This is a genomic window from Acidiluteibacter ferrifornacis, assembly GCF_009909615.1.
Taxonomy (GTDB): domain Bacteria; phylum Bacteroidota; class Bacteroidia; order Flavobacteriales_E; family Vicingaceae; genus Acidiluteibacter; species Acidiluteibacter ferrifornacis.
Genome location: NZ_WWNE01000003.1, coordinates 242,999 through 300,669, shown reverse-complemented (window position 1 = coordinate 300,669; position 57,671 = coordinate 242,999). Strand labels below are relative to the sequence as shown.

38 protein-coding genes, 1 pseudogene and 1 riboswitch (1 of these 40 cut by a window edge) are annotated in these 57,671 nt (G+C 35.2%); of the genes and pseudogenes, 36 read left to right on the top strand and 3 right to left on the bottom strand.

What is annotated here, in order from left to right; translation table 11 throughout:
• The 3 genes in view from cysN to cysC are tightly spaced (at most 54 nt apart) and all read right to left on the bottom strand, a layout consistent with a single transcriptional unit that may run on beyond the window.
• Positions 1-854, bottom strand: the 5' portion of a protein-coding gene (cysN, locus tag GQN54_RS01580; protein ID WP_160631278.1) for a sulfate adenylyltransferase subunit CysN. The gene continues 415 nt to the left of window position 1, outside the view; the window shows 854 of its 1,269 coding nt (coding positions 1-854); the start codon lies at positions 852-854; its stop codon lies beyond the left edge, outside the window.
• A gap of 54 nt (positions 855-908) precedes the next feature.
• Positions 909-1,814, bottom strand: coding sequence for a sulfate adenylyltransferase subunit CysD (gene cysD, locus GQN54_RS01575; RefSeq protein ID WP_160631276.1), 906 nt, complete (start codon positions 1,812-1,814; stop codon positions 909-911).
• A gap of 3 nt (positions 1,815-1,817) precedes the next feature.
• The gene (gene cysC, locus GQN54_RS01570) at positions 1,818-2,426 is read right to left on the bottom strand and encodes an adenylyl-sulfate kinase (RefSeq protein WP_160631274.1); all 609 of its coding nucleotides are present in this window, start codon (positions 2,424-2,426) and stop codon (positions 1,818-1,820) included.
• 133 nt (positions 2,427-2,559) lie between these two features.
• Between cysC and deoC the strand changes: the two genes are divergently transcribed.
• The 36 genes and pseudogenes from deoC to GQN54_RS01390 all read left to right on the top strand — a co-directional run.
• Positions 2,560-3,474: a deoxyribose-phosphate aldolase gene (deoC, locus tag GQN54_RS01565; RefSeq protein ID WP_235932941.1), complete on the top strand. Its 915-nt coding sequence runs from the start codon at positions 2,560-2,562 to the stop codon at positions 3,472-3,474.
• 5 nt (positions 3,475-3,479) lie between these two features.
• Positions 3,480-4,946, top strand: coding sequence for an aldehyde dehydrogenase family protein (locus GQN54_RS01560; protein ID WP_160631272.1), 1,467 nt, complete (start codon positions 3,480-3,482; stop codon positions 4,944-4,946).
• 10 nt (positions 4,947-4,956) lie between these two features.
• Positions 4,957-5,841, top strand: coding sequence for an aldehyde dehydrogenase family protein (locus GQN54_RS01555; protein WP_160631270.1), 885 nt, complete (start codon positions 4,957-4,959; stop codon positions 5,839-5,841).
• Between the two features lie 16 nt (positions 5,842-5,857).
• Positions 5,858-6,670 (top strand): 3'(2'),5'-bisphosphate nucleotidase CysQ, encoded by an 813-nt coding sequence (cysQ, locus tag GQN54_RS01550; protein ID WP_207554784.1) that lies wholly within the window; start codon positions 5,858-5,860, stop codon positions 6,668-6,670.
• A 13-nt stretch (positions 6,671-6,683) separates the two neighbouring features.
• Positions 6,684-7,772: a GDP-mannose 4,6-dehydratase gene (gene gmd, locus GQN54_RS01545; RefSeq protein ID WP_160631268.1), complete on the top strand. Its 1,089-nt coding sequence runs from the start codon at positions 6,684-6,686 to the stop codon at positions 7,770-7,772.
• On the top strand, positions 7,765-8,694 hold the full coding sequence (fcl, locus tag GQN54_RS01540) for a GDP-L-fucose synthase (RefSeq protein WP_160631267.1): 930 nt from the start codon (positions 7,765-7,767) through the stop codon (positions 8,692-8,694). Before gmd ends, fcl begins: the two co-directional genes overlap by 8 nt.
• Positions 8,695-8,702: 8 nt before the next feature.
• Positions 8,703-10,226 carry a hypothetical protein gene (locus GQN54_RS01535; protein ID WP_160631265.1) on the top strand — a complete coding sequence of 508 codons (1,524 nt, stop codon included), beginning with the start codon at positions 8,703-8,705 and terminating at the stop codon, positions 10,224-10,226.
• Positions 10,227-10,251: 25 nt separating this feature from the next.
• Entirely contained in the window at positions 10,252-11,304 is a 1,053-nt protein-coding gene (locus GQN54_RS01530; RefSeq protein ID WP_160631263.1) for a glycosyltransferase family 4 protein, read from the top strand.
• 100 nt (positions 11,305-11,404) lie between these two features.
• On the top strand, positions 11,405-12,880 hold the full coding sequence (locus GQN54_RS01525; RefSeq protein WP_207554783.1) for a hypothetical protein: 1,476 nt from the start codon (positions 11,405-11,407) through the stop codon (positions 12,878-12,880).
• 91 nt (positions 12,881-12,971) lie between these two features.
• Complete coding sequence (cyoE, locus tag GQN54_RS01520; protein ID WP_160631259.1) at positions 12,972-13,865, top strand: heme o synthase; 894 nt, start codon at positions 12,972-12,974, stop codon at positions 13,863-13,865.
• Between the two features lie 3 nt (positions 13,866-13,868).
• Entirely contained in the window at positions 13,869-14,453 is a 585-nt protein-coding gene (locus tag GQN54_RS01515; RefSeq protein ID WP_160631257.1) for a cytochrome c oxidase subunit 3, read from the top strand.
• 10 nt (positions 14,454-14,463) lie between these two features.
• Positions 14,464-15,270: a cytochrome c oxidase subunit 3 gene (locus GQN54_RS01510; RefSeq protein WP_160631255.1), complete on the top strand. Its 807-nt coding sequence runs from the start codon at positions 14,464-14,466 to the stop codon at positions 15,268-15,270.
• Positions 15,271-15,297: 27 nt separating this feature from the next.
• Complete coding sequence (locus GQN54_RS01505; RefSeq protein WP_160631253.1) at positions 15,298-15,663, top strand: cytochrome C oxidase subunit IV family protein; 366 nt, start codon at positions 15,298-15,300, stop codon at positions 15,661-15,663.
• A gap of 4 nt (positions 15,664-15,667) precedes the next feature.
• On the top strand, positions 15,668-16,360 hold the full coding sequence (locus GQN54_RS01500; RefSeq protein ID WP_160631251.1) for an SCO family protein: 693 nt from the start codon (positions 15,668-15,670) through the stop codon (positions 16,358-16,360).
• A gap of 3 nt (positions 16,361-16,363) precedes the next feature.
• Positions 16,364-16,885: a DUF420 domain-containing protein gene (locus GQN54_RS01495; RefSeq protein ID WP_160631249.1), complete on the top strand. Its 522-nt coding sequence runs from the start codon at positions 16,364-16,366 to the stop codon at positions 16,883-16,885.
• Positions 16,886-16,917: 32 nt separating this feature from the next.
• Entirely contained in the window at positions 16,918-17,175 is a 258-nt protein-coding gene (locus GQN54_RS01490; RefSeq protein ID WP_160631247.1) for a hypothetical protein, read from the top strand.
• A 21-nt stretch (positions 17,176-17,196) separates the two neighbouring features.
• Positions 17,197-17,302: riboswitch (SAM riboswitch) on the top strand.
• Between the two features lie 63 nt (positions 17,303-17,365).
• Complete coding sequence (gene metH / locus GQN54_RS01485; protein WP_160631245.1) at positions 17,366-21,040, top strand: methionine synthase; 3,675 nt, start codon at positions 17,366-17,368, stop codon at positions 21,038-21,040.
• 370 nt (positions 21,041-21,410) lie between these two features.
• The gene (locus tag GQN54_RS01480; RefSeq protein WP_160631243.1) at positions 21,411-25,016 is read left to right on the top strand and encodes a T9SS type A sorting domain-containing protein; all 3,606 of its coding nucleotides are present in this window, start codon (positions 21,411-21,413) and stop codon (positions 25,014-25,016) included.
• Positions 25,017-25,047: 31 nt separating this feature from the next.
• Positions 25,048-29,628: a hypothetical protein gene (locus GQN54_RS01475; RefSeq protein WP_160631241.1), complete on the top strand. Its 4,581-nt coding sequence runs from the start codon at positions 25,048-25,050 to the stop codon at positions 29,626-29,628.
• 8 nt (positions 29,629-29,636) lie between these two features.
• Positions 29,637-35,072, top strand: a complete 5,436-nt coding sequence (locus tag GQN54_RS01470; protein WP_160631239.1) for an RHS repeat domain-containing protein — start codon at positions 29,637-29,639, stop codon at positions 35,070-35,072.
• Positions 35,073-36,161: 1,089 nt separating this feature from the next.
• Positions 36,162-37,208, top strand: a complete 1,047-nt coding sequence (locus GQN54_RS01465; RefSeq protein ID WP_160631237.1) for an RHS repeat-associated core domain-containing protein — start codon at positions 36,162-36,164, stop codon at positions 37,206-37,208.
• 1 nt (position 37,209) lies between these two features.
• A complete protein-coding gene (locus tag GQN54_RS01460; RefSeq protein ID WP_160631235.1) occupies positions 37,210-37,773 on the top strand; it encodes an Imm26 family immunity protein in 564 nt (187 codons plus the stop codon).
• 453 nt (positions 37,774-38,226) lie between these two features.
• On the top strand, positions 38,227-38,640 hold the full coding sequence (locus GQN54_RS01455; RefSeq protein ID WP_160631233.1) for a type IV pilin protein: 414 nt from the start codon (positions 38,227-38,229) through the stop codon (positions 38,638-38,640).
• A complete protein-coding gene (locus tag GQN54_RS01450) occupies positions 38,640-39,191 on the top strand; it encodes a hypothetical protein (RefSeq protein ID WP_160631231.1) in 552 nt (183 codons plus the stop codon). The genes GQN54_RS01455 and GQN54_RS01450 overlap by 1 nt, the downstream gene beginning before the upstream one ends.
• Positions 39,157-40,596, top strand: coding sequence for a GspE/PulE family protein (locus tag GQN54_RS01445; protein ID WP_235932940.1), 1,440 nt, complete (start codon positions 39,157-39,159; stop codon positions 40,594-40,596). Before GQN54_RS01450 ends, GQN54_RS01445 begins: the two co-directional genes overlap by 35 nt.
• Positions 40,593-42,512: a type II secretion system protein GspD gene (locus GQN54_RS01440; RefSeq protein ID WP_160631229.1), complete on the top strand. Its 1,920-nt coding sequence runs from the start codon at positions 40,593-40,595 to the stop codon at positions 42,510-42,512. Before GQN54_RS01445 ends, GQN54_RS01440 begins: the two co-directional genes overlap by 4 nt.
• 4 nt (positions 42,513-42,516) lie before the next feature.
• Positions 42,517-43,743 carry a hypothetical protein gene (locus tag GQN54_RS01435; RefSeq protein WP_160631227.1) on the top strand — a complete coding sequence of 409 codons (1,227 nt, stop codon included), beginning with the start codon at positions 42,517-42,519 and terminating at the stop codon, positions 43,741-43,743.
• Position 43,744: 1 nt separating this feature from the next.
• Complete coding sequence (locus GQN54_RS01430; protein WP_160631225.1) at positions 43,745-44,275, top strand: hypothetical protein; 531 nt, start codon at positions 43,745-43,747, stop codon at positions 44,273-44,275.
• Complete coding sequence (locus GQN54_RS01425; protein ID WP_160631223.1) at positions 44,272-45,204, top strand: fibronectin type III domain-containing protein; 933 nt, start codon at positions 44,272-44,274, stop codon at positions 45,202-45,204. Before GQN54_RS01430 ends, GQN54_RS01425 begins: the two co-directional genes overlap by 4 nt.
• The gene (locus GQN54_RS01420; protein WP_160631221.1) at positions 45,204-45,686 is read left to right on the top strand and encodes a hypothetical protein; all 483 of its coding nucleotides are present in this window, start codon (positions 45,204-45,206) and stop codon (positions 45,684-45,686) included. Before GQN54_RS01425 ends, GQN54_RS01420 begins: the two co-directional genes overlap by 1 nt.
• The gene (locus tag GQN54_RS01415) at positions 45,683-46,453 is read left to right on the top strand and encodes a toxin-antitoxin system YwqK family antitoxin (RefSeq protein ID WP_160631219.1); all 771 of its coding nucleotides are present in this window, start codon (positions 45,683-45,685) and stop codon (positions 46,451-46,453) included. Before GQN54_RS01420 ends, GQN54_RS01415 begins: the two co-directional genes overlap by 4 nt.
• Positions 46,440-47,717: a hypothetical protein gene (locus tag GQN54_RS01410; RefSeq protein ID WP_207554782.1), complete on the top strand. Its 1,278-nt coding sequence runs from the start codon at positions 46,440-46,442 to the stop codon at positions 47,715-47,717. Before GQN54_RS01415 ends, GQN54_RS01410 begins: the two co-directional genes overlap by 14 nt.
• The gene (locus GQN54_RS01405) at positions 47,695-48,048 is read left to right on the top strand and encodes a hypothetical protein (protein WP_207554781.1); all 354 of its coding nucleotides are present in this window, start codon (positions 47,695-47,697) and stop codon (positions 48,046-48,048) included. The genes GQN54_RS01410 and GQN54_RS01405 overlap by 23 nt, the downstream gene beginning before the upstream one ends.
• The gene (locus GQN54_RS01400) at positions 48,021-48,521 is read left to right on the top strand and encodes a prepilin-type N-terminal cleavage/methylation domain-containing protein (RefSeq protein WP_160631213.1); all 501 of its coding nucleotides are present in this window, start codon (positions 48,021-48,023) and stop codon (positions 48,519-48,521) included. The genes GQN54_RS01405 and GQN54_RS01400 overlap by 28 nt, the downstream gene beginning before the upstream one ends.
• The gene (locus GQN54_RS01395; RefSeq protein ID WP_160631211.1) at positions 48,511-49,656 is read left to right on the top strand and encodes a type II secretion system F family protein; all 1,146 of its coding nucleotides are present in this window, start codon (positions 48,511-48,513) and stop codon (positions 49,654-49,656) included. The genes GQN54_RS01400 and GQN54_RS01395 overlap by 11 nt, the downstream gene beginning before the upstream one ends.
• Before the next feature lie 140 nt (positions 49,657-49,796).
• Positions 49,797-57,671, top strand: a pseudogene (locus GQN54_RS01390) (hypothetical protein); the annotation flags it as partial.

The following is a 57,671-nucleotide window of genomic DNA, read 5'->3' as shown; positions in this document are numbered from 1 at the left end:
TTTAATTCTCCATCAGCGGTATCAATGCTTTTTATTTTTGAGGTAAACCCTGATGGTAATGCAGCAACTTCATCGCCTGGTTTAAACACACCACCAGCAATTCTACCTGCATAACCCCGGTAGTCAGGAAATTCAGCAGACTGAGGTCGAATAACATACTGAACAGGAAAACGACAGTCAATATGATTGTGGTCACTTCCAATGTGTATATTCTCTAGTAAGTAAAGCAGTGTTCCGCCTTGATACCAATCCATTTTAGTGGATTTATTCACCACATTATCACCATTCAGTGCGCTAATGGGAATAAAGTGTATGTCTTTTACATTTAATTTCGATGAAAAGGCCTCAATATCTTTTTTGATTTGCTGAAATACTTTTTCATCATAATCCACAAGGTCCATTTTGTTAATGCAGAATACTACATGTGGAATTCCTAATAACGATGATATAAATGTATGCCGATAAGTCTGTTCAATTATTCCTTTTCTAGCATCTACTAATATAATAGACAAGTTAGAAGTAGACGCTCCTGTTACCATATTTCTGGTGTACTGAATATGTCCTGGAGTATCGGCAATGATAAATTTACGTTTAGGAGTAGCAAAATAACGGTAGGCTACATCTATGGTAATTCCTTGCTCTCTTTCTGCACGGAGCCCATCTGTTAATAAGGCTAAATTGACTTGCTCATCGCCTTTTTTCTTGCTTGTTTTTTCTATTGCTTCGTATTGGTCTTCGAAGATTGATTTGGAATCGTATAGCATCCTTCCTATTAAGGTGCTTTTTCCGTCATCAACACTTCCTGCTGTAGAGAAGCGTAATAATTCCATATCTAAATAAGGGTCTTTACTCATGGTAATTGGGTATCTATCGTTGATTAAAACGTTATCAGTTGGGTTAAAAATAAATTAGAAATAGCCTTGCTTCTTTCGGTCCTCCATGGCTGCTTCAGATCGTTTATCGTCAGACCTTGTGCCTCTTTCTGTAACTCTTGTACTGGCAACTTCTTCGATGATTTTTTCTAAGGAATCTGCATCAGAATATACGGCTCCCGTACATGTCATATCACCTATGGTTCTGAAGCGAATAGTCATTTTTTCAGTAGTTTCTTCTGGTCGCTGAGGAACATGTTCACCTATTGACATCACAACTCCATCTCTGATAAAACACTCTCTTTCATGGGAGAAGTATAAGGAGGGTAATTCTATGTTTTCTTTTAAAATGTATTGCCAAATGTCCATTTCAGTCCAATTAGAAATTGGGAATATTCGGAAGCTTTCACCTAAATTCTTTTTTCCATTAAAGATATTCCACAATTCTGGACGTTGATTTTTTGGATCCCACTGACCAAAGTCATCTCTATGAGAGAAGAAACGTTCTTTTGCTCTAGCTTTTTCTTCATCTCTTCTAGCACCTCCAATTGCAGCATCAAACTTATTGTCTTCAACACCTTTGAGTAATGCCACGGTTTGCAATGCATTTCTACTTGCATTAAAACCTTTTTCTTCTGTTACCAAACCCTGATCAATGCATTCTTGTACACTAGCTACGATGAGGTTGACACCTAATTTGTTTAAATAATAATCTCTAAATTCAATTGTTTCAGGGAAATTATGCCCTGTATCAACATGCATAAAAGTAAAAGGAATCTTGGCAGGCCAAAATGCTTTTCTTGCCAAGTGAGCGCATGTTATGGAGTCTTTTCCTCCTGAAAACAATAATACTGGGTTTTCAAATTGTGCTGCTACTTCTCGTAAAACGTAAATAGCTTCTGATTCTAATTCACTTAGATGTGATAAGTTGTATGCTTGCATGGACTATGCCTTTATTATTTTAGTTAAAATATGGTCTAAAAGTAAACGAGCTGCTTCACTAGGTGTAGTATCAGCAGTAGTTAAATTGATAAAATCTGTTTCTGGAGCTTCAAAAGGCGCGTCAATTCCTGTAAAGTTTTTGATTTCTCCTTTTCTTGCTTTGGCATAAAGCCCCTTCACATCTCTTTTCTCACAAACTTCAATAGGGGTATTGATAAATACCTCCACAAAATCATTTGCTCCAATAATTTGTTTTGCCTGTTGTCGAATAGCGATGGTAGGACTCACAAAGCAGTTTATTGTAATGATTCCGCAATTGATGAACAGTTTATTAATTTCGGCTATTCTTCGAATGTTTTCAGTTCGATCTTCTTCGCAAAAACCTAAATTATTATTGATGCCAGTGCGCACATTGTCACCGTCCAGAACCTGAGTGAGAAATCCTTTTTTGTTAAGTAACTGTTCTAACGCAATAGCAATGGTCGTTTTTCCCGAACCTGATAGTCCAGTCATCCAAATAGCTATGCTTCTCTGATTTAGTAGGTTTTCTTTGTCTTTTCTTTGTAAGATTTCATCGAAAACCGAGAATATATTCCTTCCTTCATTTTTCATTAAGTCAACAAATTTAACAAAATAAAGAAGTTAAACCCTATTGTTTTTAACTCCTTTACACCTTTTGATGTGATTAAGAAAGCTCTAGGATTATTTCTATCTTTGACTTTTAAAAATTTAGAGAATTTTGAATTTGAAAAAGACAATAACTATTCCTGACTTTACAAAATCTCCATCAGTAGATCAGGTTGGGATTATCGAGCGTTCTTCTCGTTTTCAAACGAGAAGCATCAAAAATGAAAGCAAAATTCAAGCGTTAAAAATGGTCTTGAATATGATTGATTTGACAACACTTGAAGGTAAAGATACAGTTGGTAAGGTAAACCAAATGTGTTATAAGGCATTGCATCTGCATGATGATTACCCTGGCTTGCCGACCGTAGCAGCAGTTTGTGTCTATCCATCAATGGTGGCTATTGCTAAAGAAGCTGTGAAAGGAAGCGGGGTAAAGGTAGCCTCAGTCTCTACAGCTTTTCCTTCAGGTCAAGCGCCATTTTCAACAAAAATAGATGATACCAAATACGCCCTAGATCAAGGTGCAGATGAGATCGATATGGTTATTTCTAGAGGAAAGTACCATCAGGGGGAGTATAATTTTGTTTTCGATGAAATAGCAAAGATTAAGGAACTCTGTGGCGCTCAAGCACGACTTAAAGTTATATTAGAAACTGGTGAAATAGGGACATTAGATGACGTAAGAAGGGCTTCAGATATCGCGATTTATGCAGGAGCTGACTTTATTAAAACTTCTACCGGGAAAATTGGTTCAGCTGCCTCTATTCCTGTAACACTAACAATGTTGTACGCCATAAAGGACTATTTCATCAAAACGGGAATTATGGTAGGGATGAAACCTGCAGGCGGTATTTCTACTTCTAAATTGGCCATTCATTACCTAGTAATGGTAAAAGAAATTTTAGGGGAGGCTTGGTTGAGCAACGAATGGTTTAGATTTGGAGCAAGTAGTTTAGCAAATGATGTCCTCTTGCAATTGGAAAAACAAAGAACAGGAGTTTATCAATCAAAGGATTATATCTCGATAGATTAATGGATATGAGTAAAAAGAAAATTGAGACTAAAAACATTAGTTGGGAATATGCTGCTGCTCCAGAAAGTAGCAGTCATATACAATTAAAAGAAAAATACGATCACTTTATCAATGGAAAATTTGAAAAGCCCTCATCCGGGAAGTATTTTGATGCTATAAATCCCGCTACTGAAAAGAAAATTGCTTCTGTGGCAGAAGGAAGTAAAAAAGATATTGATAAAGCAGTAAAAGCTGCTCGGAATGCCTATGATTCTGTTTGGTCGGTAATGCCAGCTTCTGAGCGCGCAAAGTACTTATTTCGTATTGCACGATTAATTCAGGAAAAGGCTAGAGAATTTGCAGTGATAGAGTCGCTAGATGGCGGTAAACCAATCAGAGAATCAAGAGATATTGATATCCCGTTAGCGGCAGCTCACTTTTTCTATTATGCAGGATGGGCTGATAAATTAGATTACGCTTTTCCTAATAGAAAGCCAAAATCAATTGGAGTTGCGGGTCAAATTATTCCATGGAACTTTCCTTTATTAATGGCTGCATGGAAAATTGCTCCAGCATTGGCCTGTGGAAACACGGTAGTATTAAAGCCTGCCGAAACTACGTCTTTAACAGCACTGAAGTTGGCAGAATTAATTCAAGAAAGTGGTTTGCCTGAAGGTGTTGTCAATATTGTAACAGGTGATGGTAAAGTTGGAGCAGAAATAGTAGGGCATGAAGGGATTGATAAAATCGCTTTTACGGGCTCCACTGATGTTGGGAAACTTATTCAAAAAACAATAGCTCAAACGGAAAAGAAAGTTACTTTAGAGTTAGGAGGAAAGGCTGCAAATATCGTTTTTGAAGATGCTCCCATTGATCAGGCAATAGAGGGAATTGTAAATGGTATTTATTTCAATCAAGGCCACGTGTGTTGTGCTGGGTCAAGGTTGTTTGTGCAAGAATCCATAAAAGATATTTTCATCAAAAAGCTACAAGATAGAATTGAAACACTTATCGTTGGAGACCCAATGGATAAAAACACAGATGTTGGGGCGATTAATTCTAAAAATCAGTGGGAAACCATACAAGGGTATATAGAACTTGGGGTAAAAGAGGGGTTAGACATTTTCCAATCTTCATGCAGTTTGCCTAAAAGTGGTTATTTCATAAAACCAACGGTATTTACCGGTGTGGCACAGTCAAGTAAACTGGCTAAGGAAGAAATATTTGGCCCTGTACTGGCTGTTCAAACATTTAGAACGGTAGATGAGGTTATTGAAAAGGCAAATAATACTCCATATGGTTTATCAGCGGGTGTATGGACAGATAAAGGCTCCAAGATATTTAACCTAACTAGTCGATTAAGGGCTGGAGTTGTTTGGGCCAACACGTATAATAAATTTGATCCTACTTCTCCTTTTGGAGGTTATAAAGAAAGTGGTTTTGGACGAGAAGGTGGCCTACATGGTTTATCTGCTTACCTTAAATTCGATTAATTGAAGACTCATGAGTGAAAGAATTAGTGTTTTGAAAACATATAAAATATATATAGGAGGCAGTTTCCCAAGAACAGAATCGGGTAGATTTTATACCCCAACCAATTCAAAGGGTAAATCTTTGGGAAATATTTGTTTGTCATCACGAAAAGACTTTAGAAATGCTGTAGTGGCAGCACGAAAAGCTTTTGGGGATTGGAGTGAGAGAACGGCATATAATAGAAGTCAGATTCTTTACCGAATGGCAGAGGTATTAGAAGGGAGAAAAGAGCAATTTATTGCCGAGTTGATTCTGCAAGACAGCAGTGCAAAACAAGCTGAAAAGGAAGTAACAGTTGCAATTGACCGATTGGTATACTTTGCCGGTTGGTGCGATAAGTATCAGCAAATCTTCAGTTCAGTAAATCCTGTTGCGAGTTCACATTTTAACTTTTCGGCTATAGAGCCTTCTGGTGTTGTTGCTATCGTCGCGAATCAAACGTATTCTCTATTGGGATTAGTGAGCTATATGGCGCCCATAATTGCAGGTGGAAATACCTGTGTGATATTAGCATCAGAAAACAAACCATTGTGTTCTATCTCTTTTGCTGAAGTTCTTAATTCATCAGATTTACCTGGAGGAGTAGTGAATATTTTAACAGGAAAAAGAAGTGAGTTGCTTAATCAAATGGCTTCTCATATGGATGTAAATGCCATGTGTTATGCTAATCATAATTGGGAAGAATTGATTCAATTGAAAGAGGGAGCCGTTGAAAATTTAAAACGTATCAAGTCATATAATTATGAGCTACTGTCTTCTGAGATAGAAAACCCCTACTTGATCAATGACTTTCAAGAAGTAAAAACTACATGGCATCCAATAGAGGTGATTGGGGCGGCCAAAGCATCATATTAAGAAAGAAATCAGAATAATGACGGATATAGAATTAAAAGAGTTGCTATTTGTAGCAATTAAATCAGCTTACAATGGTGGACAAGAAATAATGGAGATTTATGATTCCGAATTCGCTGTCGAGCTTAAGGATGATAATAGTCCACTTACGGAGGCAGATAAAAGGGCTCACCTAGCAATAATGGATGGCTTGATGAATACCAAAATACCTGTATTAAGCGAAGAAGGTAAGTCTATTCCTTTCGAAGAGAGGTCTGCATGGGCAAATATGTGGATCGTTGATCCTTTAGATGGGACTAAAGAATTTGTCAAAAGGAATGGAGAGTTTACTGTTAATATCGCATTAGTTAATGAAGGTAATCCAATAATCGGTGTTATCTATGTTCCTGTTACCAAAGTGATGTATTTTGGTATGAAAGGGTTAGGTAGTTACAAGGTAGAGAATTATAGCGAGCTGGATGGTGCGCCTACAATCGACATATTGTTGGAAGCAGGAATAGAATTGCCTATGGATCAAGATGAACGGCCTTTTACTATAGTAGGTAGTCGCTCCCATATGTCGCCTGAAACAGAAGCTTTTATTAATGATGCAAAGGAAGAATATGGAGAGATAGAACTTATTTCAAAAGGGAGTTCCCTGAAGTTGTGCATGGTGGCGGAGGGTGTTGCGGATGCTTACCCTCGATTTGCTCCAACCATGGAGTGGGATACCGCTGCAGGACAGGGGATTGTAAATGCAATGGGTGGTCAGGTTATAGATCAAAGTACCCATAAATCAATGGTATACAACAGAGAAAATTTATTAAATAATTGGTTTTTGGTAACCAAATAGATCAACTATTATTATGAAAAAAGTAGCCCTTATTACAGGTGTAACAGGACAAGATGGAGCCTATCTGTCGGAATTGCTATTAAGCAAAGGATATGAGGTTCATGGAATTAAACGTAGGAGTTCATTGTTCAATACGGAGCGTATCGATCATTTATATACAGACTTGCATGAAAAGGATGTGAAATTTAAATTGCATTATGGGGACATGACGGATTCTTCGAATATTATTCGGATTATTCAAGAAGTACAGCCAACCGAGATATACAATTTGGCAGCACAATCTCATGTAAAGGTATCTTTTGAAATGCCCGAGTATACTGCTAATGTGGATGCTATGGGTACTCTAAGGATATTAGAAGCAATTAGAACACTAGGGTTGGAAAAATCTTGCCGTTTCTATCAAGCTAGTACTTCAGAACTTTATGGTAAAGTACAAGAGGTTCCTCAGACTGAAAAAACTCCTTTTTATCCGAGGAGTCCATATGGTGTGGCTAAATTGTATGGTTTTTGGATTGTAAAAAATTATCGCGAGGCATACGGAATGTACGCATGTAACGGTATATTATTTAATCATGAAAGCCCTCTAAGGGGTGAGACTTTTGTTACCAGAAAAATTACTAGAGCTGCTGCTAGAATAAAGTTAGGTTTGCAATCTAAGTTGTACCTTGGAAATTTAGATGCACAAAGGGATTGGGGGCATGCAAAGGATTATGTTGAAGGTATGTATTTAATGCTTCAGCAAGAAGAGGCTCAAGATTATGTTTTGGCTACAAACGTTACTACTACAGTTCGAGACTTTGTTTCAAAAGCCTTCAAAAGAGCTGATATAGATGTGGTTTGGGAAGGTGAAGGAGTTAATGAAAAAGGTAGAAACAAAGCGAACAATGAGGTTATCGTAGAAGTCGATCCTAATTATTTTAGACCTACCGAAGTCGATTTGCTTATTGGTGATGCTTCTAAAGCAGAGAAGGAGTTAGGATGGAAACCAAAGCATAATTTAGATGAGTTAATTGATGATATGATGGCTTCTGACTTAGCTCTGTTCCAGCGAGATAAATATTTGATGGAAGGAGGGCATAAAGTAGTTAATACGAATGAATAAAAACGATAAAGTATACGTAGCAGGTCATAGAGGAATGGTAGGTTCTGCCATCGTTCGTGCATTAGAGAATGAAGGGTTTAACAATATAGTTTTTAGAACTTCTTCGGAGTTAGATTTGAGAAACCAACAAGCAGTAAATAAATTTTTTGAGGAAGAAAAGCCTCAGTACGTTTTTTTAGCCGCAGCGAAAGTGGGAGGAATACAAGCAAATAATATATATCGTGCTGATTTTTTGTATGAAAATTTAATGATTGAGGCTAATATTATTCATGCCGCTTATGTTAATCGGGTTGAAAAGTTGTTGTTTCTTGGTTCTTCATGTATCTATCCTAAAATGGCTCCACAACCGTTGAAGGAAGAATATTTACTAACTGACGAATTAGAACCAACCAACGAACCTTATGCGATAGCAAAAATTGCAGGAATTAAACTATGTGAATCATACAGAAAGCAATACGGATGTAATTTTATATCTGCGATGCCAACAAATTTATACGGGCCAAATGATAACTATGATTTAAATAACTCTCATGTTCTCCCTGCGTTACTACGTAAGTTTCACACAGCCAAGTCGAAAGGGGAGAAGGAAGTTACCGTGTGGGGTTCAGGTAAACCTATGCGCGAGTTTTTATATGTAGATGATTTGGCGGAAGCATGCCTATTTTTGATGCGAGAATATGATGGTGAAGAGTGGGTGAATGTTGGTACAGGAAAGGATGTTACTATTGGAGAATTAGCACAAACGATTAAAAAAATCACTGGGTTTGAGGGAGAATTAGTTTTTGACTCAAGCAAACCCGATGGTACACCCAGAAAGCTTATGGACGTAAGCCGTCTCGAAAAGGCTGGGTGGAAATATAAAGTGGAGCTCGAAGATGGTATTCGTAGAGTATATGAAGAAGTTAAACAAATGAATTTTTAATAGAAATAGTGAAGATAGCGGCTGCTTTTCTGTTCTCAATACTATTGACAAGTTTAACTGTTGCTCAAGAATTGCCATTGAATTATTCTAATTCTTTGGAAGATCGGGTTGAGATGTATACTTATGATTCAATAGTCAATTACAGTTTAAAGCCGGTTGTCCCGCAATTCCATAATTATTTTAAGCCAAGAACAGTCCAACGAAAATTCCGTTCCTTAGCTGCTAGGAAATTATTTTTTGAGCATTTAATAACAATTGATACTGCTGATTTTTATGTAACTGTCGACCCATTATTTTTGGTTGAGGCAGGGGTAGATTTAGATGCTGATAATTCTGAAGTATTATTTCAAAATACAAGAGGTTTTCAATTAAGAGGAAACTGGAAAAACAAACTAACTTTCACATCCTCCTTTTATGAAAACCAAGCAGAATATCCTGAATATTTAGACCGATATGTTAAAACTTTAGGAGTCGTTCCAGGTCAAGGTAGAGTAAAAACTTTTAAAGATGGAGGATATGATTTTGCAATGGCCTCTGCCCGTGTGAATTACATTCCTAATCAGTACCTAATGCTATCATTAGGTCAGGATAAGCATTTTATTGGAGAAGGATATCGTTCTTTTTTGATTTCAGACAATACCTTTAATTATCCGTTTATTTCTGCTCAAACTAATTTCTTAAACGATCTGTTTAACTATCTGTTTATGATCGCAGGAATGCAAGATTTAGTTCGTGTAGATGGATTTGCTTTAACAGAGAATATTTTTAGAAGAAAAACAGCTAGCATAAAATTTTTAGAGTATTCTCCCAATTCTAAGATTAAAATTGGATTTTATGAGTCTACTATTTCCGTAGACGCCCTTGCAAAACAAAAGGATGGAGTGCGGAAAAATGCGGATTATCGATTTTTAAACCCTATAATTGGTTTGAATAGCCTGCTCAATGGAAGCAGCGATTCTTTATATGATTCCAATCAAGGACTAAATTTAACCGTAATGCCATTAAAAAATTGGATACTCTACGGTCAGCTTGCTACGAAGGACTTTGAGTTTTCTGCTTTGGCTGGACAAATGGGTGTAGGGTACTTTGGTATTAAGGGGTTGTTTCTTCGAGCTGAGTGGAACGAGTCGGCTAATGGGGTTTTTGGTGATTTAAATGCTAGCTCTTCACAAACGCATTATAATCAACATTTTGGTCATCCATATGGAGATCATTTTCAGGAAATACTTTTTATGGCGAATTACAAGAAAAGTAGATTCTTATCTGAGGCAGCTGTTAGTCAAACCAACTTTTATTCAGTAAACAATAAGTCCTATTTAATCGAAGATGTAGGAGTAAATAATTATAAACTATTCTCTGTGAGAGCCCAAGTCGGCTATACTGTTAACCCTGCAACAAACATGCAATTCAATATGGGTTGGATGCAAAGATTTTACGATATACGGGAAACCCCTGAGGTGTTTTTACGTAATACTAGCTATCTTTACATTTCATTTCAAACTGCATTAACTAATCGCTATCGTGATTTTTAATAATTTCGCATCTTAAAATTCTCCAATGGAAATTGCTCTAGCAACGATCATCGCATTTTTTATAGTGCTCTTAGCTACTCCCTCTTATATCAGGGTCGCTAAAATGAAACATCTATTTGATGAGCCTACAGAAGATCGTAAACAGCACAAGGTAAAAACTCCTTCAATGGGAGGGATCATGATTTTTGCGGCTTTTGTGTTTGCAGTTTGTATTTGTTTTCCAAGTGATGAGATTAGCTTTTTGAAGTTTCTAATTCCATCTATTTTAATCATGTTTTTTGTTGGAATTAAGGATGACATTGTAGGTACTGCTCCGGTGAAAAAGTTATTAGCTAATTTGATTGTAGCTTTTATAATGGTTAGTGTGGCTGGTATTAAAATAACTAGTTTGTATGGATTATTTGACATTAGAGAGTTACCTGAATGGGCAAGTATTTTATTGTCAGTACTGACTTATATTGTTATTATTAATTCATTCAATTTAATTGATGGAGTTGATGGACTTGCAGGTGGTGTTGGAATGATTGCTTCCATTGCCTTTGGTATTTGGTTCTTGTTGGCTGGTTGTGAAAGTTATGCCATTGTCGCTTTTGCTTTAGCAGGTGCGCTTTTGGGATTTTTGAGGTACAATTTCAAACCTGCAAGTATATTTATGGGTGATTCAGGGTCGTTGTTTATAGGTTTGGTTTTGAGTTTTCTAGCTATAGAGTTGATAGAGTATGATGCTTCAAAACTACCGAGTAAGATTATTGGAATTTCAAAGCCAATTTTTGCGATGACTGTGTTGGTCTATCCTTTATTAGATACGTTTCGAATTTTCATCTATCGAGTAGCCAATAAGAAAAGCCCATTTGAAGCAGATTCAAATCATATTCATCATAGAGTATTATTTTGGACAAAAGGAGATCATGGAAAAACTGCTGTGTTTATCTATTTGTTCAATATCACCATGATTGCTTTACCTGTATTCTTTGCTGGATATCATCCTAGTCTTGTTTTTGCTATCGTTGCTATAGTCGCTTTTGGTAGTTTATTATTTTTGTTGATCAAGAAACCAAAAAATGTTTTTCAGGATTAAGTTGTACATCTTCCTGTCCTGTTTATTTGTTTCGATAACAGTTGTTTCGCAGCCTTTAAATTCTAGAATTGGTTTACTTCCTATTGAATTAGAGTCTAAATTGTCTGATAGATTAGATCATCACACTTCTATTCAGCCTTTTCGAATGAATGAGTTGAACGTTAATCAATTTGACAGTTCTTTGGTAAGTTTAGCCTTTAAGCAGCATTTGTATAGCAGAATGGGCTCAAGATTAAGTTTTTATGTTCAGCCGTATATTCAAGCTGCTGCTTCGACAGCAATTAATTACAACCAAGACTTTCTGTTTGGTGCGGGTGTGGGTGTTGATTTGGCTGCTACTTATAAAAGTAAATGGGCTTTCGGGTTGGTATACGCCAGGATACTAAATGATAATCTGCCTTATCTGAATAACCCTCATTCGAGGAATTATTCGCCTGGAATGTCAGAGATTAAATCACTAGCAAATGGGATTTTTCATTCTCAATTTTTACAGTCTTATTTATCTTTCTCCCCCAATACCCACTTTAATTTCGAATTAGGAAATGGCAAACAGTTTATTGGTGAAGGTTATCGTTCTTTACTATTATCTGATAATGCTAATAATTCTCCCTATTTTAAATTAAATGTTAATTTCTGGAGATTGAGTTACACAAATATATGGGCGATGCATCAAAGTATTTATGAGAATACTCAGCCCATCGTTTTCTTAAATTCCTCTAAGTTTAAAAGGAAGTATTCTGCTTCACACTACCTTGATTGGAATATTTCCAAAACCTTTTCTATTGGACTTTTTGAAACGGTAGTTTGGCAAGCAAAAGATAGTTTGTACAATAGAGGGTTTGATGTCAACTATGCCAACCCAATTATCTTTTACAGACCGGTTGAATTTTCAGTTGGATCACCGGATAATGTGTTAGTTGGTTTAAACTTAAAGATTACACCTTTCAAGAATCAAATTTTATACGGTCAAATTTTACTCGATGAATTTTTGTTAGATGAAATTAAGGCTGATGTAAAATACTTGATTAATGAAGATACTACTACAAATAGCCGATGGTGGGGTAATAAATATGGATTTCAAATTGGGTGGAAGGGCTACTGGAGGTGGAATGAAGGCATCGTTAGAACTAGAGTTGAGTATAATTTAGTGCGACCATACACATACGCGCACAGTAGCCCTGTGCAATCTTATACAAATTTTGGACAATCGTTAGCTCACCCAAATGGAGCTAACTTTTCAGAAATTTTAGCCGAGTTAAAGTATGAGAAGGATAGAATTACCATTAATTCAACACTGTTTTACCTACATCAAGGTATTTCAGGAGAGTTTCAGAATTTCGGGGATAATCCCAATACTTCCAATATTTCAAGGAACTCTGAATATGGCAATAGTTTACACCAAGGAAATGAGGCAAAAGTTTTAACTGCAAAAATTGATTTTGCTTATCGATTGTTTGAAAAGTCTAATATTCAATCTTTTGTTGGTGTGTGGAACCAGAAAGTAAATGATAAAAATATCACCTTGTTTTCCTTAGGCCTTAGAACCAATTTGTTCAGAACCTCTCAAGAGCAATAGTTTATCTGTATTCATTTTAAATAAGGAATTTTCTCTTTCATAGCTTGAAATTATTATTAATTTTGTGCATCAAATCAGAAGACAATAGTCGATGAGTTTTACAGTAGAAAAAGAAGCCATTCAATCAAGTACTACATCCTCAAAGGTTAGTGATTATGCCTCATTCATTAAGTTGAGGTTAGCGTCATTAGTAGTGTTTTCTGCAGTTTTAGGATATATGCTTGCTGTTCCATCAATTGATTGGACGGTTTTAAGTATACTATGTGTTGGAGGGTTTTTAGTAACTGGATCTTCCAATGGGTTCAATCAAATCATAGAGAGGGATTTAGATAAGTTGATGGATCGCACTAAAGATCGTCCATTAGCTGCTGGAAGAATGAGTGTTACAGAAGCATTTATTGTCGCTTCTTTAACCGGAATTGTTGGTGTTGGGATGTTGTTTTACTTGAATACATTAACAGGGGTTCTAGGAGTGTTAGCCCTATTCTCTTATGTAGCCATTTATACACCACTAAAGCGAATTACTCCTTGGGCAGTATTTGTAGGGGCGTTTCCCGGTGCTATCCCTCCAATGTTAGGATGGGTTGCTGCAACTGGTACATTTGGTTTAGAAGCCGGGATTTTATTTGCGCTGCAGTTTATGTGGCAGTTTCCCCACTTTTGGGCAATTGCTTGGAAGATTAATGATGATTACTTGAAAGCAGGGTTTAAGTTATTGCCATCTCCTGAAGGAAGAGACCAACTCTCCGCATTTTTGATTTTACTCTACACCTTATTTATGATTGCAAGTAGCTTTCTGCCGATTTTGTTTGGAATGGCTGGCTTAGGAGCTGCTGTTGTAATTGGAATAGCAGGAATATTAATGTTGGTGCCAGCAATTAATTTATATAGAAAGAATGCCATGAAGTCAGCAACTAAACTAATGTTTGCTTCCTTTGTTTATATTCCATTAGTGCTATTTGCACTTTACTTCGATAAACTATAACAGATGATGACAATTACACAATCATTTGAAGATAAAACACACAAAGAGAAAACCATGAAACCCTTGCTGTGGGTTGGCATGATTAGTATTGTGATGTTATTTGCAGGATTAACTTCTGCAGTTATTGTAAGAAAATCTGACGGTAACTGGCTAGAGTTTTACATGCCTAGTATGTTCTGGGTGAGTACTGTTGTTATTTTAATCAGCAGTTTAACAATGTATTTATCTTTGCATTTCGCAAAAAGATCCAATTTTACGGGAGTTAAAGCTTCTTTAGCTGCGACTTTGATTTTAGGAATTGTATTCGCTTTTTCACAGTTCGAAGCATGGAGCCAGTTGACCTCTGGACAAGTGTTCTTTACGGGTAGTGAAAGTAATGCCTCTGGTTCATTCTTGTATATTTTGACGGCAGTTCACTTAATCCACCTTTTAGGCGGGTTGATGGCACTTTTAGTTGTATTTTTTAAGTCTTTAAAAAATACCTATAAGCCGAAAAATTTATTAGGTTTGCAAGTATGTTCAATCTACTGGCATTTCTTAGATGCTTTATGGTTGTATTTGTTTTTATTTTTAAGTTATATCGTATAAAATTTTAAGTATGTCAGCTAGTACTGAGACATTGGACAATAAGAAGATATGGGGTGGTAATACTTCTCCATTTGGCATTAGTTATGGAAAAATGATGATGTGGTTTTTCCTGGTTTCTGATGCATTCACCTTTACTGGATTTTTAGTAGCGTATGGCTACATGCGTCATCGTTTTGAAGAAGTATGGCCTGTTGCAGAAAATGTGTTTACACACTTTCCGTTTATGCACGGAGATCATCCTTTGCTATACGTAGCATTGATGACATTCATTCTTATCATGAGTTCTGTTACAATGGTTCTAGCGGTGGAAGCAGGGCAACGAATGAAGAGAGATGGTGTAATCCTATGGATGGCGCTGACTATCGTTGGCGGTTTAATCTTCGTTGGTTCTCAAGCTTGGGAATGGGGACATTTTATTCATGGAACAGAGTTGGGAGCATTGCAATTGGCTGATGGAACTATCGTTCAGTGGGTAGATGAAGCCAAAAATGCTTTTATGATTCCTGGGGTGGCTGATGCGGTAACTGGAAGTGAAGCAGCTGCTATGATTGCTCAAGGTACAGAGATATATGGCGCCAATTTGACAGTGAATGAGTATGGAGTGCCTTTATTTGCAGATTTCTTTTTCTTCATCACAGGATTTCATGGATTTCACGTATTCAGTGGTGTAGTCATTAATTTCATCATTTTTGTAAATGTGTTGAAGGGTACTTACGAGAAAAGAGGTCATTATGAAATGGTTGAAAAAGTAGGGCTTTACTGGCACTTTGTAGATTTAGTTTGGGTGTTTGTATTTACATTCTTCTATTTGGTATAATTTTCAAAACGATAAATCAACGACACAATGGATTTTGATAGAACAGCGGAATACGCACATAAACATTCAGAAGAAGAAGGAAAGAAAGTAAGAAAGATGATTTGGATCATCTTTTGGGTGTTACTTGCAGTTACAACTGCCGAAGTAACTCTAGGTCTTGTTTGGCAAGATATGGGAATCTCTTGGGGACTTGTCAAGTGGACTTTTATAATATTAACTTTGGTGAAAGCATATTATATCGTAATGTCATATATGCACCTTGGTGGGGAAAGAAAGAATTTTAAAATGGTGGTAGCAATTCCTTTTATTCTATTTGCAATTTACCTGATTTTTATCTTGCTGAAAGAATCTACCTTCCTTCATGCAATCGACTTTTCGCCACTAGCAGACTAATCTTATGGCTCAACCAAAGACCTTGAAAAAGGCAGCAATATTAATTGCAATTCTATTGGTACCATCGCTTTTGTATTTGTTACTAAGTACTGGTACAAATAATTTTAAGCCATTGCCGTATATGGGGCCTAAAAAGGTGGTAGAGGTTGAAAAAGATGGGCGAATAGTGGTGGATACCATTTATCATACCATTCCGCCATTTGAATTCATTGACCAAAATGGACAGCTATTCAGTAGTAAAGCATTAGAGGATAAGATTTATGTTGCAAATTTCTTTTTCGCAACATGTCCTACTATTTGTCCGAAAATGTCTACAAACATGCTTCAAGTTCAAGATCGTTTTCAGGACAGAGATGATTTTCGCCTGCTTTCTTTTACTGTTAATCCCGAGCATGATACGCCTGAAGTTCTAAAAGAGTATGCAGAAAAAGTTCATGCAACAGATGGAGTATGGACCTTTTTAACAGGAAACAAGGACTCTATTTACAGTGTTGGCTTTAATGGATATTTTGTTTCTGCTCAAAAGGATAGTATAGCTCCAGGGGGATTTTTGCACTCATCGAACTTGATGCTTATTGATGGTGAGGGTAGACTAAGAGGAGTGTTTGACGGAACTAGTGTGTCTGAAACCAACGATTTATTCGATGCGATTGATATCTTATTGGTTGAAAAGTACGTACCTCGAAAAGGGAAATAATCTATGGAAAAGACCTATAATTTAAAGCCTGTTATCATTGCCGTTTCTATAATTATACCGGTGGTAGTAGCTGTACTATATTTGATGCCGAAGGAAGCTTTTGCTACCGATACATTTGCTTTTTTACCTAGAGTTAATGCTACTTTAAATTCAATTGCTACAATATTATTAATTGCTGCAGGCTGGGCAGTAAAAGTGAAAAAATTTGAATTGCACAAAAAGTTGATGCTCTCCGCGGTTGGAGTTTCTGTATTATTCTTATTAAGTTATGTAACCTACCATGCAACATCTGAATCTACAGTTTTTGGTGGAGAAGGTGTAATACGTGTTGTTTATTTATTCATACTGCTTACTCACATTGTACTAGCAATTGCAATTGTACCTTTAGTTCTAATTACATTGTCTCGTGCCTTATCGCAGAAGTTTGATAAACATAAAAGGATTGCGAGGTGGACTTTACCACTTTGGTTATATGTGACCATTACTGGTGTAATTGTTTACTTTATGATTGCTCCGTATTATTAAAAAATGAGAAAGAAACTTCTTAACTTTGATTCATGAAGCAATCTGTTTTTAGGGGATTCATTTTTTTAGCAATTACATTGGCATTTGTACTAATAGCAGATGCTACTTATGCACAATGTAGCATGTGTAAAGCGGTGTTAGAAAGTAACATGGAGTCGGGTGAAAGTACCTTAGCAAATGGAATTAACAATGGAATAGTTTATTTAATGATTTTTCCATATTTGTTGGCGATTGTTGTAGGCATCCTATTATATAAGCATATGAAAAAGCAGAATCAAGCATCTGCTTAAACGTTCTTTATTATTTAGATTTACTTATCAAGAAAGGTGGAGGGAAAGGCCCTGTGAAACCTTAGCAACCATCCTATTTAGTTAGGAAAGGTGCTAATTCCTTTTTGAATTAAAAAAAAGATGAGTCAAAAGATATAAAAATTATAAAGCCCTTTTGACTTTCAGTTAAAAGGGCTTTTTTTATTTAATTATGAGAAAGATAGAAGAATTATTAAGGGAGAGAATTTTAGTGTTGGATGGTGCTATGGGTACTATGATTCAGCGCCATAAATTGAGTGAAGAGGATTTTAGAGGTGAGGTTTTTAAAAATCATCATCAATCAATTAAAGGTAACAACGATTTACTTTCAATTACAAGACCTGATATCATAAAAGGCATACATGCTGCCTACTTTGCTGCAGGTTCTGATATTGTCGAAACCAATACCTTTTCGGGGAATAGTATCGCTCAAGAAGATTATGATTTAGCTGATTATGTATACCAAATCAATTATGAATCTGCAAAAATAGCTAAGGAGGTAGCTAATGAGTTTACTGCTAAAGAGCCCAATAAGCCGAGATTTGTAGCCGGTTCTATGGGGCCAACTACTAAGTTAGCTTCTATGTCTCCTGATGTTAATAATCCAGGTTTCCGTGCGATTACTTTCGATCAATTAGTAACCGCTTTTGAAGAACAAACCAATGGTTTATTAGATGGTGGTGTAGATTTATTGTTGATTGAAACCATCACTGATACATTGAATGCAAAAGCTGCTCTTTTTGCAATAGACACTGTTTTTAAACAAAAGGGAGTGCAAGTTCCCATTATGATTTCTGGAACGATAACGGATGCTAGTGGTAGAACTTTATCAGGTCAAACTGCTGAGGCCTTTTTAGTGTCTATTTCTCATATGCCAATACTATCAGTTGGATTCAATTGTGCTTTAGGAGCAAAGGATATGCGGCCTTACTTATTAAATATTGGTAAACAAACGGAAGTTTTTGTCAGTGCGCATCCCAATGCGGGTCTACCAAATGCCTTTGGGGAATATGATGAATCTCCGGATCAGATGGGTGGGTTTATTGAAGATTTCATTAAAAATGGAATGGTAAATATTATCGGAGGTTGCTGTGGTACAACTCCTGAGCACATCCAAAAGATAGCAGAAATAGCTGCAAAATATCCGCCTCGTGTTGCCAAAGCTCAGCCTAAAATCACCAGATTTAGTGGATTGGAACCGCTGTACATTGATGAGAATTCTTTGTTTGTAAACATTGGAGAACGCACAAACGTTACTGGATCAAAGATGTTTGCTAGGTTAATAAAGGAGAAAAAATACGAAGATGCTCTAGCAGTCGCTTTACAACAAGTTGAAGGAGGCGCTCAGATTATCGATGTGAACATGGATGAAGGAATGCTAGAGTCAGAGGAGGAAATGACAGCCTTCTTGAATATGATTGCTTCTGACCCCGAGATTTCTCGAGTTCCAATTATGATAGATTCCTCAAAATGGTCAGTAATTGAAGCTGGATTAAAATGTGTTCAAGGTAAGTCAATTGTAAACTCTATTAGCCTTAAAGAAGGAGAAGAGAACTTTAAAAAGCAAGCGAGATTAGTGCGTAAGTATGGTGCTGCTGTTATTGTTATGGCGTTTGATGAAAATGGACAAGCAGATAATTATGAAAGAAGAATAGAGATTTGTGAACGTGCCTATAAAATACTGACTGAAAGCGTTGGTTTTCCACCTCAGGATATCATTTTTGACCCCAATATTTTGACGATTGGAACTGGTATAGAAGAACATAATAATTATGCGGTTGACTTTTTTAAAGCAACTAAATGGATAAAGGAAAATTTACCAGGTTCTCTTGTTAGTGGAGGCGTGAGTAATGTTTCCTTTTCATTTAGAGGGAATAATGTGGTTCGGGAGGCAATGAACTCTGCTTTTTTATATCACGGAATTCAACATGGATTAGACATGGGAATCGTAAATGCGGGAATGATTGAAGTATATGAAGATATACCTAAAGACCTCTTAGAGCGAATTGAAGATGTGCTTCTCAATAGAAGAGAAGATGCGACTGAGCGATTGCTTGATTTTGCAGAATCGGTTAAAGGAGATGGCAAAGTAACAGTAAGAGATGAAAGTTGGAGAAATGAGTCGGTACAAAAGCGATTGGCACATTCTTTAGTAAAAGGAATTGTTGAATACATTGATGCGGATAGTGAGGAAGCTCGTCTTCAATATGAGCAACCATTGGAGGTGATCGAGGGGCCGTTGATGGACGGTATGAATATAGTAGGTGACCTGTTTGGGTCAGGCAAAATGTTTTTACCTCAGGTTGTGAAAAGTGCTCGGGTAATGAAGAAGTCGGTTTCTTATTTATTGCCCTTCATTGAAGAAGCAAAGAAAAAGGGTGGAGGAGAGAAGAAGAATAATGGAAAGATTTTATTAGCAACCGTAAAAGGTGATGTTCATGATATTGGAAAAAATATTGTAGGGGTTGTTTTGGCTTGTAACAATTTTGAAGTCATTGACCTTGGAGTAATGGTTTCTTGTGAGAAAATTTTGGAGGAGGCACAAAAGCATCAAGTGGATATGATAGGGTTAAGTGGATTGATAACTCCTTCATTAGATGAAATGGTTTTTGTAGCTAGCGAAATGGAACGACTTGGATTTAAAATTCCATTATTAATTGGAGGTGCAACAACTTCAAAAGCACATACAGCAGTAAAGATAGCTGAGAATTACTCTCAACCTGTAGTACATGTTTTGGATGCTTCGAGAAGTGTTCCCGTTGCAAGTACACTTTTAAGCGACAACGAAGAAGCAAGAAAAGTGTTTTTGGCAGAATTAGACGCTGATTATAATGGGGTGAGAGAGGCTCACAAAGGTCGTATGGCTCACAAGGAATACATCAGTATTGAGGAGGCAAGAGCAAATAAATTGAATATCAATTGGAATGAGGCTGAAATATCAAAACCTAAAAATTTGGGTGTTCATACACTGGAGAACTATTCATTAGAAGAGATATCTAGATATATCGATTGGACTCCTTTTTTTAGTACATGGGAGCTAAAAGGAAAGTATCCGCAAATATTCGAAGACGAGTTTGTTGGGAAGGAGGCTCGTAAAGTTTACGATGATGCTCAAACTATGTTAAAGCAGATTATATCGGAAAATTGGTTGACAGCCAATGGGGTGTATGGAATTTGGCCCGCCAATACCGATGGTGATGACATAGAAGTATATGAAGAAGATGGCAAAACATTAAAAACAACTCTTCATACATTGAGGCAACAAAATAAAAAAGCACCTAATGTTCCGAATTTAAGTTTATCTGATTTTATTGCACCAAAGGATAGTGGGAAGTTAGATTATATTGGAGGTTTCGCAGTAACTACTGGGTTAGGCATTGAAAAGTATATTGAGCAGTTTGAAGCCGAACATGATGATTACAATAGCATTATGGTGAAGGCTATAGCGGATCGATTAGCCGAAGCTTTTGCAGAATTATTGCACCTTAAAGTGAGAAAAGAGTTTTGGGGATATGCATCCACTGAGCAGTTAGAAAACGAAGACTTAATCAAAGAAAAATATAAAGGAATTCGTCCTGCGGCGGGCTACCCTGCTTGTCCTGATCATACTGAGAAACGGATTATTTTTGATTTGTTAGATGCAGAAAAGAACACCGGAATTGAATTAACGGAAAGCTTTGCAATGTATCCAACTGCTGCAGTAAGTGGACTTTATTTTGCTAGTCCACATGCAAAATACTTTGGACTAGGTAAAATTGGAAAAGATCAGATTAAAGATTACGCCATCAGAAAAGCCACTCCTGAATCTACGATTGAAAGGTGGCTATCTCCTAATTTAAATTATTAGGCATTTATTATTTCATTACTAGGGAGCATTAGCGTTTTAGAGTTAATGTTCCCTTTTTTATTGTATTAAATGTGATTGGAGTTGCTTTGACAGGAATGGGCAATTTTCAACTTTGATTTAAGACTCGATTAATAGGCTTAAAAAGGGCAATAAACTTCATTTCGTAATGATTTTCGAGGACTTTACTTACGAATCGAATTTAGGCAGAAAGTGGAGTAATAAAGACCAATTTAATTTAGAACGAATATTTTTCTCTCTAAAACCTTTGATACCAAAAAAATAACATTTGTTTTTTAACAAAACCTAACATTTTTTAATCTTTTTAATTTATGTTTGTTAATTAAATACCTACTTACTAAATCTGGATTAAATGGCCTTAAAACTCAATTCATTTTTCTTATTCCTACTATTTTTAACAACTTCTTTCGCTCAAACTTTAAATCTAAAGTCAGGATATTATCCAATTGAATCTAATATTGAAACCATTAGTTATGAGGATTTAGAAGATTCAAAGTACAATAATCACTACTATGTGTATGTCCATTTTGAGCGATTGCCTGATGAGCAAGCTAAATTAGATTTGAGGCTAATGGGGTTTTTTATTGATAGTTACATAAACAATAAAGTTTACTACTGTAAAATCAAGTCTGGTTTAAAGCTGAATACATTGAAAGACTATTCTGTAAATTCCATATTTACTGTTAAGCCTATCTATAAATTAAATAACCTACCAATTGATTTGGTGAATGGAACCTACGATGGAGAAGATTCTGTCGAGGTGGTAATTCAATCTCACTCAGACTTTAATGAGCAAGACTTGGAAATGCTTATTCAGAAAGTGAATGGACAAATAAATGACCAATATGCTTATTTAAATTTAACAACCCTAACTGTTAAAGAGAAAGACATTTTAGGTTTGATCTCTCATCCTTTGATAAAAATAATAGAGCCGAAAATATTACAAGAAAGAGAAAAACTCAATTTCTCAAAAAGTTCACCACCTTCTAGTATTGGTACCCAAATAAACAAATTAAATAAATTGAACTGGTTATACAAATCTAATCTAGTTGGTAACAATTATAATGGAAATGGTATTACCATTGCTATTGGTGAGGATGGTTACCCATGGCCGCATATAGATCTAAAGAATCGGGTTGGCACGAACCAAGGGAATAGCCAAATGAGTTTAAGATCACTTCTAGTAGCAGGTCTTAGTGGAGGTAGTGGAAACTTTTTTCCCTTGCTTCAAACTGGAGCTTGGGGAGCAGACCTGAGGTTTTCTCTTGGAAATAACGCCGTTTATGACTTACCCAATACAATATTAAATTCGGGAGTTAGCGTAGTTAGTACCACAAAATATGATTTTTGTAATTTAGGATACAATCTCAATTCACAATTAGTCGATAGGCAATCAAATGATTTTGGATTTGTCAATTATTCATTTTTTGCGGGGCATCAACTAGCTTTTGCCTGTTTTGCAAGAGTTGCAAGCATCGCTGGTGGATTTACAAGTAGCAAAAATGGAATTGCCTCAACAAACGGTCATGATGCCGTGGTAAAGGGTTTAAATGCATATGGTCCAACATTAGATGGAAGAATTAAACCTGATATTAGTGTGGATGTTAGTTCTTCATTTTACTTGGATACCAACAATTCCTATATGTCAAGCATTTCAGGTGGAGGTTACGATGGTATTGAATCAACTTCTATAGTTAATGGAACAATTGCAATTCTTAGTGAAATGTATATGGATCACAATAATGGACAAATGCCTCCATCGGGTTTAATGAAAAGTATCCTTCTGAATTCTGCTGATGATGATAAACTTTATGTAGGACCCGATTTTAGGCATGGTTGGGGATATCTTAATGCTAAAAGAGCTTCAGATATTTTATTGAAAAATCAATATTTCGCTGATTCTATCAATAACGGATTCAATAAGACTCATTATTTGAATATCCCAAGTGGGGTGAAACAAGTGAAAGTAATGCTGTATTGGAATGATAAAGAAGCAGCGGTGAACTCAGGTAAGGCTTTGGTGAATGATTTAGATCTTACAGTGTATAAAAGTGGGGTGACTTATTTGCCATTGGTTATAGACCTTTCTTCTCCTACTACTCAGTCACTATATTTTACACCTGCTGTACCTGGGTTGGATACATTAAATAATGCAGAACAGGTAGTGATAAATAATCCGAATTCAGGACTTTATGAACTTAGGGTCGAAGGGGGTTCTATTCCAGTTGGCTCTCAGGACTACTTTGTTACTTATGTTTTTGAATACAAGGATATTGTAATTACCCATCCCTTGCCAGGAGACGTTATAAAACCCAACAATTTGGAATCGTATTGCTGGGAATCCTATGATACAACTGGATTTTTTAAAATTGAATTATCAATTGATAATGGATTGACCTGGCTAAAATTAGCGGATTCAATCCCTGATAATAGTCGAGTAAAAACTTTAAACACTCCTGATGTCCATTCACCCAATGGGATAATACGGGTTTCAAGGAATAACCAAAGCACTACGATTTCGAATTTTGCTATTATGGATTACCCTCGAAACGTTAATATTACGTCTATTTGTCCATCCAACTTTGTATTAGAATGGAACAAAGTTGTTGGTGCGACCTCTTACGAGATTTCTTTGTTGGGTAACAAATACATGGATTCCATTATTACTGTGACTGATACTTTCGTAAAACTTCCTTACCCATCTTCGATGAAAGGATGGTTTGCTGTTCAACCCATTATAAATGGATTTAAAGGGATTCGTTCTTACGCGATTGAAAAAGGTACAACTGTTTTTAATTGCACTTTTCCTGACAATTTAGAATTAACCAGATCTGACCCAGGTGGGATTGCAATATTTGACTGCAAAGATTATAATAATCACAATATTGGAGTGACAATTAAGAACAACGGCTTAGTAACAAAACATAACCCCAGAGTGAGTTATAGTTTAAATAATGGGCCATTTGTGAGTCAAGTATTCCCTGGGACTATTTTAAGTGGAGATTCGGCAATCTTTTACTTTTCAAATATTGAAACAATTCCATCAGGTTTGAATACGCTCAAAATATATATAGATTCTACGAGTTTCTATGTTCCTGATGATACCCTCGACTTTAAGTTTAATTTATATTCCAATAGCCAAATAATTACTTCTCCGCACGTGCAAAATTTTGATTCATTCGTATTTTGCACGGGGAATTTATGTGAACAGATAAGTTGTAATTTGAGTCAAGGTTGGATTAATCCAACTAATTTAACATGGGATGACATTGATTACCGAATAATTAATTTTACTACACCTTCTTCAGGTACTGGACCATCTTCTAATCATACCCTCAATAATAGTGCAGGTAAATATTTATACACAGAAGCTACTCAATGTTTTAATAGTGAAGCTATTCTTTTATCACCATGTATTGATATTGCACCAACAGAAACCGTTGAGGCAAGCTTTTGGTATCATATGTGGGGTTCAGATATGGGTGCATTACATATTGATGTTATCGCTAATGGTGTTCTATTCAAAGATTATATTCCACCAATTATAGGCAATCAAGGAAGAAGTTGGTTTCAGTCTAAAATTAATCTCTCTCCTTTTAATGGTCAAATCGTAAATCTTCAATTTCGAGCGATAACTGGAAAGGGGTTTTATTCTGATATTGCTATAGATGATTTTGAATTATCTAATACAATAACTACAGACCTTCATGAGAGACCTCAAGATAGTTATGTAATATTTCCAAATCCATCCGATGGTAAATTCACTATTAAAAGTCAATTTCTACAAAGTCCAAAACAGATTAAAGTTTATGATTTGAATGGTCGTTTGATTCTTACAGATAAAATTCAAAGTAATATTCACCAAATTGATCTGGTAAGATTTGGGAGAGGGATTTACTTTCTTGAAATAGAGGGAGATGTTAACTCCGAATTTCACAAACTAATTCATCAATTCTAGCATTGTCTTTTTTTTAATATATCAATTACTAATGAAAAAAATAAACCTAACCTTGATAGTGATTATACTAATTCAATTTCTGCAATTAAGAGGACAAGACTCTCCAATTGCCTTAGATCTGGAAAAACATGTAGATAAGTTCACTGGGGATTTAAACTATAGTATTCCACTCAATTCATTGAAAGGCCCAAATGGAGAAAGTTTTCCTTTTGTATTGAATTATAGAAGTAGTATTGGTGTTGACCAAGAGGCTAGTTGGGTTGGTTTGGGATGGGATTTGGATATAGGCGAAATAGTAAGAAATGTTAACGGTTACCCAGATGATTGGTTAGGAGGTAGTGTAGTTAAGTTTATGGATGGTAAAGAAGATGGTCAGGTTTTTCACAATAAGATTATTGAGAAGGTATATGGATATGGACCAATTTACTTTAAAGATTTTCCTTTGAGAACAGGCCTGATTTATGACGATTGTCATATAGATGAACATCGGATGGATGTTATGACGAGTAGGGAAAATGTCAAATCAGATAGCGACCCGAGTTTTTATTATCCTGATTACGACAATTTTTACGCATCAGCACCTGGCTTTGGAGGAGAATTTAAAGCTTACTTATTTGATTATGCGTCTTTATTTGTAAATGAGAAAGGGGGCAGCCAACTATATCCTGGTTTTCAAAGATTTACAAAGAGTGCTCAATTTCGATTTTTAGGTGAAGGACTTTCTAAGGTCGAAGTACCATATTATAATGAGACTACATATTTATTGTTGGAAAGTGGTAAGCATGGAAGTAATTATAGTTGGCCAAATAATTCCAATTTATTTGATTTATGCGTAAAAGATCCCCAACAAATTGGAATTAAAGATTACACAGGAGATTATAATCCTGCGCGTTCTGATGAGAAACAACGTGTAAGCGGAGGGAGGGTAATTGAATATTTTACAAACCAAGAAATTCGCAACCATTTTTATTCTAGTAATACCTCTGATTATATTGAGGGATTCTTAGAGTTGGAAATTCCTATTATTTTGGGTGAGAATGAGCCTGATTATTCAATAAGAGGCAAGGCTGTTTCGAATGTTCCAAATGGGATAGGGGCATATAGAATTACTGATGTTGATGGTATGGTCTATCATTATTCTCTTCCAGTTTATACTAGCGCATATCAAATTCAGGAATTCGAAGTTAATTCGGTTGGAGCTCCATTAACAGAACAGACTGAATATTGTGATGATGTACCTGTTGAAAGTTATAAAACACTCATACATAGCCAATCACCTTACGCAAATTCTTGGAAATTAACTGCAATTACTGGTCCTGATTATATTGATGTTAATCAAAATAGTTTTCCTGATGAGGGAGATCTTGGGTATTGGATTTCAATTAAGTATGGTAAATGGACAAAAGATAATTCACAACACATTGAAAGAATTCCTTATTATGGATATAATTTTAGCAAAGGCTATAAAAAGTTCTGGAATCATTCTAAAACCAAACTTTTTAGAGATGAAGGTGAGTTGATTAATCGAGCATCTATTACAAATGAAGTGAACGAACTGTATTATCCCAACTACATTAAGACTGCGACGCAAACAGCTTTTTTAATTAAAGATATTAGGAATGATGCCATTGGTGCACCAAACCCATTAAACAGTAGTATAACTCCGAAACTATATTTGAAGGAAATAATAATATTAGATAATGAAGACGTAGATAATATGAATCTTTTTTCAAATTATTCCTCAACTTATCCAAGTCATCCTTTTTTAGGGAGTTATTTAAATTTAGATAAGGTGTTGAAATATACGGACTATGTAGCAGATTCAGCTAGGATTAACCAATATATTTTAAGTTCCATAAGTTTCAATACCAATTACTCTTTGGCTAAAGGAGTCTATAATAATTTTGGATATAATCATAGTTCGGTGGTTCAAATGGAGAATAATAATGTTGAAATATATTCTAATCCTGTTTTAAATTACGTTAGTAATAATAGTGTAAATGATCATTTAGGAAAGTTGACCTTGAACGGTATTACTTTTTATGGCTACAAAAGAAAAAAGATTCATAGTAAGTCACAGAATGTGGAATCATTTCATTTTAAATATACAAGGGATCCGAAAAGTTCCAATGCTTTTAATCAAGACGATGGAAATCCAAATTATGATTACAGAGGGAAGGACTATTTTGGGACTTATCGTAACTTAATGTTATCAGATGCTAGATACCCAAATAGTTTATCCTCTTTCGAAGGGTTTTTAACTGATGATAATATTTCATTTTCAGATGCTTGGTCATTAAAGTCAATTCAACTCCCAACACAAGGGGTGATAAATATAGATTATGAATCTGACGACTATACTAGAGTAGGTTCAAATTTAGGAGGGACCTATACTCCATCTCGTTTTTTTAAGGCTAATATTTTTCAAAATGAGAGTGGGAGTCTCAAGAGTTTAATAATGAATAGGCTAGATGGATATTTTACAAATAATGGGTCAAATGTAGAGGAGGTTAAAGTATTGTTTAGCCTAAAATGCGCCCAAAAACCTGGAAGTTTAAATTACTCTACTTCAAAAATGGGTAATCTATCTTTAATTTCGAATTTAAGTAATGAAATATTAGAACTTCCTAACTATAATTCGTACGCAAGAGCATGTGATCCTAACGGAACTGACCGGTCAACCACAATAATAAATGGATCTAAAGCTCTTGTTATTTTTAAGTTAAAAAAAGCCTACGGTGGAGGCGTTCGAGTAAAATCAATAAGCTACCTTAATCCAACTATTACAGGTGAAGAAGAGTATTTTTTAGATTTTAAATATAAAAACGGATTTGTTGGAAGAGAGCCAGGTTCATTCTCTACTTCGAGTATGAAGTATTATAATAATTTTCATTCATATTCAAGTCCAGCGCTCGCTCAAGTAGACCGTTTTTCTCCTATTTCGAGTGTAGGGTATGACTCTGTAGAGGTTATACCTAGAAGATTATCAGTGAATACTAATGAAGTTGAAAACACAATTGGAAAGAAATTATATACCTTTTTTAATAATTCTGATTGGTATAGGATGAGTATAACACAAGGGAAAAAGTTAACATATGAACAGTCTTCTGGAGCTATAAATCGTAGAGAGTATAGTTATGTGATGTCATTTTTAAAAGATATTGGTAAATATGGAAGACCAATATCAACATTGGTATATGATAGAAATAACAATCAGCTCTCTAAAACTACTTATAGATATAGCAGTGGACTGAGTGGTAGTGATTATGGATCAATGGAAGAGGTTTTTTATCGTTTTTCAGGAGAAAATGTTAATAGTTATAGTGGGGCTATTACATTTGAGGGAGCTTTTATTAAGAAAGAACGTAATGTTTTTTTGAAAGAAATTGCAGTAGAGGAAGGGAATGTAAATACATTTCAGGCGTTTAGTGATATCGATAAGTTAACGGGTCTTACAACCAGCGTTTTATTTTCAAATAACACTGCAAGCCCGTGGTATAGAACTTTAAAACTACCTGCATATAATGAATACTCTAGTATGGGGTCCAAAATTGATAATCCAAATAATACAAACCAGTTAGTAGTTCCTAGTTTAGTAAAAACTGGGGTAGAAAAACATACCAATGCAAATTATATATTTTCAAATACAATTAAATGCAGAAAATTTAAAACGACTGCTGGGGAGTATGAATATGTTAGTCAATTAAACAAAAAATGGGTTGCAGTCAAGTCTTATCAATCAAATGGAGAGACCTTGCCTGAGAATTGGGATCTTGAAATGAATTTTACTTTATTTGATGAGAATCACAATATACTAGAGTCTAAAGATGGTTCTGATAACTATCAAGCGAACAAAATTGCGAGCAGCAAGTTGTTTGTGGTTGCAAAAGGCACAATGACAAATTATGCTAGCTTTTTTCATACCAGCTTCGAGTATAAAGAGGAAGATAATTATTATGATAATGAAATATATTCTTCAGCAGGGATTGCGAACTCACAAACAGACTTTCAAAATTCTGGGATTCATGGTCACACTGGCAGTTATGTTGCAAGGATTGCAAATGGAGAAACGCTAAAATATAGTGTTAAACGATCTACTGCAAATGTGAATGATGAAGTAGTAGAGCAGGGTATTTTACCAGGAAGAACTTATGAGGCATCTGTTTGGGTGCATACCTCTAGTCCAACTAATGCTGTTTTGGAGGTAATAATCGATGGGATTTCGTTGAGTCAGACCTTTAGTAGTTCCGTTTCAGTTACTAAATCAAACAGTGAAAATCTTATTATCGGTGACTGGGCATTAATGAAGGTGAATTTTGAAGTACCTGAAGACTTTACCACACCAAACTCCAATCATGGAATCACTGTAAGTTGTAAAAACACCGATAGTCAATTGGCGTATTTCGATGATTTTAGATTGCAACCCGTTGATGCAGAGGTTGAGGCTTTTGTTTACGATTATAGAAGAGAACTACCTTTATTTGTTTTGGATAATGAAAATTTTTATTCAAGATTTGAGTATAATCCTGCTGGAGCAGTAGTGAGATCCTACAGAGAAACTGAGCTAGGTGAGAAAATAATACTAGAGACTACTAACCAATATCCTAAATAGTTACTCTTATGAATACTAAAATGAAATATTTAAGTTTATGTCTGTTGTTTGTCATTCAGTCAATTGGATTGCTAGCCCAGGTTACTCAAGTATCGCAAGATGATAAAAATTATCAAATACAAAAAGTATATGATGACAATGGCGATGTGATTTCCTATGTACAAGTTTATAAGGATAAATTAGGTAGAACAGAACAAGTGTTGACTAAAGATCTGGAAAATAATAGAGTATTGGCTCAACAAACCATTTATGATCATCTTGGTAGAGCAGCTATTCAATCTTTAGTGGCTCCAATATATACTGGGACTACTGAAATGTATTGTCCTGATTTTATGAGTAATGGGGTTGGGACAAGGTTTTTGGCAGACGACTTTGATCAACCAAATACTTCTAATAATTTAATAGGTGAGCAATTTAATCCATCAGCTGTAAGTAATGATATTAAAGGAACTCTAGGATGGTATTACAGTAATCAAAACGATGAGGAGGCCTACGTCCCTGCTTCAAATTTTCCTTATAGTCGAGTGGTATATTCTAATGATCTTAGGAGTAAACCAATTCTGGCTGCAAAAGCAGGAATAAATAATAAAATGGGGAGTGGAAAAGAAAAGCGTATATTTTACACTGCTGATTCAAGAGAGTTAAAATATATACTTCCGAATAGAGTACGTTCTTTTAAAACAATTACAGTTGATGAAAATGGATTAGAAGAAATAGCTTATTCGAACTCATCAGGGGCAATAGTAGCGAAATGTTACAGTGGATTAGAAAGTGTCTGCAACCCGCAAGTAAATCGATTTAATTTGGATTACGTAAAGCACAAATCAGAGGACATTCATGTACCTAAAAATGGGCAGTTATTTTTTGAAATAAACTTAAGAGCTCAAGAAGTTCCTAATATACATTGTGCTCCTATGCAACCTCAAGACCATGTTAAAATTATTTTAACTGATTTGATGACAGGACGTAAATTAATCGAGAATCAGGATTTTCTTTACAACCCTAGTGTTACTAACGAAGTAGTTTTTATTAATAATTATGCTAACACCTCTCGATTTTTGAGGATCAGCTTTTCTTTTGATTCGAGTCTACTGAGTTGCTATGAAGGAATAGAATTTTTGCCTAAAGAAAGATTGCCTATTCAAAAGGTGAAAGTAGTAACAGATTATAGTGATTGGACGCTTTATTCGTATGACTATGAGGGATATTTGATTAACATTGTTCCTCCTTCTGTTGTAGGATGTCCAAGCTATAACCCTGAAATAGTTGACGAAAGCTTTAATGAAATTAGTGTGTATAATCCAAGTCAAGCTTCGCCTACATATATAAGGAATATTATTGGAGAATCAAATGAGAATGATTTAGTCTTAAAAACTTCAATGGAATTGGATTGCACATTTCCAAGTGAAACTTTGAGGGATTATAAATTTTCTTTTAAACTAATGGCAGGAGCTTCGCATTATCGACCTGACGAAGAACCGGAATGTGATTACCCTGATACGGGAGTTGAAGTAATTCTTGGACCTGAAGTTGAAGGCGAGAGTGAGGGAGAAGGTGGAGATGATGATTTCGACCCTGATTATACTTATTTTAAGGATTTAGATGAAGAGTATGAATTGTCGCGTTTTGTTGAGGATTTGGTATACGGAACTCCAATAAAACCTGAAATTTTGACTGATGAACCTCTAGAGGCCGTAGAATACAATGATAAATTAGATGAGTATGTTGCTCAAAACGGAGGGTTTAAGTTGCCTGAAACAATTAATACCGCATTTGAACCAATGGATGTAATCAGTGGTAATGTAGATCGAGTTGCTTTTTCAGGTTGGAGAAGCTTAGTCATTGGAACTGATCCGGATTATTGTTTTTATCCCGATCGACATTGTAATGATGGAGTTTGGAATTGTGGTGAGGATGGAACCGATTTTGGAGGTTCATGTCCCCCTCCTAAAGATGGTGGTAGGAATCCAGGCCCTATAAAATGTAATGGTAGATATATTAAAAAACGAGGTACTTTTCGTCTGGTGATAGAATCTCAAGCCTTTAACCGTGCATCATCGCAATGGGAGGCAGTAGATTTGTTAGAAGGAGAGAGTCTAGGCAAGCAAAAATATCCCAAAGTGTCATCTAAGACGCTTTATGTAGATTCTAAATATGATTGTACTTGTGCAACCATGTTATTCTTAAATGGACAATCCGTTTATGAAGGAGAGTTGGATAATGATTTTATTTTGAGCTATAGTAAGATTAGATTAGTGGTTACAGAAATTAGGTATGCTCCTTACCGAGAGGCTTTTTTGGATGTATATTCTCCGCTTGACTACAATGATCCTTACCAAAGCCTTATTGGCTATTTTGGAGCCCTTTTGAAGGGTGAGTTTAACATAGCACCTAAAGTTGATCCACCAAATTATATTGATCCTGGAGTAACCTCATTTAACTATAATTTTTACGGACAATTAACTAGAGAGAAGACTCCAGATGAAGGAACTAAATATTTTACTTACGACAGTCAACATCGATTGAAATTTACTCAAAGCAGTGTTCAGGCTGTAGATGGTAGTTTTAGTTACGTTGATTACGACAATAGAGGTAGAGTAGTAGAAACAGGAGTTGGTAGAAGTAAACCTACTGGTGGTTTAGCATCAACTGTCCAGTTTGAAAATCAGGTTGATCCTAGGGTGATTTCACCTGGATTTACTAGCACCCTTGATTTGTTAGATGATCGCTTTGGAGAAAATGCCAATTTTCAGAAGCTCGAACGACATTTTATCGATTATGATATCAAAAGCAGTGATTTTCCTGTAGCCCTAACTGGTTACAAGCATCAGTTTTTAAAAGGAAAAGTGACCAGAACAGCCAATGAAAATATAACTAGCTGGTACGGATATGATCAACGTGGCAGAATCAGTTGGACAGTGCAAAGTGTGCATGCACTCGGTAAATTATTTACGATCAATTACACCTATAATGCTCAAGGAAATATTGAATTAGTAGATTACCAAAGGGAAGTTGCAGCCGAGCATTTTGTGCATCAATATGCCTACGATGCAAATGGAAGGTTAACTAATGTAATCACCTCTACTGAGAATGAAGAGAATGAATTTGTGAATCAGCAAAATGCGGCTTACGAATACTACCAACACGGCCCATTGAAACGGGAAGAGCTGGGGGAAGAGCTGCAAGGGATTGATTACGTTTACACCATTAATGGGCAGCTCAAGAGCATCAATAACCCGGCGGCTGCATCAAGAGACCCCGGAAAAGATGGGGTTGCTGGTTCGCCGCATGCCAACTTTGAGAAAGATATATTTGGAATGACCTTGGATTACCACAAAAATGATTACATAAGGAATAATACTGGAATCCAAAGCTACACCAAACATTCGTATGCGTTTCCATCGGGAGAATTGCAAGTGGATGAAGGATGGCATAATGGAAATATAGCGGCTGTTAGGTGGCAAACCAGAACACAAGTACATTCGGCTACTCCAGAGTTTGAAGGCAACCAACTCATTTATGCTCCTGAATACGATAAACGAAATCGACTAATAGCAGCCGTGTTTGGAACCATTACAACTGCAAATAAAGGCATTCAAAATACCTCAGAAGTGCCCGAACCCAATGTGTATTCTGGACCTACCCCAACTTATAGAAACGATTATAAAGTATGGGGAATTAAACACGATTGGAACGGAAACTTGACAGAACTAAAACGGAATGGAAACAACACTTCTGGATTAGCGATGGACAATTTAGTCTTGAATAGGGTTGGGAATCAGTTGCAATATGTAACTGATGCAGTAGCCACAACCACTAATTATGCAGGAGATCTAGAAAACCAAGCCTCTAATAATTATATCTATGACAATGGTGGCAGACTCGTAGAAGATAAGTTGGAAGAAAATTACATGGAATACAACAGTAGTAATTTAACCACCACCATTTATACCGATGCCGAGAAAACGATTAAAAAAGCTGAATACATTTATGATGAGCGAGGGACGCGGCTGATGAAGCGATTGTACTCTTTTTCAGCTCCAAGTGGAGGAGGCGGAGAAGGAGAAGGCACTGGAGAGGGAGAAGGTTCGGGAGAAGGTGAAGGCCCAGGTAGTGGAGAAGGTGAGCTCTATCTTTCATCAGAGCAAGTGTATATCCGAAACCACACTGGTAGTTTGATGGCAGTGATTAACCAAGAGTATACTTTTGAGCAAACCGCTACTAGTACTATCTCTTTGCCTACTTATGGAGCAGGCCAATTGGGAATGTACAACCAATCGGATGGAACTTACGAATACCATTTAAAAGACCATTTGGGAAACATACGAGCCACCATACAAGGAGAAAAAAATGGAGAATCGGAAATCAATTTGCTCAGTATGCAAGATTATTACCCCTTTGGATCACCCATGCCGGGCAGGAGCATAGCCAATACTGCGGCCTATAAGCAAGGTTACCAAGGGCAACAAGTAGATGGAGAAACAAGCTTTAACGCTTTTGAACTGCGATTATACGACAGCCGATTGGGCAGTTGGCTAACCCCCGACCCCTACCGACAGCACCTGAGCCCTTATATGGCCATGAGTAATAATCCGTTTAGCTTTATAGACCCTGATGGAGGCTTTGATGATGAAACTACTGGGTATGGACAGCCAGACCCGAATAGTGCAAGTAGAGGCGGGTATGTGAGTAGTAATGGTGGAGTGTCTGTTGCATTTGAGAATCAGTATTCAATGGTGAGTGATCATATAGCGTATTTGCAAGGTATCTCTGACAATTATGAGTTAAGAAATAATGTGGAATTGAAATATCGTTTTAAAACAGGAGAGTTTGGGTTTTGGAAGGACGGATATACTACTGACAGTAAGTTTCATTTTAAGCGTCTGGATACAAAAAATATGAAAGTTATCGCATCGGGAGATATTGATATTTTTACTGAATTTACTGCTGTTGACCTTTTTGGTTCAGGTCATGGAAGCGGTGATGTATACGGTGATGAACTTCTTAATACAGGGAAGTTCACAGAAGTTACAGGTGTGCTTTTAAGTCAATCAGGTTCTACTTTCAGGTTGACTAATGGAGCAAAAGGGAATATTAGTCCCAAAATGTATTCTTCAGGTTGGAATGGAGGAAGTAGAGCTAGGATTAAAACATATGGAGTAAAAGGAATAGGTTCTAAATTAGGTTTTGCAGGAAGTTTAATTACAACTGGTAGTGTAGTTAATGATATAATAAATGGAGACCTAACTGCAATTAATTATTTAGATGCTGGTGTTGGTATTTCAGGATTAACTGCAACTGGGCTTGGTTATGCAGGATATTCCATACCAATTGTAGGACAGGCGGCAGGTATCTATAGTGTTTGGAGAATGTCCTGGGATTTAGGTACATTATACGGACCTAGTAAGTGGTTTGGTAATAACGATAAAAAATGGTTTGAATAGGATATTTGAATAGGATATGAGGAATTGGTATTATTTAGTTTGGGCGGATGCAATAAGAAGTATAAGGAAAAATCATCCAAATGAAAAGCATTGGAAATCAAAGATATTTATTTATATAACTTTTATTCATTCATTAAACCTGGCTTTAATTGTAATGTGGTTAAAATATTTTAAACTAATTGAATTACCTAAGTTTAATATTGACTTGTTTGGATTGAGGCTTTTAGATGGTTCACTAACCTTTTTTATAGAATTTGGTACTTTATTTTTATTATTAAATTATCTTCTTATTTTTAGGAACAATCGATATGAAATATTATTAGAAAAATACTCTGAGTCAAAAGTTAGGTATTTTCTTGTATACTCTCTTAGTGTTTTGGGCTTAATATTATTGTCTATTATTTTATTAGGGATTATGAGGAAATAAACCATAAAATATGAGATTTTTAGAATATTTATATTGTAAGTATTATAGTTTTCAAGTAAGATTAGGTAATCGAGATATTGCCCCATTTAGTTCTATGCTAATTATAGTATTTACTTTTATGTTATACTATTTCAGTATTTTCTTTTTTGGGATCCTTTTTGTGCCTAAAGAATTTCTTAATATGAATATTTTCAAGTATATATCTATTTTTCTGTTCTTTTTTCTAATAATTTTGTTATACTTATTATTAGTTCATAAAGGAAAGTATAAAGGAATACTGGAAAAGTATGAGAAGGAATTAAAAGGAAAGAGGAGGCTTGGTGCTATATTATTTCCTTTATTAGCTTTCTTATTATTTAACCTTGGATGGATATTGAAAATGTTGCAAAATCAAGGGCGATTTTAGATATCATAAAGGGTAGTGTTCCAAAGGTAGCCTTTGAGATTTCAAAAAGTTAGATATCTTAAAAAGAGTTCTTTGAATAACTAGAGTTGAGTGTAGATTATTATTTAGGTTTGAATGAGAGCCCTTAAATGGCTCTCAAATCAAGTCAAAATAATAGTCGTGTCCCAATTGTCGGTTAAAACGGGTTGAAAGGCTTGTCAATAAAAGGGTAGAGATCTTTTTTGTTGTAAAGATAGAATACCATTTAAAAGACCATTTGGGAAACATACGAGCCACCATACAAGGAGAAAAAAATGGAGAATCGGAAATCAATTTGCTGAGTATGCAAGATTATTACCCCTTTGGATCACCCATGCCGGGCAGGAGCATAGCCAATACTGCGGCCTATAAGCAAGGTTACCAAGGGCAACAAGTAGATGGAGAAACAAGCTTTAACGCTTTTGAACTGCGATTATACGACAGCCGATTGGGCAGTTGGCTAACCCCCGACCCTTATCGCCAGCACCTGAGCCCATATATGGCCATGAGCAATAACCCATTTGGTGCTGTAGACCCTGATGGAGGCTGGGATGAAGAACATGGGAATGGTGAAGGATTTAATGGTGATCAACATTCAACTTTTGCTTATATAGATGAATTTTATGACCGATGTCCAACGTGTACCGCGGATCAAATAGGAATGTTGATTGATAGGCAGCGAGTAAACGGATTTGTAACCCCCGAAGCGGTGAATAATGCAAATTTGGAGTTAGTTAAAAAGAGAGAGGCTTGGGTTGGGTCAGGAGATTATGAGCGACTTACGCATACTGATTATTTTTATAGATCTGTGAATAATTATAAGATAAATATAAATATTTATGCTGATAGAGATCCTTATGAAGGTGTATTAGGTGCAATAGAATATTTTTTAACTAATGGACATGAAAATGGCATTAAGTATAATTATGATGGCAAAGCTATAGGTCTTGCACCCAGAGGGGGATTCGCACCAGATGTTGGATTTGCAAAAGCGGCTTCAAAAACATACAGTGTTTATAAAGCAATTGCAAAAAATGGAGATACTTACTGGGGCATGACAAAAAACTTTAAAAATAGAGTAATACAGCATAGTGACCGATTTACATCTATTGATGAAATTTATTCAGGTTTATCAAAATCTGCTGCTAGAGGATTAGAGCAGCTAAAAATTGATGCTGCTGGTGGATTAAAATACTTAGATAATAAAATTAATAGTATTAGTATAAACAATCCTAAATTAATGGAATATTATAAGGAGGCTATTCGATATTTAAATAATTTATAAAATGAAAACATTAAAATCAGGGGCTGTTATTGCCATTCCACTTTTAAGTAATTTGGGTTATGCATTTGCAAAATATATTGATGTTCAAAAACTAGATTCAAAAGTTAGTTATCCCGATATATTAAAAGTTTATAGTATACGTTCGAGTAGTGAAGTAGTTGACTTTGATCTGCTAACAAGCTTATTGATATCGCCAATTTTAGTTGCTGGTCTTCGACCTTCCTTAAAACAAGGCTTTTGGAAAATTGTAGGTAAAAAAGAGTTAAATAATGAAGATAGTATTATTCCTAACTTCTTTAGAGGAAATTCAACAGATAGTGATATACCTAATGGAACTTGGTTTAAGATTAATTCTTGCAAAACTAACAATAGAGAAAAAGTTTCTTACGAGGAAATTAAGCATTTGCAACATTACACAGGACATGGAACAGGGAATATCGAAATATTATTGACTATGTATTTTATGCTAAAAGAATCAATTCGAGTAGAAGAGTTTTTTGATTTAGCTGATTTTAATAACAATAGACTATATAAACAAGTTTTGGATGCTAATTTGTTAACTTGAATATTTTCACCTTTCCAGCGCGATTGTTTCGCGTGTTTAGGTGTTATTAAGAGGCAGATTTAAAGCATTTATCTTGCCATTAGGTAGTGTCTCAAAGGTAGCTTTTGAGATTTTAAAAGATTAGAAACCTTAAAAAGAGTTCTTTGAATAATTAGAGTTGAGTGTAGATTATTATTTAATTTTGAATGAGGGCCTTCAATTTGCACTCCATTCAAGTTGAAATAATAGTCGTGTCCCAATTGTCGCTTAAAACGGGTTGAATGGCTTGTCAATAAAAGGGTAGAGGTCTTTTTTTGTGAAAATAGAATGTTTTTTTCACACGAATTTGTGGTTTTATTTTATGAAGTAGAATAATAGAGTTGTGAGTCGTCAATTAAATCTAGAAAAGTTCTTATTTAACCCAAGAATTACATAAAGTAGTATATTTGAAGCAATCCATACATATTCGCTAAAATGAACTTAAATATTACTCCAAAAAAGCTAAACGCATTTACTCTTACAGAACTATTGGTGGTATTGGTAATTGTGGGCATTCTTATTTTGTTGGCACTGCCTCGCTTAATGCCATTGATCTCTAAAGCAAAGGGTACAGAAGCGCAGTTGCAGTTGGAGCACATTCATACCTTGGAGAAAACGTATTTTTATACCTACTCTAAATACACAGAGAACTTTGATGATTTGGGTTTTGAGCAGTCGCCTTTGGTAACAAATGGCGGTACTGCCAATTATCAAATAGAGGTGGTTTCTGTTACTTCCAATGCCTTTAAAGTTCGGGCTACTGCAATAGTAGATTTTGATGGAGATGGCGTTTTCAATGTATGGGAAATTGATCAAGACAAAAAACTCATTGAAACCCAAAAAGATTAATGAGTGGGTATTTCATCCTAGCTTGTGTTCCTTTATTCGGCGTTATTTTTCAAGATTTTAAATCCCGTCAAATTTATTGGTTTTGGCCGCCCCTTTTATTTCTACTATTTTTCGTTCAATCGGTTCAGGAAGCATCAAGTATAGAAATAGTAAAGAATGTCGCTATTAGCACCCTTTTTGTGGTTGTAAATTTAATGATTGTCAGCCTGTACTTCAGCTTGAAAGAAAAAAAGTGGATCAATATTTTTAAACAGCACTTTGGGTTAGGAGACTTCCTATTTTTTTTGGCCATTACTCCAGTATTCAGTCCCCTTAATTTTGTTTTGTTTTTTGTTATAAGTTTAATTTTAATCGGGTTACTTCACGCAATTCTTATTACATTTGGTCAGCTAGCTATAACTACTGTTCCATTGGCCGGTTGGCTATCTGTATTGCTTGTTATAGCCTTGTTATTGAATGCCTTTTTGTTTAATATTAACCCACTTAACGACGACCTACTCATAAACTACATCTATTTTGGAGCACACAACCGAGATAACCCTTTCTACTGATTTATTACAGCTAATCACTACTGATCAGGCTTGGCATTATGGCATCATTCCTAAATCCAATGGTGAAAAAGCGATGGTATTCTACGCCAATGAAAGCACTTGGGGTGCTACTCACCAAGAAGCGCTAGAAATGTTATTGGGAGTAAAGGTCTCTGTGGAGCTAATGCCTTCAACAGTGATCAATGCAGCATTGGGCAAGTATTACCGAAAGAGTGCTCGAAAAGACAATCAAGTGAGGGGTAATTTTAATCCCAATTCTGAAGATTTTATTTTTCAATTAATCGCAGAAGCAGACTCCATAGATAGCAGTGATATCCATATAGAACGGTATGAAGACCGTTGCAGAATTCGTTTTCGAATAGATGGAAAGTTATTGGAGCGTTATGTAATTGAAAAGGGGGATTATCCTGCCATTATTAACAAGATGAAGATCATGGCCAATTTGGATATTGCAGAAAAGCGGTTGCCACAAGATGGTCGAATCAGTTTTAATCGGAATCAACAAAAGTTTGATATTCGGGTATCGGTTTTACCAACACTTCACGGAGAAAAAATAGTGATGCGTTTGTTGAGTAAAGATGCCACAGACATCAATATTGAAAAATTAGGTTTTAAGCAAGATCAATTAGCAAGCTATTTAGAAGGGATTAAAAAACCACATGGAATTATACTCATCAGTGGACCTACTGGTTCAGGTAAGACGACCACTTTATATGCTACTCTCAAGATACTGAATGAAGACAAAACCAACATTCTAACCGTAGAGGATCCAATTGAATATACGTTGGAAGGAATCAACCAAGTTCAGCTAAAGGAGAATATTGGGTTAACCTTTGCAGGTGCTTTGCGCTCTTTTTTGCGTCAAGATCCTGATGTAATTATGCTAGGTGAAATTAGAGATGGAGAAACAGCTCAGATGGCTATTCGAGCAGCATTAACTGGTCATTTGGTATTGTCCACTATTCACACTAATTCAGCATGGGGAACCATCTCCAGATTAATTGATATGGGGGTTCCATCCTTTTTATTGGCGAGTACTTTAAATACTTCTGTTGCACAACGGTTGGTTCGATTGCTGTGTTCCAATTGCAAGCAAGTAGCACCTTTTAATGAATCGCTGTTTCCAAGTACTTTTAAAGCTCCAAAAACAGTTCAAGAGCATTATCAATCGGTTGGTTGTGAGGAGTGCTACTATTCAGGTTATTTGGGAAGAAAGGCGATTTATGAAATAATTCCTGTAGATTTAGAAATCTCACAGAAAATCAAGCAAAATGATTTTAATATTGAACAACTGCTGAAAGAGAAGGGAATAGAAACATTGAGCGATAATGCATTTCAACTATTTGCTAATGGAGAAACTTCGATAGAGGAGATTTATGCCATACTAACTACTAATAATCAATGAAAAAGAATAAATTGTATAGTAAGGGAGTGGTCCTTTTGTTGTTGTTGAATGTGCTCTTTCTTCCAATTGGGTTTACTCAAGAGAATGAACAGAATAGAATTCAACAAATCTCAAATACGTTGGAAACCTTGAAGGTTGATAATCCTGGCTTATTGGAAAATGTAGAATTGTCGGTGAGCAATGTGAGTATTCAAGAATTTTTGAGAGGAATTGCCAATGCCAACAGCTTGAACATAAGTGTTGATCCGAGTCTAAATATCTCTTTAACGAATAATTTTGCAAATGTCTCTGTTGCTGATATGCTTGTTTTTTTAGCTAAAACCTACCAATTAGACGTTCAGTTTACAGGCAATATTATCGCTATTAGTAAGTATCAAGCCCCAACCAAGGAAGCAATTAATCAAAAACGACTAGACATAACCTATCTTAAAGAAGAGCAAAGACTATCATTAGACATTGTAGAAGTGTCGCTTTTTGAATTAATCAAAAAGTTAGGGGCAAAAACTGGCAAAAATATAGTGATCTCACCACAAGTGAAAGATAGAAATATCAGTCTGTTCATAATGGATATGCCCTTTGAGAAAGCCATGAGCACGATTGCTTTCAATACCGATTTATCAATAGAAACGAAAGAGGGGATTTATTATGTTCGTACACTTGAATCAACAGCGGATGGAGCAAGTAGGATGCAAGGAATTAGTAACTTAGATAAACTGACAGAGCCTGTAAAAGGATTGAACCTTAAAGTGAATGGAGTTAACGACATTACACTGCAAGCCGAGCAAGTGCCCATTGAAGATTTGATAAAAGCAGTTTCTACTGCATTAAATGTGAATTACTATTTTCAGAACAAACTCACAGGAGTAGCTTCATTGAAGCTAGTGAATCAATCCTATGAGCAACTATTAAACGCCTTGTTTTTAGGAACCAATTACACTTATTTACTAAGTGATGCTATTTATTTGATTGGAGAAAGAAAGAATGAAGGGTTAAGAAAAACGATTGTTTATCCATTGCAACACAGAACCGTGGATAAAATGACGGAGCACATTCCAACTGATTTAAAAACAAACATTGAAATCAAGGAATTTCCTGAACTAAACAGTTTAGTGTTGAGCGGGTCTGCACCAGTGATTGATGAATTGGCTGCATTTATAAAACTTTTGGATCAAGTAGTGCCAGTGATAGCAATAGAAGTCATAATAGTTGATTATTCTAAAACTCGGCTTTTGAGAACTGGATTAAGTGCAGGAGTTGGTTATCAACCGCTTTCAAGTGGTGGGACGATTACACCAGAAACAAAATATGACTTTGGTGCAACTGCCATTAACAAAATGTTGGTGGATTTGGATTTTGGAAGTTCGGTCAACTTGGGTAAAGTGACTCCTAATTTTTACTTGCAGTTGGAAGCCATGGAAGCCGATGGAATCGTTAACATTCGATCGACTCCCAAATTAGCGACGCTAAATGGTACCGAAGCAAGTTTAAGTATTGGAAGTACACAATATTATGTGCAAGAGACCAGTAATGTAATTGGCACTCAAAATCCGCAAACAGTCTTCACCCGCCAATATCTTCCAGTAAATGCGGATTTGTCTGTAGACATAAAGCCTATCGTAAGTGGTGATAATCAAATTACCTTGGAGATTTCAGTTAACCAATCTGACTTTACTGATCGAACAGTACCGGAGGCGCCACCGAATTCAGTAACCAGAAGTTTTACCTCTGTGTTGAGGGTGAAAAATCAAGAAATGATATTGTTGGGTGGATTGGAAGAGAAGTCAACTAGAAACAATAGCTCGGGCTTGCCTTTATTAGCTAGAATACCTGTTATTAAGTGGTTTTTTGGCAAGCAAATCAGAGATAAACGGAGCACTCGTTTGAATATTTTAATTAAGCCAACTGTAATTTATTAAGTTGATGTTGTCCAAGTTATACAATAGCACTTTTTTTAAAGGGAAGGAAGTCGTTGGTCTTCACATCCAACTACTCCCTGATGGCATGAAATACCTTTATTGTCAGCTAAAAAATGAACGAAATGCTATTGAAGTAACGAGAAGTGGAAATTTTGAACTTCTAAAAGAGTTTAGTGATTTAGAATTAAGTAAACTTCCACTTTATCTATCCATAGATGGATCGGGGATTATGCATTTTCGATTAAAGGAAGAATTCAAAGAGAATCCGTTAGATCAAGTATTGCCTAATGCTAAGGTGGAGGATTATTACATTCAAAGAGTCATTCTTCAAGGTGAACCATGGGTGTCTTTTTTAAGAAGAGACCTACTCCATAAAATAATAAGTGATTTGGGTGCTGCTACTTTAACCCCAATCCAATTGATGTTGGGAGCGTTTGAACTAAATCCATCGGCAATTTCAGAACTGGAGAGTTTTTCTCAGTTCGACTATTCCTTATTTCAGAATAAATGGAAGTTTGTAAATGGTAAGCTTATTTCGATTGAAAAAAATGACAACCATTTAGAATCGGATACAAGAGTAATAAATATTGCTGATGACTTAGAATTGGAGTCAATGTATTTAGTTCCATTTTTTAATGGATTGATCCATTTTGGAGTCAGGGGGGCGGAAATTAGCAATCAACCAGATGCAATCAACAAGAACAAGATTGATTTTACTCAGAAGAGACTTTTTGTATTGGGAGGCTGGGCAGCACTTATCTTTTGTTTGATTTTATTGTTAGTTAATTTTTTATTGTTTGATTATTACAATGCCAAATTGAATCAGGTTCAAAGTGAATTGTCTGAAAAGAGTGTCAATACGGTAAAGGTAAATGAGCTTGAAAAAGAAGTCGCTGAGAAAAGAGTATTCTTTGAGAAGAGCGGATTGATTACTCCGGAGTTAGTTGCTTTTAAAGCCGATCGAGTTGCAGCAACGGTGCCTAAAAATATATTGTTGAATCAAATAGAAATTAATCCAAGACTCAAAAAGAAATTAAAAGCGGATGAATCTCCCTCATTTCTATTTGGAGAAATAATAGTAAGTGGAGAATCTAAAAATACAATAGACTTGAATAATTGGGTTCAACAGCTCAATGCATTTGAGTGGATAGCTGAAGTGGGAATTATAGATTATGAAACGATAAAGAATCGAAATGTAGGAGAATTTACGCTTAAAATAATTGTAAAATAGAGTGTTAAGTAACTTTACATATAAACAGAAGAATAGCGCTTTATTGGCTTTTTTTATATTCTTTTTAATAGTTTGCTATCAATTGTCAATTTCTGAGACCGTTGAGGCTAGAGCTAATTATATAGAAAAGGCAATACAGTTGGAGGAAGTAAATAATTCTCCTGAACTTTTACAGCAGTTAGAAAATCAAGTGGCACAATTGGATCAGTTGATTGGAAATTCTGAAAATGTTGAGAATTTTCAGCACACTTTATTGGCTAAAATATCAAGCTACATTGAGGATAAAAACATAAAATTAACCAGTTTTCCAGAACCTTTCAATACTACTCAAAAAGGATATGAATTAGAGACATTTGTATTTAAATTTGAGAGTAATTATAGTGATGCTTTAGAGTTGATCTATTATTTGGAAGAAAAAGAACGCCTAGGAAAAATGGTCTCTGCTGATTTTTCAGTGAAAGTGAACTTTAGAAATAAGCAAAGGGATCTAGAAACGACGGTTTATATTCAATCATTAAAATCTGTAAAATGAAAAGAAAATATTTATTTTATTTATTGGTAGTCCTTGCATTAGGAGCTTTTGTGTCCTGTGATGAATTTATAGAAGAAGATTTAGAAGGGAAGGTGGTTATTCTTACCAACCCTAATGATAGTTTAGTTACGACCTATTCCACCCAAGTGTTTAATTGGGATGAAATTGATGGGGCAGATTGGTATAATTTGCAGATTGTTAGTAAAAGTTTTTCACAATTGGATTATTATGTATTAGATACCATTGTGGAGACCAATCAATTTTTATTTAACCTCACTCCAGGTGTTTATCAGTGGAGAGTGAGAGGTGAAAACAGTGGATACGTCACTCCCTACTCTACAAGAACAATTCAAATTGACAGCACATCTGACTTAAATGGAGTGACTGTTATTTTATTAACACCTTCAAAATTATATTCTAATAATGGTAGTATTGGTTATCGATGGCAATCCATTTATAATGCCGATCAATATGTTTTTGAAATAAGAAACGAAAACGAGTTCGGTACATTGGTTTATATGGATACGCTAACTGGCACTGAAGTGGCGGAAGGAGCAATAGTATTAAATGAAGGAAATTACAGTTGGGGAGTTAAGGCAATCAATAGTAACTCTTCTACAAATTATACTTACAAAGCATTAATTGTTGATACAACTGCTCCAAGAGCACCTGGGATAGTGAATGTAGATTCATTACAGGGGAATAATTATACCATTCAATGGAATAGAACCTCCAATGATGTTGCGGTTGACAGTCTGTATCTTTATTCCAATCAATCGTTGACAAATATCGTTCTGAACAAGGAGCTTCTAAATCCAAATTATTCTGATTCATTGGTAGATGGAACTTATTATTGGAAAGTGAAATCAATAGATAAAGCTGAGAATATTGGATTATTTTCAAAATTGAATAAACTCGTTATAAACTAGTGAAAGACAAACGTGTCCTTTTTATATTAATTATTGCAGTGGTTGTCATTTGGGGGTTGATTGGATATAAACTCGTGGTTGGAGACTTCGATGAGGCGATTATTACAGCCTCTATACCTATGGACAAGAATATTGCGGGGGAGTTGGAGATAGAATCATATCAATTACTGAATAATTATAGAGATCCATTTCAAGCCCAACGGGTTAATTATAGTGGCAAAAGCAATGGGGTAGAAAAAAATAGTAATCGAAAAATCTTAGGGCAAAAAAAAAGTGAATCATTGGCTTGGCCTCCAATTACTTTTGGAGGCTTGATCAAGCGGAAGAATTCAAAGGAGAAAGTGGCTTTGTTGAAAGTAAATGCCTCAGATCATTTGATGCGAATGAATGAGGAGGTCGAAGGGATTAAGGTGTTGAAAATTGAGAAAGATTCAATTCAAGTGATTTATAAAAGTGAGAAAAAAGTAATATACAAGAAATGAAAGTAAGGGTTAATCAGAGCGTATTTTTTTGGAGTGTTTCCATTTTCTTTCTTTTCTCGACCATTGTTGTGAAATCTCAAAAATTGAAAGATTATGAGTATACCAATACTAGAGAAGTGAGAATCTTAAGTATAGACAGTGTAATTACGGCTGATGTAAAAATGGTGGATGATGCCTCTTTTAAAATAAAAGATCAAAAGATTTATCATTGGTATTATTCCAATAAGATTTGGACGAACGAAGGTGCCTTTGATGGGCAGTTATTGCACGGAGAATACAAGATTAAAGATAAAGAAGGCAGGTTAATAAAACTAGGATATTTTGAGAATGGGTTAAAAGTTAAGAGTTGGGTGACTTGGTATCAAAATGGGCAAAAATCGAAAGTTGAGAATTGGAAAAAAGGAGAACAAGCAGGCAAAGAGGTGACCTATTTTGAAAATGGAAATTTGCTATCCGAATATTCTTATAAATCAGGAAAGAAGAACGGGAAATATAAAGTGTATAATGCAAAGGAAGTTTTAATTGAAAAAGGGTCTTACAAAGCGGGTAATAAAAATGGATGGATCACTCTATTTGATGATAAAGGAGTTCTTTTGGATAAAGTGAAATATAAGGAAGGTGTTTTAGTAGAGCCAAAACAAGAGGATGAAAGTAAAAAGTCATCAAAAGTGAAAGAAACAAAAGGAGAAAAGAAAACCAAAGAGGTTAAGCCAAGAAAAAAATTGAACTTCTGGAAGAAAAAGGATTCAACCATTGAAACGAACTAAAATGCTAAAAGCTTCATCAATGGTGTATGCGCTTTTTGTTGTGACCATTTTGGCAATCATTAGTGGCTCCATTGTATTGTCTTCTTATTACTACAACCTTCAATTGATAGATTATACCCAACGAATAAAACAGCAGTCTTACGTGCAGTCTGGGGTCAATTTATTGCTAGAAGAAAATAGCTTTCAATTGCCATATAAAGCAACAAGGAAGCTATTTGAAGATGAGCAAAGCGAGATTCAGCTATCAAAGCGATGGTGGGGTTTGATGGAGTTAATCACCGTTGAATCTGTTTGGAAAAACAACAGCGTAGGAAAGGTCTATCTTATTGGCATTAAGGATAAGTTTAACGATCGAATTTCACTTTACTTAAAAGATAATAACCGCTCCTTATCATTGAGTGGGAAAACTATAATCAAAGGAAATGCTTATTTGCCAAAAAGTGGTGTGAAGAGAGCTTATGTGGATGGAAAGGGATTTGCGGGTTCTAAATTGATTGATGGTGACGTTTTAGAAAGTAAAAGTGAATTACCAAAATTAAATAAGAAGTTGTATGAGAATGTGATATCTAACTTTTTGTCTACCAATATAGCAGACAGCGTTATTACTTTAGAAGAGTTGAATAAAGTAGCTTTTTTTAAGAATGGTTTTTCATCTAAAACCATAGTAGTTCAGTTGCCTGATCAAACCCGTTTAAACCAGTTGAAGGTTACAGGGAACGTAATCTTAAAGTCAAAGGGAACCCTCTATATTGAGAACACTTGTGCATTTAAAGATGTCCTGATTTACGCCAAAAAAATTGTTTTTAAACAGGAGTTTGAAGGTAAATTACAGGCATTTGCTTCTGATACTATTTTAGTTGAAAAAGATTGTAAATTCGGCTATCCTTCAGTACTATGCTTAGTTAAAGATGAAAGTAATATTAGACAGTATTTAGCAATAGACAAAGGGAGTAGCTTCGTTGGTACAATAGCTCAATTGTCATCGGATGTAGAAGTCAAAAGTAATGCACTCATAAGAATTGAAAAAGAATCGAATGTTGAAGGACTAATTTATAGTCTAGGTCAATTGTATTTGGGAGGAGCTGTGTTTGGTTCGGTTTATACTGAAACGTTTATATTGTCTACTCCATCATCTATTTATGAGAACCACTTATTGGACGCTGAAATTAATTCATTGAAACTAAATAAAGCATTTGTTGGAATTGATATTCCAGTTGAGAATAAAGTGTCCACTAAAGAGATTGTCTGTGAATTTGAATGGTAAAAAAATAGCTGCATTTTCAATTTTAGAATCTATTGTTGCAATGGTTATTGTGATGTTGGCTTTTGGAATAACCACATTATTAATTGTGAAAGTAAATCAATCAAATTTTAATCGAAAAGCAGAGTTGATATTATTTTTACAGCAATCGGCTCAAACAAGTGCTTTAACTAAGCAGTTTATTGATAAAGAAGAGTACTATAAGGAGTATCGAATAGAATCCAAGTTTCAACTTCTAGAGGAAAATACTAAATTGGTACACATTGTATTGGAAGCCATAAATGAACAAGAAGAAACTATTGTGAAATGGGAAGAAATTTCAAGGCTAAATTAAATGGATTTACATTGTTGGAGTTGTTGATTGCTTTAGCGATAAGTGCTATTGTGATTACAGCTGGATATACTGCTCTCCATTTAACCGCTGATTTATTCCACAATAACTCCGAACATAACTCACAAAATGTGATGCTTTTGCAGAGTAATTATCTATTGCAAAAAGATTTTTTTGAAGCTCATCTAATTTATATAGAAGGCAATGAACTTAAGTTTTTTGGGAAGGATTCTATTAATGCAATTTATGATATTAGTGAGGACTTTATGATAAGAAATCAAAAGGAAGGACTAGACACTTTTAAATTTGATGAAATAAATTATGGTTTCGGATTTAAAGGAAAGGCGATGAATATTGGTTTTATTGATTCATTAACCATTGTATTTAAGCAAGAAGAGGAAAAGAGAATAATACTATTGAAAGAATATACAGCTGAATCCTTAATTGATATGAATAGGAGGGACAATGAGTTTTGATTTGAATAAGCTAAAGTCTGAGTCAAACAAAAGTTCAACAGATGCCAAAGGTTCTGAATTTAACTTATTGGAATTTCTTAATCGAGACTTTAAATTTAAGAAAGGACTGAGTGATAAAAAGAAAGAACGGTTTTATTCTGAACTTTCCATATTGTTGGTTTCGGGTATTGATATTAAGACTGCATTAGAAATTGCAGTGAATAGTTCTGAGAATAAAGTCGAAAAGGAGTTTATAGAAAAAATAAAGAATCAAATCATCTCAGGAGGAAGTTTGTCAGAATCTATTCGATCTACCAACTTATTCTCCAATTATGAATATTTCAGTCTAAAAATCGGAGAAGAAAGCGGAAGAGTATTTAGTGTGTTAGCGGACTTAGCTAAATACTATGCTCGGAAAATTGAACAGAAAAGGAAAATCATTAATACGTTTTCGTATCCAGTAATTGTGTTTTTTGTTGCAGTGAGTTCGGTCGTATTTATGTTAAATTTTATTGTACCCATGTTTAGTGATGTCTTTACCCGATTTGGAGGCGAATTGCCATGGTTAACTAAGATGATTTTACGGTTGTCAGATGTGATCTCAGCTTATGGACTGTATGCTGTCTTTATCCTTATTTCATGTTTGATCCCGTTAATCGCGTTCAAGAATCATATGTTGATGCGAAAATTTATTTCTGGCTTACTATTAAAAATCCCTTTTGTAAATACACTCATTAGTAAAATCTATTTGGCACGTTTTAGCCATTCTATGCAGTTGTTGATGGTCTCTCGGAATCCACTGTTAAACTCAATACAATTAGTGAGAAAAATGGTCGGTTTTTATCCATTAGAAGTTGCTTTGGAAGCTATAGAAAAGGACATATTAATTGGAGAATCGCTCCATCATAGTATGCTGAAATATCCAATTTTTAATAAAAAAATGGTGGCATTAGTTCAAGTAGGAGAAGAAGTGAATCAGTTGGATACTATTTTTAAGCAGCTGGATGAGCAGTTCACAAAAGACATCGAATACCAAACGGATGTCATCGGAAACCTGATGGAGCCTGTATTGATTGTTTTTATAGGTGGGTTTGTTGCGGTAATTCTTATCTCCATGTACTTACCCTTGTTTCAATTGAGTACTTCAATTTTTTAATTCGTAAGGAATTTACTATTAGGGTTTTAAGAATTATTTACTATAATAGACTAATAAATAGTTGATTGTAACGTTTGTTAATAAATGTTTATTTGTATCTTGCTTTCCTTTAGGCAATTAATTTTTTAAAAACTAAACTTATGTCCATACCCTCCTCTAAAATCATACTATTCGTATGTTCATTTTTACTATTTTATAACGGGTTTTCTCAAATTGTAGGAGGAAGCTCTCCTGGAGATTTGTCTCCTCAAGTTATGAAAGCAGAAGCTCCAAATGGAGGTAGCTTTAGTTCGAATGTTAGTTTGCTAAATGGAACTTATCAAGGAGGATATAGTTTAGGAGAAGTATCTACAGAAGGAGGTTTAAAATTTGAACTCAATTTATCCTATTCTAGTTCTACAACGGTTGGAAATAAGGTGCCTGTAGCAAAGGGGATTCCTTATGGAGAAAATTGGGACTTAAGTATTCCAACAATTACATTAAATACTGCAACCTATCGAGAGTATTCAGGAATGCAAAGAAATTCTTGGTACGCATTAAATCAAGATCCATATTTTACGATTCCAATACCTTTAAGCCAAAAAGAAGGGGATATCTATTGGCATTCTGTAAATGTGAATATTCCAGGTGTATTGAATTGTCGAGCCGTTTATAAATACTCCGATACATTAAATAGAAAGATTTTTACTCCTAGTACATTTGAAAAGTATGCAGAGATAATATTAGATGAAACAGAATGGATTGTGGTTTTAGAAGATGGGACAACTTATGACTTTACTTTAAAACAAGATGGGGTAAGAAGCCCAAACCATGACAAAGGGATCGTTCATTATGAAAATGATTTAGATCCAAAAGATACGTATTTTAATGTAGACTCCTTTCAAGTAAAAAATGGTGATTTTCTAAAGAATGATTTAAGAAATCAGATTACTCCAAAAGTGGAAATATTAAAATGGTTTTGTACTAGAATAAGCAATAGAAATATTCCTGGGCAATACATCGGTTTGTATTATAAAAAATTCGGTCAATTCAACTTTTTTAAAGAATATACTCAAAAAAATTTTTACAACAGATATAAAGAGATCTTTGACTTTGGTCAATTTACAACATTACAGTCATTTGAAACATACAGAGATGTGTTTTTATATAAAGTAGAAGCTTATGATCGATTTTCGGGTGGAATGTATATTGATTTAGAGTATGAAACGAAGAGTTTAGCCACAAGTCAAATGCTGAATCATAAGAATGACCCGGCTGTTAAACGGTATGATTCTTTATACAACTATAAAACAGTTTATGCATCAGGAATTAATACACCTAATAACACGGCCTGGGTAAAAGATAATTTTAAAGATTGGAAGCGATTTTTGCATGCTGCTCATGATGATTTAAGTTTAAAAACAAACTATTCAGGTTCTGATTGGATTAATGGATATAACCCTTACGAGGCAATTCTTTCAAGTGGAAATAGCTATCATTTTAAAAAGATTAATAGTACAAGTAGTTATTTAGACTTTGATCATGGGTATTTGGAGTCCAATCGGATTAACAATGCTGAAGCGTTGGTGCCAGGAGATATATATGAAGTCAAAACAAAAGTAACTTCAGATAATCCAACTAGACACAATTTTATGAATGTGGATATCAATATTGCAACAGGTCGTATGCTTGATGTAAATCAATTTGATCAGGTTCCTTTTGTTAATTCAAGTGATAACTTGAATAACTCGCAAAGGATACAATCCATCCACTATAATAGTAATGCAGAATCAAGCCCAGCTCAAGAGTCTATTTTTTCAACTTTTGGATCATCTGTTAAATGGACAACTATTGGCAATGAGGCGAGTTATCAAGGTGCTCAAACAATAGAAACATCCAATTTATTTATTATGGAAGATTTGCCTAATGATAATAATGGATTTTTTATTCAAGTTGGCCCTTCAAATTCTGATCAAGTGTTTAATTCTAAAATGGAATATGTTAGCAATTCTAATACTTTAAATATGGCTTTAACAACTTATCCTCCTCTTGGAGACCCCCAAGTATCTGATAAAGTGAGGCTGACTTACAAGCCTGTGAGTAAGAATTTTGGGATAGGTATGCCGTGGTACATGATGTATTCATTTTATCAAGGAATGTTTGGACATCCAGTTTTTGATGATTTTTGGTTTAATACTGATACTCATAATCAGTTTACTTGGAACAATGAACCTACTTTAGCGGTAGGGCAATTAAATGAAGTGGAATTGATCAGGTATTGCAAGAATACTTATATGCTTGCTTCGGCTAAAAAATACGTTAGAACTGGAGAGTATAATCGCAGTTCGGGTGATAAAGGGGTGTTAGTTCATCAATTGGATTTTGAATATGGTGTTACACAATTAAATAGATTTGATACGAAGCATGTTATAAGTAAAAGTTCAGTTCCTGGAAATCTGAATACAGGAAAAGTTATTAATTTCATAACTCTGAATGCTATAAAGAATATCCCAACAGATCCCTCAAGGTCTAACTTGAACCAAGGTTTTTTAGTAACACCTACGACCTTCTTTGAATATGGAGCTGATTTTAAAAGTGTAGATGTAAGTTTAACAGACACAAATAATTATAGAAATTTAGGATATATAATCTTATTAAATAAGATAACAGATCAACTTGGAAAGGAGAAAAAAATCAAATATTATGGAATTAATAGTGCTAATTCTTTTCATAATGATTTAATTGTATTAGACCAAGCAGGTGTTAACGCAAATCATTTTTCAGCCTTTGATCATGAGAGTTATGCATACTCCGTATCCGCTTGTGTAGAGGAAATTAAAGAGCGATCTGGTGATGTGAATTGGCGTACAACGACTTACGAATATGGTAATAATAAATTAAGTGGATTGTTCAACAAAAGTCAGATTAGAGTTGGTCCACCAACTTTTGATGATAATATTCAAACTCTTAACGCGAGTACTAATGGGTTTAAAACGGTCAAAGTACTAGAGCCTGAAATAAATGGTAAGCGTAATTATACAATCTATCACAATTATAATTTTGATGAATTGTCTGGAGTTCGTCAAGTGCTGATTACAAAAAACTGGAAAATTGAGAAATTTAACTACAACGACGAATTATACAGTAAAAAGGAAATAGAGTATAATGTTATTAAGGCCTATGAAAATGGAGCACAACGCCCAGCAAATAATCACGCTTTTTTTAAATTCGATTACATTGACTATCTAGCACAAGATCGATATGTCCCTCTATTTTCGGATAATTTTATAATTGACAACAATAAGGAAAAAGTGAAACTTTCAAATTTTCATAGATATGGTGAGTTTAGGTTTTACGAACAGGAATATATTAGTGATGTGTCTGTTCTCGATAGGCACAGTTACTTTATAAATAAATCCAAGGAAATAGAAACTCTTTACTTCCCTGATGCTTGCATTATAGATCCTCCTGTTCTGGATGATTACAGCGGTTCTAATTCTGAAGGAGGTGACGTTACGTCAAATCCAAGTTTTGTCAATAACTCTGAATTAAGCGAAGAAGAAGGGAACGGACAGGAATTATACAATAGTATAGGAGAGGTAGAAAATTATGAGGCACTAAAGCCTAACATTGAATTAAATTCTCCTCTGCCTGATGATTATATAATTAAAATTCTATCACAAGAAAGATTCTCTGAAGAATACGGTGGAGAAAACTTTGCTCATTTGTTTAATTTACAGCAAGGTGTTTCTGATGAAGTGCAAAAGTTTATGCTCAACAATCCTTTAATGATAGAAGCTAAAGCATTTGAATGGTATTTCTCAGAGTTTAATCAAGCGATTAGTGATAATGTTTTAAAGGAATTGGTGCTCAAGCAGACATCCGTTGATGGGTCAATAGTAGAAAATGTATTTACTTCTAAGGAGAGCCACACTGATAGCATCTTGAAGTTTATCATGAGAAGTGAACCTATGTTGCCTCACAGTACTATTGAAGCAATACTCCTCAATGATAGTTACTTATCTGGCGATGTTCTATACACATTGCTAAACGACACGATAAATTTTAGTGGAAACAAGGTGGAAAATGTTTTTCTCAATCAAGCAAATTTTCCTTCAGAAACGGTATTGGCAAGACTGATTGAGAAAGGCGGTCTTACATATTCTGAAAATGTATTGAATATTCTTCTGGCTTCTCCACAAACTCTCTCTCCATCTATGATGGCTTTAGTAAATTCTAATTTAAGCAATTTTACAACCGAAGAAATCAGTCAATTAGAGAATGTTCAAGGGAATTTACCAACTTCCTCCTCAACTTGTTCAACCCAATCAAGAAATGGAGCTTTGGAAATTAAATCGATTACTGAGTATGATTACTACAAAGCAAATTATAAGGGTATTTCAAAGTCAGCGGGATATAAAGATTTGTTGGGTTCTTCAAAAGACTCTGTTTATCTAAAATATGAACCTAGTTGGCAATTGTATAGTGTGAAGAATTATAGTCCAAACAACCCCAATGCCTATTCTATAAAAAAATACTATTACTACTATGATTTGCAGAATCGGTATGATAGATACGATATTGAGTATGATCAAACCGTAAATGGATTTACCCATGACACAATTCGAACGAGTCGAGATTACTACACATTTGTAATTAAAAAGTTAAATGGCACTTCTGTCTCCTTCCCTGAAAGTGGGGCTATGAAGATGGTAAAAAAAAATCGTTTAAGATCAATTGCTTATGAACAGAAAGTAGAATCAAGTAATGGGAGTCAGATAAAACCATTTGTTAAGTCAAGTTATTATGTTTATGATCGAAAGTGGGGTAAAGATCCAACGACTTTTTTCAATGTGGTAGTCAAAGATACCGGTAATTCATACCTCTGTAATCCTTCAGTAGTTGATCCATGTTTCCTGGTAAATTTCAACAAGGATTTTGTAATATTGAAATTCTACAAGTTTGGATCCGGAAAATTGATTGACACTACATTTGTCAATGTACCAAAAGGAAAAGCTATAGTTGAAATTATAGATCATGTGTCAAGAGTGGCAAGCTACTATTCATTGCCAATTAGATGTATAAGGTCGTTTGGGATTGACACTTCGATTGTTTACGATCCAACAAGAGGCCCAGGCCCACCCATAGAGGATGATCTTAATCCTGAACAAGAATACCCTCGTTGGATGAATGCAGATGCAATCTATTTACGTTCCATATATGATCAAATAGATACTATTGGTAAAGAAAGTTCGCATAACCCATTTGGATCAATACTGGGCAACAATTCTATTTTAGGATTTTACACTGAACCAACAAATAATCCTCACGATACACTTTACCATCCAATATTTCCATATGATGCACTTTTAAAACAAACGGTGTTGGAACGGAATATTCAAGGATTGCCTAAATTAATAGAGGATGAAAAAGGGTTAAGAACCAGGTTCGTTTATGATCCAATGGAAGACGTTTATTATAATGATACTGTTTGTGATATGTTCGTAGGCAGATATGCAGGTGTAGGTAATAGGTATCGACCTGTGGAGGTCATTACTGGATCGGGCAGAAGCGATAGCTTAACCACTAAATATTCCTATTATCCAGATTTATCAATCAAGTCTATCGAAAGTGTAGATTATGGCACAAAAAGTTCTTATCAATACGATATTTATGGTAGAATTAAGCAAGAAAGGAAAGATGGGAAATTAGTTAATCGTTATAGTTACAATTTCTGGCAAGGAGACACTACTAAAAGTTTTAGCATGCGCACTCATGAAAACTTTATGGAATCCATCCACTTTCCGAATGACTCCAATCAAACGGCAATTTTAAATAGAAAATATATTGATCCTTTAGGAAGAGACTTTCAATCCATTACAGCTGAATTGGAAAATGGTGTCAATAGCGATTCTGTTTTTAAAGCACAGTATAGTGGTCCAATAGTTTATGACGTAAGAGATCGAGTTGTCGAACAATTTAAGCCATTTGGTTTTGAAGACAATGGAAAAGGGCTTGATCTTCTACCGAAACCTCAGAGTAATGATTTAGTTGCCTACCCGAATGTTTCGTCTACGAATACCTTTGAGGACGAATGGACAGGAAGATTATTGGAATCAGCTAAAGTAGGAGAAACCGGTATTGGAGGAAAAAAGACCATTCACCAATATCAGGTGGTAAATGCATACTGTTTAGCTTGTGATTTGGATTTAAGAAATTTGGAAACAAACTTAATTATGCCAGATGGTATTTCAATTAATTATAGGTTTAACAAACATACTGTAATTGATGAGGATGGAAAAGCAACAACTAGTTACACCAACACAGCAGGACAAACTTTAGCTACCAAACAGAATACAGGAACCACAAAGCTTGTGACGGTTAGTGGATATGACAATCAAGGACAATTGAGCACTATAATTAATCCTAAAGATCAGAGAAGTTCTTACAGCTACAATATATTAGGATGGTTGTATCAAACCAATACTATAGATGGAGGAACTACTAATTATATGTATAATAAATCGGGACAACAAACTTTGATTCAGGATGAAAAAGGGCGTCTAGGAAGAATCAACTTCTATTCAGGCACCCAATTGCCTTATTATACCAAATTTGGTTATGATGATTATGGTCGGCTAGAATCAAAGGGAGAAGCATCTATTAAATATACGGCATATAATGCCCATGGGGGTTTTGCAGATGAAATGTTGTATGCCAACTATGAAGAGGGGGACCCTGATATAAACAATGATTCATATTACTACAATTATAAGTTTTCAAATGTGAGTACTTATGATTGGATCTCTAATAGCGATGAGAAAAAATCTTTTGATGCTGGAACTGTTATAATATCTGAGATTGTGCCATTATCTCCTTTTGAAAATCTTGAGCAAGAGGTGATAAGGTTGGAGATGCTATATGGAGATATTAATAATTACAATTATGTTTCAACACATGATAATTTATTACCTGTTTTACAAAATAGAAGTAACACTAAAGGCAGATTGAATCAAACGATCCGTTATTCGGATAGCTATATGAACCCATCTCTTAGCTCGTCAAATATAATAGAGGTGGTCTCTTATGACTATACGCCTCAAGGTTATACTCAATCAGTTCTAAAGCAGTTCAATCCTAACGGAATTTCTAGTATTAACAAAGGCTTGGCGACAGCTCAATTTTATTCAGGATTCAATAATGATGGGTTGTATAGCACACATAATATTGATGTAAATGCAGATACCGAATTAGATATGCAGTTTTATCAAGAGGTGAATGCAAGAGGACAATTGGAAGAAGTTTATGCGAATTATTATAACTATAAGAATGAAGGAAATTTAGTAGCTAGTTATACCTACGATGATGTCTATGGAAGAGTAAAATCACAAAAGAACTATTATCGATCTACTGCAGATTCGGTTTTGGTTGACAAAGTAAACTATAGTTACGATGTTAGAGATCGTCTTACTGGAAGTTATAGCAATTGGTTCGATTATGAATTGTATTACGATAACCAAAGGGCTATTTTAAACTCCAATATGCCTAATGGTGATCTAAACTACAATGGTAATATCAATGGAATTAAGTCGACCTATAAATTGCAGAATTCTTCCAATTACAATACAGGTAATCTGTTTGACCAACCATCCATCTATAATTATGATTATGATGGAATGAATAGATTAGTAGCTGCTAATGCTTATGTTCCTGATTTTGGATCTGTAAATACTGGAAAAACAACTTATACTTATGACAAAGTTGGAAATATCACTCAATTGGAAAGAATCATTGATGGAGCAGATGCCAAGCAAGGGTGGAATTTTCAATTTCAAGGGAACACCAATAAGTTATCTGCTGCCAATGGAATAAGTTCAACTGATGATAGACAGTATACCTATGATGGCACAGGGAATTTAAAATCGGATGACAGTAGAAAAATACTAGACATCACTTATAATGAAAGCAATTTGCCTATTCAAATCAAGAAAACCAGAGATTCTGAATTATACAACAGATACAAATTAGTTGATTAC

What these genes read in the sequence shown, in the direction of transcription:
- cysD (WP_160631276.1), bottom strand. Translation starts at nt 1,814, where the DNA reads ATGCAAGCATACAACTTATCACATCTAAGTGAATTAGAATCAGAAGCT.
- cysC (WP_160631274.1), bottom strand. Translation starts at nt 2,426, where the DNA reads ATGAAAAATGAAGGAAGGAATATATTCTCGGTTTTCGATGAAATCTTA.
- GQN54_RS01560 (WP_160631272.1), top strand. Translation starts at nt 3,480, where the DNA reads ATGAGTAAAAAGAAAATTGAGACTAAAAACATTAGTTGGGAATATGCT.
- GQN54_RS01555 (WP_160631270.1), top strand. Translation starts at nt 4,957, where the DNA reads ATGAGTGAAAGAATTAGTGTTTTGAAAACATATAAAATATATATAGGA.
- cysQ (WP_207554784.1), top strand. Translation starts at nt 5,858, where the DNA reads ATGACGGATATAGAATTAAAAGAGTTGCTATTTGTAGCAATTAAATCA.
- gmd (WP_160631268.1), top strand. Translation starts at nt 6,684, where the DNA reads ATGAAAAAAGTAGCCCTTATTACAGGTGTAACAGGACAAGATGGAGCC.
- fcl (WP_160631267.1), top strand. Translation starts at nt 7,765, where the DNA reads ATGAATAAAAACGATAAAGTATACGTAGCAGGTCATAGAGGAATGGTA.
- GQN54_RS01530 (WP_160631263.1), top strand. Translation starts at nt 10,252, where the DNA reads ATGGAAATTGCTCTAGCAACGATCATCGCATTTTTTATAGTGCTCTTA.
- cyoE (WP_160631259.1), top strand. Translation starts at nt 12,972, where the DNA reads ATGAGTTTTACAGTAGAAAAAGAAGCCATTCAATCAAGTACTACATCC.
- GQN54_RS01515 (WP_160631257.1), top strand. Translation starts at nt 13,869, where the DNA reads ATGATGACAATTACACAATCATTTGAAGATAAAACACACAAAGAGAAA.
- GQN54_RS01510 (WP_160631255.1), top strand. Translation starts at nt 14,464, where the DNA reads ATGTCAGCTAGTACTGAGACATTGGACAATAAGAAGATATGGGGTGGT.
- GQN54_RS01505 (WP_160631253.1), top strand. Translation starts at nt 15,298, where the DNA reads ATGGATTTTGATAGAACAGCGGAATACGCACATAAACATTCAGAAGAA.
- GQN54_RS01500 (WP_160631251.1), top strand. Translation starts at nt 15,668, where the DNA reads ATGGCTCAACCAAAGACCTTGAAAAAGGCAGCAATATTAATTGCAATT.
- GQN54_RS01495 (WP_160631249.1), top strand. Translation starts at nt 16,364, where the DNA reads ATGGAAAAGACCTATAATTTAAAGCCTGTTATCATTGCCGTTTCTATA.
- GQN54_RS01490 (WP_160631247.1), top strand. Translation starts at nt 16,918, where the DNA reads ATGAAGCAATCTGTTTTTAGGGGATTCATTTTTTTAGCAATTACATTG.
- metH (WP_160631245.1), top strand. Translation starts at nt 17,366, where the DNA reads ATGAGAAAGATAGAAGAATTATTAAGGGAGAGAATTTTAGTGTTGGAT.
- GQN54_RS01480 (WP_160631243.1), top strand. Translation starts at nt 21,411, where the DNA reads ATGGCCTTAAAACTCAATTCATTTTTCTTATTCCTACTATTTTTAACA.
- GQN54_RS01475 (WP_160631241.1), top strand. Translation starts at nt 25,048, where the DNA reads ATGAAAAAAATAAACCTAACCTTGATAGTGATTATACTAATTCAATTT.
- GQN54_RS01470 (WP_160631239.1), top strand. Translation starts at nt 29,637, where the DNA reads ATGAATACTAAAATGAAATATTTAAGTTTATGTCTGTTGTTTGTCATT.
- GQN54_RS01460 (WP_160631235.1), top strand. Translation starts at nt 37,210, where the DNA reads ATGAAAACATTAAAATCAGGGGCTGTTATTGCCATTCCACTTTTAAGT.
- GQN54_RS01455 (WP_160631233.1), top strand. Translation starts at nt 38,227, where the DNA reads ATGAACTTAAATATTACTCCAAAAAAGCTAAACGCATTTACTCTTACA.
- GQN54_RS01450 (WP_160631231.1), top strand. Translation starts at nt 38,640, where the DNA reads ATGAGTGGGTATTTCATCCTAGCTTGTGTTCCTTTATTCGGCGTTATT.
- GQN54_RS01440 (WP_160631229.1), top strand. Translation starts at nt 40,593, where the DNA reads ATGAAAAAGAATAAATTGTATAGTAAGGGAGTGGTCCTTTTGTTGTTG.
- GQN54_RS01435 (WP_160631227.1), top strand. Translation starts at nt 42,517, where the DNA reads ATGTTGTCCAAGTTATACAATAGCACTTTTTTTAAAGGGAAGGAAGTC.
- GQN54_RS01425 (WP_160631223.1), top strand. Translation starts at nt 44,272, where the DNA reads ATGAAAAGAAAATATTTATTTTATTTATTGGTAGTCCTTGCATTAGGA.
- GQN54_RS01415 (WP_160631219.1), top strand. Translation starts at nt 45,683, where the DNA reads ATGAAAGTAAGGGTTAATCAGAGCGTATTTTTTTGGAGTGTTTCCATT.
- GQN54_RS01400 (WP_160631213.1), top strand. Translation starts at nt 48,021, where the DNA reads ATGGGAAGAAATTTCAAGGCTAAATTAAATGGATTTACATTGTTGGAG.
- GQN54_RS01395 (WP_160631211.1), top strand. Translation starts at nt 48,511, where the DNA reads ATGAGTTTTGATTTGAATAAGCTAAAGTCTGAGTCAAACAAAAGTTCA.